Below are 57,671 nucleotides of genomic sequence, written 5' to 3' on the forward strand. Positions count from 1 at the left end.
AGACCCTCTGTGTTTATGACCATATCCGGATGGGACTGTAACCCATGTTTCATAACCCCTTCTGTAAATCCAATGTATTTTTCCTTTTGAATTCTTTTGCCTGAGTCCCCGATATAGGCAATTCTTCGATGCCCCAGTGAATAAAGATACTTAACCGCCATAAAAATAGCATTTTTTCGATCGACATCGATGTAAGGGATCTCACTGTTTCCAGGATTCCCCATAGCAAATGATCGGTATGCTGGTTGGCCGAATTGCAACATGATTGGCGTGGTTCTCTTCAAATACTAGAATTCCATCAACTTTTAACCTATTAAATAGCTGAATGGCCGAGTCCATTTCGTTAATCGACAAAATCATTGAATAGGAATGTTTTTCGAGTTCATTATTAATATGTGTAGCTAAGGTGGACACTGCTGTACGCTCAACAGTAGGCCAAAGTAGGCCAATGGTATTGCTTTTTTTCGAGACAAGACTCTTTGCGGCAAAATTGGGCACATAGCCAAGCTGATCAGCAATACGAAAGATTTTTCTTTTTGTCTCCTCTTTAACCAATGGACTGTCATTTAACGCCTTTGACACAGTGGAATAACTGACACCTGCGAGAGATGCAATATCTTTAATCGTTACACTCATAATCCCTACCCCTAATCGATTGAATATCTCCTATTTACTATATTGTAAAGGTTTTCAAAGAATTTTTAAATAGTAAAAAAAGCATTGATAAAATAGTTTTTCTAGTCTATAATCGGAATAACAACGTTGTTATAAAACTCTTTAAATCTATTAATTGAAACCGATTACAACTGGAGGGAAAATAATGAAGAGTAGTAAAAAATTAGGTATGGCTGTTGTAGGTTCAGTTGCAGTATTAGGATTAGCATTAACAGGGTGTTCTTCTTCATCCAATTCTTCGTCAGACAACAATGCAAAGAAAAGTACATCCAATTCTGCAAGCGGTCCCAAAATGACACTTAGGTTAGCAGATAATCAGCCAGCTACTTATCCAACTGTTCTCGGAGATAACGCTTTTGCTAAAGAAGTTAACGATAAGACAAATGGCAGAATCACAATTAAAGTTTATCCAGCAGCACAATTAGGGGATGAAAACTCTGCCATTCAACAAATCCAAGCAGGTGCTATCGACTTTGGTCGGATCAACTCTGCTCCACTTGGACAATTTGACAAAGAAATGAACGTACTAAGTCTTCCATACCTGTTTACCAGTTCTAATCAAATGTGGGATACTCTAAACGGTTCTGTCGGTAAAGAAATCTTAGATGGCTTAAAAAGCGCAAATATGGTTGGTTTAACTTATTATGATTCAGGTGCACGCAGTTTCTACAATTCACAACACGCTGTCTCTAAACCAGCCGACTTAAAAGGCTTAAAAATCCGTGTTCAACAATCGAATATCTTTGTTGACTTAGTAAACGGATTTGGTGCTTCTGCAACACCAATGAACTATGCAGATGTTTATAATGCATTACAAACACATGTCATTGATGGTGCGGAAAATAATTTACCAAGCTATTATACTACTAACCATTATAAAGCAGCAAAATACCTAACATTGGATGAACATACTAGAACTCCAGAAGTTCTATTAGGAAGTTCTAAGACATGGGCAAAATTGTCAGCTGCTGACAAAAAAATTGTTCAACAAGCCGCTCTTGATTCACAAAAGGTAGAACGTGCTGAGTGGACTAAATTAGAAAAACAAGCATTAGATGCTGCGAAAGCAAACGGAAACACGATCACAAAAGTATCAGATATTAAGGCATGGCAAAAAACAGCTCAACCTCTTTATGATAAATATGGTAAAGATTATCAAAGCCTAATTAATAAGATTAACGCAACAAAATAATTTCTGAAAGCCACCCCCTTGGGGGTGGCGATTTTAAACAAGAAAGGTTGTTGGACTGAATATGGTGCATAAAATCGTTCGAGGAATTGACCGTACGATTGAATCTATAGGGGCACTTATGATGTTAATCATGACCATTATTATTGTCTATGAAGTGTTTGGACGGTACGCACTTCATTCAGAACCAGCTTGGTCAGAAGAGATATCATTACTATTAATGACAGCGTTTGGATTCTTAAGCATTTGTATTGGATTTCGCTATAATTTCCATTTGCGCCTTACGTTCGTTGTGAATAGGTTCTCTCCAATCGTACAAAAATCTCTTGAAGTTCTTTCTAATATTCTCGTTATCGGGTTTGGAATTTTACTACTTGTAGAGGGATATAGCATTACCGCTATGACATGGCCATCATCATTACCAGCTACTGGGATGCCAGGCGGTGTGCAGTATATCATAATTCCTGTAACAGGCGTAGTGACGATGTTATACGGATTGCGCGGTCTGTTAGTTAGAAAGGAGTTATCTGAATAATGGGTGTATTAATTTTAATTGGTTCATTTATCGTTCTACTTCTCTTAGGAATTCCAATCGCACTTTGTTTAGTTGTTGCTTCTGTTTTAACGGGTTTGTATTTGCAAATGCCGCTTGAAGTAGTAGGGCAACACATGCTCCAGTCTCTAAATTCCTATTCTATTTTGGCCATCCCATTGTTTATCCTGGCAGGGGAAATTATGGGTTCTGGCGGAATATCCAGCCGCTTGATTGACCTTTCAAACTTATTGGTTGGCCGTTTCCGCGGTGGACTTGCTATGGTGAACGTAGTCACATGCATGTTTTTCGGCGGGATTACAGGATCGGCAGTTGCCGATGCCTCTTCAATCGGTTCAATTATGATTCCGATGATGAAGAAAAAAGGGTACCCAGCAGACTATTCTGTCGCAGTAACATGTACAGCCGCAATTCAAGGGGTTATTGTTCCACCAAGCCATAATCTAATTCTTTATTCTTTGGCTGCAGGAGGAGTTTCAATCAATGCTCTTTTTGCCGCAGGTATTCTTCCAGGTGTTGTCTTATGTATCTCATTAATGGTTGCCGCCTATATCATGGCAGTAAAACGAAATTTCCCAAAAGGTGAGGTAATTCCAAAGGAAAGATGGCGCTCCATTATTATTCAAGGTGCATTAAGTTTAACAACGGCCTTAATTATAATTGGCGGAATTTTTCTAGGGATATTTACAGCGAATGAATCTGCTGCTGTAGCAGTATTGTATGCATTCCTCATTACAACCTTTGTATTTAAGGAAATGACGTTCAAAAAAGGAATTGAAATTTTCGTTGAAACATTTAAAAAACTGGCTGTAGTCTTGTTTTTAATCTCTGCATCTGCAGCATTCTCATTCTTTATGTCTGTTTTAAATGTTCCGGATATGATTTTCCATGGAATGCAAAGCGTTTCGCATAATAAATACGTTCTGCTCATTATGATGAATATTTTCTTGCTTCTTCTAGGACTTATTATGGATATGGCTCCAATCATTTTGGTTGCTACACCAATCATGTTGCCTCTTGTTACACAAGTTGGGATGGATCCTGTTCAATTCGGAATTATCTTAATGTTAAACTTAGGTATTGGGTTAATCCACCCACCAATAGGAAGCGCTCTTTTCGTGGGATGCTCAATCGGCGGAATTTCGATGGAAAAATCATTTGTGGCAATGCTTCCGCTCCTTGGTATAATGCTCATAGTGCTCCTTGTCATCACATATGTGCCTGGAGTTGCGATGTTCTTGCCTCACCTTATGGGCGCCCGATAAGGTTGTGATGAATTGAAAAAGTTGAAAACGAAGCTCTAATAGGGTTTTTGGCTATAAATGTTTAACAAAAAATACCTTTCCTGGTATCAATTCAGGAAAGGTATTTTTATTTCTGATGGTGAAGGTTCTATTTCATTAAAAAGGAAGTTATACCGAACGCAAGTGTGGTAATACCAGCGGCAATTAATGCCGGCTTCAATTTTGTTTTGGAATATTCCATGATAGGCAAATCAAGGATTGTACAAAGTGTTACTGAATTATCACTTAATGGAGAAGCAAATGCCCCAAATGTACCACTGGCAAAGACCGCCCCAATTACGAGTAGGATATTAGCGCCGGCATGGTGTGCAAGTGTAACACCAAGTGGCATTAACAATCCCCATGTTCCCCATGAAGACCCGATAAAGTAAGAAATTAATGCCCCGATTAGAAAAAGGATGGGAGCTACAAAAAAATGAGGGATCCATCCGCCAACATGACTTGTAATAAACCTTGAAAAACCTAAATCCTCTGAAACGGCTGACACCCCCCAGATTAAACCAAGCATCAAAATAACACTCATTAAGTTGTTTCCGCCTTTAACAAAATGAGTGAAAAGCTCCTCAATAGGGAACCTTTGAGTGAGGAAAAAAGACAGTGTAACAATCAGTGTGATAAACAAGGATTCAAGCATTACTCCAAGTGCGTCAGCGCGAATAAATGCATTTAAAAAGCTGGTTGCGTTATCATGCCCGTCCCACCAGCTTAGAAAGAGGGTGAGGATCAGTACAAGGGAAAGAGGAAAAATGAAGTTCCATGGTTTATTTGGCACCTGCTCTTCCTCATGATCTTTTTCTCCAGTTTGATCAATTGGGTGTAAATATTTTGATTGTTTTGTAGGTAATGTAACTTCAGCTGCAGCCTCCATTGCCAAGTTTGGTTGGGGAAAATTGTATTTTTCCTTATGTAACATAGTTGCTTCTTTTTTTACCTTTTTTTCAGAATGCTTAAAAAAACTATAATAGATACCTACCAAAATGATAGAAATAGAAAAAAAGTTGAATGGAATACTTTTTACATAAACAGCATATGCAGCTTGATGGATTCCAACATTGCTTAATGCCATATGAATGACGGAAACCATATAGCCAACGAAGGCTGTAGCTAACGGGATTAGACCCACCACAGGATTTGATGTTACTTCAATAGTAAAACCAAGTTCTTGAGCAGGGAGTTTAAGCTTTTTTTGTAAAGCTTTCATAATGGGTGCAATCGTGACGATTCGGAAATCGGGATCACTGAATGTCACCAACGTAGAAAACCAAGTCAAGAGCAGCGCACTGCGCTTTGTTTTTACTTTTTTACTAACTAAATGGACAAATCCATTAATTCCGCCGGTATATTCTACAATGCTAATCAAGCCCCCGAAGACATAAAGAAAGATGATAATACGGATATTGCTTGACTGAACCAAGTTGTTAACCAGATATGTAAGCATAGTTTTTATTCCGCCTAAGAGGGAAGGGTCTTTTAGATAACTTCCTACTAAAAGGGCAGCGAATAATCCTGGAAGAACTTGTCTAGTCCAGATAGACAGCGGAATAACAATTAAAAAAGGCAGTAATGACCACCAGCCGCTCATTTAAAAGTCTCCTTCCTTCATTACTATTGCATAGTGTAGATGTATTTTATCCTAACCTGCCAAAATAATTTATCAAAAAGAAAACTCGTCAAAAAAATGACGAGTTTATTTGTAAATATAATTAAATGTAATTTAATATCCTCTTTAATGCATTTTTTTCTCGATAAAATCCCTGACTTTTTGGGTATCTTCTATATCTTTTTTCGGGAGTATATAGGCGGATACGGGCGTTTTGAATAAATAAAAACTAGTTGAATCTTCTTCGAATGACAGGACATCTGACCATTTGACCATTTCTTTCCCTAAAATCGTTTTTCCGGTAAAGAAATCCTTCAACAAAACATATTCATAATCGCCAAGGATGTGCGAATTTTTATTCAAATCTTTTTTCGCCTTGTGTGCTGTGTAGTTGAAATAATATCTTGGGTAAAACAGCACCCAGAGAACACTTAATGTCAGCATCAAACAAAAAGCAGCTATTGTTGAAAGATGTGCATATTTTGAAAAAGGGACGGAAAGAAACAGAAAAATAAGAACAGGGGCGTACCGCTGCTGCCGAAAGGCCTTTTGGTATTTATGATTCCTGCGGACCATATGTAAATTAAAAGCCACAAACTCGGTTTCTGTTATGCTGCATTTTAGTTCCATTTTATGTTTTTACCTCGCTGAATTTGTCTTTTTCTATTATCTGATATTTTTGCAATATAGTAAAGCAGTCGGGGCGGGTTTCCTTGGAAAGTTTGATGATAGTATGCGTGATATTATTTTACTCTCGCTTATTAACAAACTTTAACAGTTTGTTAATAATTTGGTAATAATTTACGGACATCCTAAGTTTTGTAAAATCAAACTTTAATCTTTGGGAGGAATTTATTATGAAAAGGATGTCTAATGTTACCCTTTTGGCTGCTGCCCTATTTTTTGTAAGTATTGGTTCAGTCCAAGTGTTTGCTGCAAATAATGAAAATGCTAATCCTTCTCCAGTACATGGTCAATTTGGCCATAAAGGGCATTTTGAGCAAGATCCGGAACTTATAAAAAAGGAAGCAGCCCACCTCGGGATTCAGACAGATGGTAAAGATACCAAAAGTCTTATTAAAGAAATAAGGGAGGCAAGAATTAAAAAGAAAGCCGAATCCCTTGGAATTGATACAAAGGGAAAAGATATGCAGACTATTATGAATGAAGTAAGGCATTCAGTGATTAACCAAAAAGCGAAAGAATTGGGAATTAAAACAGAAAATAAGGATACCCAGACTTTATTCACTGAAGTTCGGGAAGCGATGATTAAAAAAGATGCTAAGGAATTAGGAATTTCTACAGAGGGAAAAAATCTTCAAAATCTTGCAAAAGAAGTGTTTGAAACAAGGGTCAAAAAAGATGCACAGGACCTGGGTATTTCGATCAATAATAAAAACATTCGGGAGCTTGCTCATGAGGTAAGAGAAAAAAGAATTGTTCAGGCTGCAAAAGAATTAGGAATAAATACACAAGGGAAGACAACACATGAAATCTTTAAAGAAATCATGCTTAATCACGGGGACAAGGTGGAAGAGTTAAAATTATTTCCTAATCAAAATATGAAATTTTATTTTTTAGATAAGCCAAAAAAATAAAATAAAAATGGAAGGTTCTTAAGACTTTTCTCTTAAGAACCTTCCACAATTTTGTTATTTAACGGTAAAGTAACTAGAAAAACGGACCCTTCTCCCACTTGACTCTCAACATCTATACTTCCTCCGTGTGCATCTACAATTGATTTAGTTATTGCCAGACCAAGTCCGGCACCGCCATGCTGCCTTGTACGGGAGGGGTCGGCTCGATAAAAACGGTCGAATAAATGTGGTAAATGTTCTGGTTTAATTCCTGGTCCATTATCTTGTATTGAAAGTTCTGCATTTTGATTCGAAGCCACTAAATTTAGACGAATCCATCCTTTTTCAGGGTCTGTATGCTGGACAGCATTATTAAACAAGTTTAGGATTATTTGTTTAAGCTTATCAGCCTCAAAATCCCCGATTATTCCCTCCTTAAGATCAAAATCAACTTTCCGATTACCAGCAATGACATGAAGCTGCGGTACCATCTCTCTCACTAGTTCAAAAAGGTTGACACGGGATACTTGTAACTTAGGGGTCTGGTCCATCTTGGTTAAAAATAATAAATCCTCTACTAATTTAATAATCCGTTTTGATTCACCTTGCATACTGTTAAGAGCTTTAAACAGCTGCTCAGGACAATTCGCGGCACCCCGTAACAAGACTTCAACAAAACCATTGATAGAAGTTAGCGGTGTTCTTAATTCATGGGAGGCATCAGCAATAAAACGTCGCATTTGCTCTTTTGTTTCTCTTTCATACTCGAAGGATATCTCTAATCTCTCCAACATTCCATTAAAGGATTGGGCCAATCGATCGATTTCTTCTTGTCCTTGTTCAACAGGCAAGTGCTCTGCTAAATTGCCGGCATTCGTATTCTTCACAGCGTCCACTATTTTTGATAATGGAATGAGCGTATTTTTAAGAACCCGCAAATAAATGACAAGTCCTGCTGAGAGGGCAAGGACTGATAGGATGATAAAAATAAATAATTGCTGAAGTAAAACATGCTGAAGGGAAGCAGTACTAATGCCCATTTGCAAAATACCACTAACATTGTCTTGATTTTGGTCGGGCTGTCCGTGTACCGGTTTAAAAACAATTAATTGCTGTACTCCTTTTGCATTAGCAGCGATCTCATATTTTGCATGCTTATTATTTGAAAAATTCGTTGTCAGTGAGGCGTAATCTTTTATTGAGAGTTTTGGGGCTTGTAGACTATCATTTCCTAAAAGATCGGTAAAACTTCCATCTTGGTCAATATAAGCTAAGGATATATCCTGCAAAAAAAAGACTTTGTTTTGATCATGTGGAGGTTGATTCTCCACATTATTACTCCGTTGAGAAAAAGCTGGTCCCATATCCCCAAATGTTCCAATATCCCTGGGTAAAGACATCAACTTTGAGTTCAAGGTGTCTGCTTCGTTCTGGTAAAGAAAATCTTTCATAACGAAGTACTGCAACAATCCAATCGCAAGCAGAATAAAAGCCAAAATAAATAATGTCCTTGCCAATAGCTGATAGCGTAACGAATAAGGCAAAAATAGTTTGTGAAAAATTGATTGCTTCTTCTTTTTCATGATATGTCCACCCTGTACCCAGAGCCTCGAATGGTACGAATAACATGATGATCTTTATCATTCAATTTATCTCTTAATGAACGGATGTATACTTCAACGATGTTTTCTTCGCCTTGAAAATCGTAGCCCCACACTCGATCTAGGATCACCCCTTTACTCATGACATTTCCATGATTCATAACTAAAAATTTAAGAAGTTCGTACTCGGTAGGTGATAGTTCCAATACCCTTTCGTTATAAACAAATTCTTTTCTGCGGTCATCCAGCTTGAATGGCCCGTACTTCACTTCACTAAACAAATTAGGAAATTGATTTCTTAGACGTGCCTGGATTCTTGCCAGCAATTCTTCGAAACTAAATGGCTTGATGACATAATCGTCTGCTCCAATCGTTAATCCCTTCACTCGATCTTCCACTTCGTCTTTAGCTGTTAGCATGATAATGGAAGTTTGAGAGCCGCTTTTTTTGAGCATCTTGCACACTTCAAAACCGTCCATTCCTGGCATCATGACATCTAAAATAGCCACATGCGGCTGGAATTCCTGTGCGATATTGATAGCGCTCATCCCGTCAGGTGCAGTTTTAATTTCATACCCCTCATTCATCAATCCCAATTCTAAAAATTGTAAAATATGCGGTTCGTCATCGACAAGTAAAATTCGGATACCTTCCATTGAATTCAATCCCATTACCTCCATTATTTTTACGTAAATAGTATCTTATATAAAGCTGAAATTTACCTGAATGATGCCTGAACTTCAACTTAATGATTGCGTTTATACCATATTATAAACCAGTTTGTAAAAAGAAAAATGATTTTCAGGAAACATTCAGCTAACTCTCAAGTTGGATTCAGCTTGCCAGTACATGAACCAGCAGAATCAGATGAATGGACAAAGTCAGCCAATGAGCCAAAACCTGGCAAATAATCAAACACAGAGCCAAGCAAGTAATAATTCCAACAGGCAATTCCCAGGGCCTGGAGGAAGCAGTTGTTTAATTAATACAAAGTGCTCTATTGTTAACAGTAAAAATGCATTGCGGTGAAAAAAAGTCCCTCATTTAAAAAAATGAGGGACTTTTTTGGTATTTGATAATAGTAGATAGATAAAAGAGAAGCAACTATTGAATATACTAAGCTATAATGAATAAAGAATTACTATTTAAAAGGAATGTGGAGGCCCTATGAATATCAAAGATAAGGTTAAACAACTCCCATCTTCCCCTGGTGTTTATTTAATGAAAGATTCCTTAGGAAGCATTTTGTATGTAGGAAAATCGAAAAATCTAAAGAATAGAGTTCAATCTTATTTTCAAAACTCCAACAATCATTCTAAGAAGGTTGAAAAGCTAGTTCATCATTTAAAGGATTTCGACTTTATTGTAACAGATACAGAGTTCGAAGCATTTATGCTGGAATGTAAATTAATTAAAGAATATCAACCGCTTTACAATAAACTGATGAAAAGTCCAAAATCCTATACGTATATTAGGATTCAAATGGAAAAAGGACTTGAACTAGCTTCTGAAATGAATGAGAATGGCAACGAGCTTTACTTTGGACCATACACAAGTAAAAGTACGGCAGAAAAAGCATTACAAGGATTGAAAGATTTTTATAAAATAAACTGTAATCGTCCATCAAGTAAAAAGCCATGTTTGAACTTCTCTCTTGGTATGTGTATTGGAATGTGTTTTGAAAAATCAGCATTGGTACAATATCGCCACATCATAGATAGAATCATTCGTTTGCTTGAAGGCAGTGATGAGAGTGGCCTTGAGGAAATAAAGCAACAAATGAAGATTGCTTCAGAGAGTTATGACTTTGAAAGGGCTGTTAAGATTAGAGACGATATTGATTCAATTAATTCTCTTTTAAAAAAAGAAAAAGTAATTGAATTTACGAAAGAAAATAAGAATATCGTTATGATTGAACCACTAAAGGAAAGCTTGATAAAACTCTTCCTTATTAAGGGAAACAAAGTTCTCTTTAGCCAAAAGGCAAAAATGTCCGAGCCACTTGGCGATTGGGTTAAGTTAAAAATATTAAACTACTTTAACATAGATTCCCATCCTTCAACAATGGAAATAGGTAAAGAAAATATAGATGAAGCCCAAATAGTCTATAGCTATTTGAGGAACGCATCATGTAAATATTTGATTATCCCTGAAAAATGGCTTTTTACCAAGAATCATTACAAAATTGACAAAGCTCTAAACAAATTTCTAAATGATCCCAGTTTAATAGGAGCTAAATAGAATACTTACAACTATACTTAAAATAAGTTGAAGTATTGGATGATAAAACAACATGACAAAAAAACGCAAGAATATTTCGTCGTGAAATATCTTGCGTTTTTTTATTTTAGCATAATTGCTGCCAAACTCTTGAAGTATTCGTTACAGAATGTTTTTCAATAAGGGAATAGGCTGCATTTGTAATTGCTTGTGATAATGTTTCACCAGTTCCTTTTACTTCGTTAAAACTAACCTCTGATTCTCCATTTGTATGAAAAGTAAAACCATACTCTTCTAACTTTTGAACAATTAGCATTGCATGACCAAGGTTATGCTCAGGCTGGAATTCGGAATCATGTATGAATACACCTTTTTCACAATCATACCATCTGTCCCATCTGTTTAATGCCCAACCTAGTATTCTACGAGCGATTGAATCTGTTTTATTCATATCTATTTGCCCCTTTTCTTGGAAAATTTATTATTATATAACAGTTGTAATTGGTTGTTTATATTATATAACACAGATTCAAAAATCGACAACCCCTTTTTTGATTTTTTTAAATATTTTTTAATATAAGTCTTTTCTGTATTCCGTAGATGAAAACAGATGATTATCTTAATCGATAATAGACAAGAATGAGGAAAGGAATTTATTATGATGAGGTGAACGGTATGAAAGACCCCTTTGAATACTCGGAAATTTTTTACAACGAAGCGATTATGTACTTAGAAACAAAATGGAACCGACAATTAAATGATCACGAACGGCATGTGCTGGTCGAAGGCTATCGCTTTGGAAGAATGATTGAAGCAGAAGATGAAATTAAAATAATATTTACTAAATGATGATAAAATGAATTGGCATTATTCATGCAAGCTTAAGATAGAATAAACCTTATTAGCGGGAGATGTTTGGATGAATAAATCCTCACTGAAAACCTTTGCGGCAAATGCAAGAAAAGAATTATTGAAAAAAATTGAAGCAAAGGCAATGAAAATCGGAATATCCGAAAAAGCAAACAAAAAAGTAGATATTGAAAGTTCAGATGCTATTTTTATTGATGGCAAGCAGCTTTCGAAAGAAGAAAAAAATCAAAGAGACAAATTAATTGAGCGGATTAATCAAATTGGTTTTAACCAAGTAATCGAGGAAGTTGCTTATACTTGGTTTAACCGATTTACTGCACTACGTTTTATGGAGGTAAATGATTATCTGCCAACAGGTGTTAGGGTGCTCTCCTCTTCAAATCCAAATAGTGCGGACCCTGATATGATTAGTGAGGCTTTAGAGTTGGATTTAGACATTGATAAAGAGTTTGTTTACGATTTGAAACTAAATAACAAAACAGAGGAGCTATTTAAATACCTAATCATTCGGCATTGTAACAGTCTGAATACTTATCTTCCATTTATGTTTGAAAAGATTGATGATTATACAGAAATTCTTTTTCCAGAAGGACTATTAACAAGAGATTCATTCATCCGCGAGATGACCGATATCGACGTTATTCCAGAGGATCATTGGCGGAAGGTAGAAGTGATTGGCTGGCTATATCAATACTATATTTCTGAAGAGAAAGATTGCGTGATTCAGGCGAAAAAAAAATATAAGACGGAAGAAATCCCATTTGCAACTCAGCTATTCACACCGGATTGGATCGTGCGATATATGGTGCAGAATTCTCTTGGTCGCTATTGGGTGGAATCACATCCCGAACATAATAATTTAATAGGAGATTGGGACCTCTACCTTGAGGATCCAGAGCAAAAATCAGATTTTGAGGAAAAGCTGGCTCCTTACGTAAATAAAGAATTAAGGGTTGAGGATATCAAGTGTTTAGACCCTGCAATGGGGAGCGGGCATATCCTTGTCTATATGTTCGATGTATTGTATGAAATATACAGTAAATGTGGATACATGGAACGTGAAATTCCAAGGCTCATAATTGAGAATAACCTATATGGCCTGGATATTGATGATCGAGCCTTTCAACTGGCATGTTTTTCTGTTGTAATGAAAGCTCTTGAGTATAACAACCGTTTTTTTAGAAGTATTGATAGGGAAGGTTTGCAGTTAAATCTAGCTTCCATTCAAGAAACAAATAGCTTCCAGGAAGAAGAAATCATCTATCTATCTGGTGAAAACAGTGGAGTAAACTTCGAACTAACAAAAGAGTTTATCGAACAATTTAAGGATGCAAAGACACTGGGCTCTTTAATAAAAGTTGACTTTTTTAACAAAGAATTTCTCACCATGAGATTTGAGAAGATCCAAAACAGTCCCGCTACTGATTTATTTGAGGAAGAGACTCGAAAAAAAATCTTAGCTTTATTACCAATCTTGATCAAACAAGCAGAGATCATGAAGGGTACGTATCATATATTGGTTACGAATCCTCCCTATATGGGAAGTAAATATATGAATCCAGTTTTAATCGATTATATAAATGAACATTATCACGATAGTAAGGCCGACCTTTTTGTTGCTTTTATGGATTTATGTATGAAAAAAGTAACTCCGTCTGGCCAGCTTGGTTTCTTAACGCCGTTTGTGTGGATGTTTATCAGTTCCTATGAAAACTTCAGGGAGAAAATGGTGAAACAAAAAACGATTAGCTCTTTGATTCAACTGGAATATAATGCTTTTCCAGAGGCTTGCGTGCCTGTTGCTTGTTTTACCCTTAGAAATGATCAAAATCCCATTCAAGGTGTTTATATCAAATTATCGGAATTTAAAGGGAACGATATACAACAGACAAAGGTCTTGGAGGCAATCCACAATCCAGATGTAGGTTATCGATATGTCACCGGAATGGAACGGTACCAATTTATTCCTAAATATATTTTGGCATATTGGGCATTTGACAGCTTAATTGAGGTGTTTAAAAATTCAAATAGGTTAGATCAATATTGTGGTGTTAAAAAAGGAATGAGTACTGCCAACGATCATTATTATTTAAAACTATGGTATGAGGTAGATATTCATAAAAGCGGTATTTTTGGATACGAAGATTCCAAGAAATGGTTTCCCATTACGAAAGGCGGGGGATACCGAAGATGGTATGGTAATAACGAGTATATTGTAAATTGGGAACATAATGGTGCAGAACTATTAAATGATAAAAAGGCGTATATCAGAAGTAAAGATTACTATTTCAAAGGTTTTTTAACATGGAGCTACATTAGCAGTTCAAATATTAGTTTTCGAGTTCAAGATGAGAAATATTTAAGTACGGCTGCAGGGCCAATGATTTATTTTGAGAACGAAACAGAAAAATTATTTTATTTGGGTTTTCTTAATACCAACGTTTGTCAATATATTATTAATTTAATTGGCGGAGAAACCCTGACATATGAAATAGGGGAAGTTAGTTCCCTGCCAATAATCGAAGATATTACTAACGCAGAAAAGGACCAAATTGTGTCCTTAGTAAATCAAAATATTGATTTTTGTAAGCTGGATTGGGATTCCAGAGAAACTTCATGGGATTATACTAAGCATCCTTTTTTAGTTCAACCTACACAAACACGGTCATTAAAAACAACAGCAGAAAATTGGCAAAAGCAGGTTAACCTAAATATGGATCTGCTGCAAGAAAATGAACAAAAAATGAATCGATTTTTTATTGAAAAATATGGCCTGATAGATGGACTCCAATCTGGAGTAAAAAGGGAAGGTTTATCGATTAAAGAGGTAAATCCTTCTGAGTCTGTAAAGGAATTTATCTCATATGCCGTCGGTTGCATGCTAGGACGTTATTCGTTAGAGGAAGAAGGACTCATTTATGCTGGGGGAGAGTTTCAGGCTGAAAGATATACAACGTTTTCAGCAGATCGGGATAATATACTTCCGATCTTACCAGGGGCATATTTTGAAGATGATATCGTTTCAAGGCTGATTGAATTTGTTAGATTGACATTTGGTGAAGAACTATTAAATGAAAACCTTGAATTTATTGCTGATTCACTGGAAAAGAAAAAAGGGGAGACAGCTAAAGAGACGATTAGACGGTATTTTTTAAATGACTTTTTTAAGGATCATATACAAATGTATAAAAAGCGTCCCATTTATTGGTTGTTTACTTCTGGCAAACAAAAAGCATTTAATTGCATTATTTATATGCATCGTTATGATAAAACAACATTATCGAGGATTCGCACGGATTACTTGCATGAATTTCAACTTCGTATTGAAGCTGAAAGAAAGTCATTGACCAACACGATTGAAGGTGATTCCACAGCAAAAGAAATCAGCCTAGCCAAGAAAGAATTAAAAGCATTGGAAAAAAAGATTGAAGAGCTAAAAGCATATGATGAACTATTACACCATATGGCCGATCAGCAAATAGAAATTGATTTAGATGATGGCGTCGATATCAATTATGCCAAATTTAAAGGTTTGGTCGTAAAAATATAATTATACGGAAAAGAAACTTGAGAGAGTCGGTTTACCGATTCTTTTTTTCCTATTTGAACTTCATTAAAAGCACACTTTAATAGAATCTTTTTCTTAATGCTAGCAAATAATAACGTTGGCATAAGGTGAAAAAATTCTGTTATGGGAGAAAAGTGAAAAATGGGAAAAAAAAATAAAGGAATGACTGCTGGACATCTCACCATGATGGCCTTAGGAAGTGTAATTGGGGGATCCTTTTTTCTTGGATCATCAGTGGCTATCCATGCGGCCTGGCCGTCTATTTTAATATCCTATATTTTAGGAGGAATACTGGTTTTTTTTATTCTTTATGCTTTGTCAGAAATGACTGTTGCAAATCCAAATGTTGGCTCATTTAGCAGCTACGCAGCACAACAGCTTGGCCCAGGAACAGGGTTTGTTGTTGGCTGGCTTTATTGGGCTGGAACCGTTATTTCGATGTCAAGTGAGGGGACAGCGATCTCGATTCTTGTGCGGAATTGGTTTCCGCATGTATCAATCGGGATAATGGGAAGTTTAATTATCATTGGGGTTACCTTACTTAATCTTTTAGGAGCTAATAAGCTGGGAAAGCTGGAAAGCAGCCTGTCAGCTATTAAGATTTTTGCGATTATTTTCTTTATCCTTACTGCTTTTGTCTTAATCTTTGGCATTCTTCCAGGAACAAACGCTATTGGGGTTGGAGAACTAGTGAAGGAACCTTTAATGCCTGGTGGTATAAAGGGGATTGCTGGAAGTATGCTGCTCGTAGTGTTTGCCTATGCTGGCTTTGAAATCATTGCACTTGCAGCACCTGAAGTAGAGAATCCAATGGAAACAATTCCAAAAGCAATTCGAAACACGGTCATTTCACTTACTGGATTGTATATACTATATGCGTTAGTATTGCTTCCTCTTATCCCTACATCCTCCCTTTATGAGGGTAAAAGTCCAATGGTTGCTTCCCTCAACAGATGGGGCATTACTTGGGCTGGTTCTATCATCAATTTAGTATTGATTTCAGCGAGCCTTTCTGCAATGCTGGCAGCCATCTTTGGCTTAGGAAGAATGATTAGATCACTTGAAAATGAAGGACACGCACCCAGGTGGCTTAATGACAAAAGTGATGTACCGTATGGGGGATCTTATTTTCTGGCATTGCCATGCTTTTAGGATTAGGATTCGGTCTATTGTTTCCAAGGGTTTATTTAGTCTTGATTACTACCAGTGGTTTCACTTTGATATTTACATATGCAGTTATTATGGCAAGTCATATCCGATTTCGTAAACGAATGGGATGTCCTCCTGAAGGTAAGTGTCAAATGCCGGGGTTTCCGTTTACTTCATGGATTGCATTCATCAGCATGATTATTGTTCTTTTAAGCATGCCCCTTATTCCGGGACAAACGACTGGGCTAATTTCGGGGATCGTCATGGTGGTAATATTTTCAATGATTTACTTCGTCATGAAATTTCGGACTGGATCTATTGTTAGAGTGACTCCCGAAAGAGGCTTGGCTGCAAAAAATTATAAACCAAGTTATCAGACTGAGTTTTCTCATGAACTAGCTGAAAACGTAGATAAGAAAGATAAAAATTAAATAGAATGGATCTATTGGACATGGCAATAATATTTTGCTGTGTTTTTTATTGGTCAAAAGTTATTGTTTTTCAAGTAAACAAGGACCTTGGAGAAGGTTTTATTTAATCTAGGTCCAAAGTTCTGAAAAATAATAATGTGACATTTGCCATTGATTTTATTTTGTAAAAAATAATAAAGAAAATTGATTTCTTGACAAAAAGCGCTAAAAAGGCCCGTGTTATTGGCTTTTTTAGCGCCTTTTTTGGAATGAAAGGTCAATGATTTTGATATGTCTAGTATATCAATTCATAGAAATGTCATAACTTCGACAAAAAGCCAGCGTTTCATTTAGTAAATTTTTGATAGTATAGTTAATGTATCCAGTACAATAACAATTAGGTATAAATTGTTATTGTTCAATAATTTATTTAATAAGCCGGCTTTTGTTTTACCAATGTTTTATTTATGCAGTTTTATTATTTGTATCATCTTTGTGAATTACTGAACATAATTTGAACGGCAGAAGAAAGAAAAATGAATACGGAGGAAATGTTAATGGATCAAATATTGTTGGCAAGACTACAGTTTGCTGTAACAACGGTTTACCACTTTTTCTTTGTACCACTTACGATCGGACTTGTATTTACTGTCGCTATAATGGAAACTTTGTATGTTAAAAAGAAAAATGAGATTTACAAAAAAATGACGAAATTTTGGGGCCACTTGTTTTTAATCAACTTTGCTGTTGGGGTTGTAACGGGAATTATTCAAGAATTCCAATTTGGAATGAACTGGTCTGATTATTCAAGATTTGTTGGTGACGTTTTTGGTGCACCACTGGCAATTGAAGCATTACTTGCGTTTTTTATGGAATCAACCTTTATCGGAATCTGGATTTTCGGCTGGGATCGGTTATCTAAAAAAGTGCACTTAGCCTGTATTTGGCTCGTATCTCTTGGAACTGCGCTTTCTGCATTTTGGATATTAGCAGCCAATTCATTTATGCAGCATCCAGTTGGATTTGCAATCAAAAACGGCCGTGCCGAGATGAATGACTTTTTGGCTTTGCTTACTAACGGTCAAGTATGGGTTGAATTCCCGCATGTTATAACTGGCGCTTTATGTACGGGCGGCTTCTTTATCGCAGGAATCAGCGCCTACAAATTATTAAAGAAAAAAGATACAGAATTTTTTAAGAAGTCAATGAATATTGCTTTAATCATCGGGTTGATTGGAAGTATCGGAACTGCCTTAAGCGGTCACGGGCAGGCACAGTATCTTGTAAAAACACAGCCTATGAAAATGGCTGCTGCAGAAGGAATTTGGAAAGATACTCAAGATCCAGCGCCATGGTCAGCTATTGCCATTATTGATTCAGCTAATAAAGAAAACAAATTTGAAATGAATATTCCATATGCACTAAGCTTTTTATCCTATTCAAAATTTGAAGGCAGCTTAAAAGGAATGGAAACACTCCAAAAAGAGTATGCAGCAAAATATGATAGTAAAGTTGGTAAAGACACGAACTACATTCCTCCTGTAAAAACAACCTATTGGAGCTTCCGCTTAATGATAGGTTTTGGAGTAGCGATGATTTTATTAGGGATTATCGGGCTGGTCCTTTGGAAAAAAGGCAGACTTGAGAATAGCAAAACTTTCTTGAAGATTTTACTTCCAGCGATGTTTTTCCCTACTCTCGCAAATTCCTTTGGATGGATTATGACCGAAATAGGGCGTCAGCCATGGAGCGTTTTTGGCCAGATGACTACTGCCAGTGCTGTTTCACCTAATGTTGCTGGTGGAAGTATTCTATTAACACTTATCATGTATGTATTAATATTCACTGTTTTAGCGGCTGCAATGGTTTATTTAATGATTCGTGAAGTGAAAAAAGGGCCAGCAGTTGAGCCGGGTGTTACGAAAAAATCAAAAGATCCATTTGATAGGGTAGGTGCTTAAGATGCAATTAAGTGAATTGTGGTTTGTCTTAATTGGGGTTATTTTCATCGGTTTCTTCTTCCTTGAAGGCTTTGATTTTGGCGTCGGAATGTCAATGCGGTTTTTAGCCAGAAATCAAATTGAACGTTCGATCATGGTTAATGCCATCGGCCCGGTTTGGGATGCAAACGAAGTATGGCTCTTAACAGGCGGCGGGGCAATTTTTGCAGCATTTCCAAATTGGTATGCAACCATGTTCAGCGGCTACTATCTTCCATTATTTGTTGTATTGATGGCTTTAATTGCTCGCGGCGTATCATTTGAGTTCCGCAGTAAGGTTCCAAATTCTCGCTGGACAAATTCATGGGATTGGGCACTGTTTTTTGGAAGTTTATTACCTCCATTTTTACTTGGGGTATTATTTACAAGTCTTCTTAAAGGAATGCCTATTCATAAAGACATGAACATGACAGCAGGTTTCTCAGATTTTATCAATATTTATTCCCTATGGGGCGGATTAACAGTTACCTTGTTATGTTTGTTGCATGGCTTAAACTTTTTGACCTTAAAAACAGATGGGGATCTTCGAGTAAGGTCTGCAGCACTTGCTAAAAAAGTAGTTCTCGCAGTTCTTGGCGCACTTGTTGTCTTTGTTGGATTATCTTATTTCATGACCGATATTTTTGTAGTTCGGTTAGTTCCAGAGCTAATCATCGTTGCATTAATCGTAGTTGTATATGTGTTATCTTATACCTTTATTGCTCGTAAAAAAGAGGGCTTAGCCTTTACAATGACTGGACTGGGCTTAGCATTAACGGTTTCTGCGATATTTGTCGGCCTATTCCCAAGAGTAATGGTTAGCTCAATTAATAAAGCTTTTGATTTAACAGTTTATAATGCTGCAAGTGGTGCCTACTCCTTGAAGATTATGACAATTGTCGTTGTAACCATCTTACCGTTTGTCTTAGGATATACAGTATGGAGCTATTATATCTTTAGAAAACGTGTAACAAATAAGGAGCATCTAACCTACTAATGGATAAGTCATTGTTCTCATACACGGGAATAAAACCAGTACTTGCGGGTCTGACAATTTTAACAGTTTTTCAAGGTGTTGCCATTATTATCCAGGCCTATTATTTGGCAGATTCAATCTCCTCCCTTTTCGGGGGAGATTTGTTTCGTCATGTTAGTGGAAAATTATCTATTTTCTTTTTGGCCCTCGTCATTCGCCAAACTCTTACATTTGTGAAAAAGAAGATTGCTTTTCGTTTTGCAGTTAATACGAGTGTGAATGTTAGGGAATCGGTTTTGAAAAAGTTATTTCAACTCGGACCAGGTTTTGTAAGAGAAGAAGGCTCCGGCCAGACTGTTACTTTAATTATGGAAGGTATTATTAAATTTCGGCGCTATCTGGAGTTTTTTTTGCCAAAATTAATCAATACCTCCGTTATTCCTGTGATAGTTTGTCTTTTCATCTTTTTTGAAAATATTCGTTCAGCCATTATTTTAATTATTGCTTCTCCGATCTTGATTGTTTTTATGATTATTTTAGGATTAGCAGCAAGAGAAAAAGCAAATCGTCAATATGAATCCTATCAAATGTTATCCAATCATTTTGTTGATTCTTTGAGAGGTTTGGAAACACTGAAATATTTAGGATTAAGCAGGAAGCATATTGAAAAAATCCAATATGTAAGCGAAGAATACCGTAAATCAGTTATATCCACTTTAAGGATTGCATTTTTATCAACGTTTGCACTCGACTTTTTTACGATGCTTTCAATTGCGACAGTGGCTGTTTTTCTTGGGTTAGGTTTAATAAACGGAACTATGGATCTGAAACCCGCTTTAACCATTCTGATACTGGCGCCAGAATACTTTTTGCCAATTCGCGAGGTTGGTGCAGACTACCACGCAACCCTTGATGGCAAAGAAGCAGGAAAAAAAGTACATGAAATTTTAACGAAAGATCATCCTCGAGAAATTGAGGAGTCTGTTCCGGTTGGCAGCCAACAAGTATTTTTACGGTAAAAGATATGAGTATGCACTTTGAGGAAAATAGTGGCAATGGCTTGGAAGATATCAATTTTACCGTTTCAGGAACCAAAAAAGTCGGAATCATAGGTGCAAGCGGTGCCGGGAAATCAACCTTGATTGATTTATTAGGTGGTTTTTTCGCTGCAACTAACGGAGAATTTTTGATTGATGGAGAAAAGCTAGGAAGTCTTGCACAGGAAAAGTGGCAAAAGCAATTGACGTATATTCCGCAACACCCATATCTTTTTTCTGACACAGTTTTTAATAATATTCGGTTTTATTTTGAAAATGCAACGGAAGACGAAGTGAAAGAAGCTGTTCATAAAGCAGGGCTGATGGAGGTAATTCAATCATTGCCAGATGGGCTGAAAACGAATGTGGGGGAAGGCGGGCGAACACTAAGTGGTGGTCAGGAACAGCGGATGGCGATTGCTCGGGCATTTTTAGGAAATCGACGGATTCTTTTGTTAGATGAACCGACAGCCCACTTAGACATTGAAACAGAATATGAATTAAAAGAAACCATGCTAAAGTTATTTGAAGGAAAATTGGTTTTCTTTGCTACTCACCGTCTCCATTGGATGCTCAATATGGATCAAATAGTGGTCCTTGATCATGGAAGATTAGTTGAAATGGGTTCATACCAGCAATTAATGGAAAAGCAGGGCTATTATTATAAACTCGTTAGGTCACAATTGGAGGGGTTCTGATGGAGAAGCAAAAGTGGATCATCCCTTATCTAAAGCAATATCGCGGGCTGTTTGCGCTGGCTATTTTTCTTGGAGCACTAACCATTCTGTTTGGCGGCGGATTGATGTTTACTTCGGGCTATTTGATTTCAAAAGCTTCAACCAGACCGGAATCGATTTTAATGGTATACGTCCCGATTGTTGGGGTTCGAACTTTTGGTATTGGCCGTGCAGTATTAAGCTATGTAGAAAGACTGACAGGGCATCACTTTGTGCTGAAGATTCTTTCGAATATGCGCGTTCGCTTATATAAAGTGCTTGAACCACAAGCTGTTTTGCTAAGATCCCGATTTTTAACAGGGGATTTACTTGGCGTTCTTGCCGATGATATTGAAAACCTGCAAAACTATTATTTAAAAACTCTATTTCCAGCGATTGTTTCCCTTGTTATTTATACAGTTATTATTATTTGTGCAGGTCTTTTTTCAATTCCAATTGCAATTCTATTCGCAGTTATCATTGGGTTATTAATTTTTGTGGGACCAATTCTTTCTTATATATACACGAAGACGAAAAATGAAAAAATAAAACAAGGCAGACATTACCTTTATCAGCAGTTCACTGATGCAGTGTTTGGAATTAGTGACTGGATATTCAGTGGAAAATCCTTAAACTTTATCGAGCGGTATGAAAAACAGCAGCAGGAATTACTAAAGATTGAAACAAAGCTTCATTCTTTTGTCAATTGGCGTTCTGTTTTAAATCAAATGGTGCTTGGGATGATCGTTATTATCGCTATTTATTGGGCTAATGATATGACACTTAGCGGGAAGATTCCAGGAACCTTTATTGCCGCCTTTGGCCTAGTGATGATGTCAATATTGGAATCCTTTTTACCCCTTTCAGAAGCTGTAAGTGAAGCGTCAAGCTATCAGGATTCAATCAAGCGCCTGGAAAGTATGGAGTCTCATGAATCAAAGTGGCTGGAAATAGAGGAAAACGATAATGATAATATTGATTTGTCAGAAGTCACGATTGAATGTAATCATATTTCTTTCCAATATTCTTCAGAATCTCAATTAATCAATGATTTTAGTTTAAAGGTGGAACAAGGTGAAAAAATAGCGATTTTAGGACCTAGCGGAGCCGAAAAATCGACTTTATTAAAAATACTTCAGGGGGCACTTGAACCTACCAGCGGTGAAGTTCTCTTAAATGGAAGGAAAGCCAATGAAATTCAACTATCAATCCCAAAAATGCTTTCGGTACTAAATCAAAAAGCCTATCTATTTCACACATCTGTTCTGAATAATATCAGACTTGGAAACCCCGAAGCTTCGGACAAAGAAGTATATGAAGTTGCAAAAATGGTTGGTCTGCATGAGATGATTATTGATCTGCCAGACGGTTATGCCACCAATATGAAAGAAACGGGACAACGCTTTTCGGGTGGAGAACGCCAAAGAATTGCACTTGCACGCATTCTTTTGCAAAAAACACCAGTTGTCATTATGGATGAACCGACTGTAGGTCTTGATCCAATTACCGAAAATAAGTTATTGGAAACCGTTTTTAGTACACTAAACGGGAAAACAATTATTTGGGTTACCCACCATTTAGCAGGTATGGATAAAATGGATCGAATCATCTTTATGGACCAAGGAAAAATTACGATGTCTGGTAGCCATCTACAACTGCTTGAAAATGAAGAAAGATACATGCGTCTCTATGAATTGGATCATCCTTTATATAAATATTAATCATTAGCAAAGAAAAAGCTGATCCCAAAAAGTCGTTTTTGACGACCTTTTGAGTCAGCTTCTTTATCTTAAATACGATGTGTCATCATACAACAGCGGCAGTGAGTGTGCCTTCGATAATGGAAATGGTCTGCCCGCCCGCTTGGCCTGTTCCTGTAGCAACGAGGGTGTATGTGTGGGTACCAGGTGGTGGGGTATCACAGCAGGTCATCGCTGTTGTGAATGGACTACCAGCCATTGAAGACGTGTCTGTTGCGGTGCATACGGTGACACCGTCTCGTTTAAGCTGCAGTATAAGGGTCTGATTGTTGCTCGACGGTATCCAAGTTACATAATCGGTAAGCCATACTGTATTTCCTGCAGCGGTGGTGACCGTAAGGGTTGCAATTGTTTGCGATGTGTTATTGCTTAGTACAGTTGGTGTGACGGTTGTACACGCAAATTGGACTCCTGGACCTGTAGCACCTGTGGCACCTGTGGCACCTGTGGCACCTGTAGCACCTGTGGCACCTGTAGCACCTGTAGCACCTGTGGCACCTGTAGCACCTGTGGCACCTGTAGCACCTGTGGCACCTGTAGCACCTGTAGCACCTGTAGCACCTGTAGCACCTGTGGCACCTGTAGCACCTGTGGCACCTGTAGCACCTGTAGCACCTGTAGCACCTGTAGCACCTGTAGCACCTGTAGCACCTGTAGCACCTGTAGCACCTGTAGCACCTGTAGCACCTGTAGCACCTGTGGCACCTGTGGCACCTGTGGCACCTGTAGCACCTGTGGCACCTGTGGCACCTGTAGCACCTGTAGCACCTGTAGGGACTTTAATAATAACTTTCACTTTACAACAGCAGTTTCTTTTTCCACACTTATTACATCTTCCACTGCTGCTTCGACGATGGCTACTGCTGCTGCATTTGAAGTGTCCACTGCTGCTTTGATGATGGCTACTGCTGCTGCATCTGAAGTTTCCGCTGCTGCTTCGATGATGACTGCTGCTCCTTTTGTGGTGTCCGCTCCCATGGCTTCTGTGCCCGCTACTATGTTTTTTGTGTTTTCCTGAACTTCCTTTTGGCAATTTTATTCACCTCCTTTTTTTTATCTGATGTATTCTATGAAATTTAAATAAGATGAGTATGGACTAGCATCCAAAAAAATATTATTTTTAATTTTTTTTTTATATAAGTTTTAGGATAAAAAGTATCTTTTTTTAATGAAGGAACTTTACAAATTTTGTCGAACCTTCTTCATTAATCAAATTTTTGATCTAGTTGTTGTAATGTTTATGTGTGTGGAAGATTAGAGAGGGGTTTGATCCATTTGTGGCCTTTTAAGAAAAACAATGAGGAAAAAAGAAGAGTTGAAAGGTCAAATAAAACATTTACTCGAGAAACGTCAGAAGAAGAAGAAATTGCAAAAATGGCTAATAAATTAAAAGAAATAATTGCCAATACTTCGAAGGAGATCATCTTTTTATGTATTGGTTCAGATCGTTCTACCGGAGATTCACTTGGTCCATTGGTAGGAACGATTTTAAAAGATAAAAATACACCTTTTCCTATTTATGGAACACTACAAGCACCTGTACATGCCTTAAATATTAAAAAGGTTTTGAAGGAAATTCATGATACATTTGAAGATCCATTCATTATCGGAATTGATGCGTGTTTAGGGGATGAAAGCAAAATTGGTACAATTTTTATCGTAGAAGGGGCTTTTATTCCAGGTAAAGCATTAAAAAAAGATTTGCCTAGTGTAGGCGATTGTCATTTAAAAGCGATTGTAAACTATTTTGACCCATTGTCACCTGTGCAATCCTTAAATAGCACTCGTTTGTACACTGTTATAAAAATAGCTGATATCATGTCTAAAATTATAACTAGAGCTATATATAACAAGTTAAAGTGATGCAAAGTTGGCAACTTCTCAAAAATTGGTGCTCTTTTTGTGATTGAGATATAATTAATATAATGTGCATTATAGGAAGAGGAGGTAAAATATGGGGAATGATTGGACGGAAGAAAATCTGATCTCAATACGGGAGAGGGTTTATCTATACATTAAAGATTTAATTTTAGATGGAGAATTTAAAACAGGTGATCGCCTCGTTGAGCGGGAACTAGCAGAAAGATTAAATATTAGCAGAACACCTATCAGGGAAGCATTATTTAGATTAGAATCACAGGGATTTGTAAAAACAGTACCAAGAAAAGGTGTGATTGTTGCCGATATTTCTGAGAAAGAAATTATTGAGGTGTTTACGATTCTGTCATCACTTGAGGTTTTGGCAGTCAAATTAGCTGTACAAAAGCTAGATGATGAAACGAAAAGAAAATTTACTTCTTGTATAAAAAAAGTGGAGAAATGTTTACAAAATAAAAATGAAGTTGACTTCTCCGATTTGCACTCAGAGCTGAATTATCTTTTATATAGTTCTGCCAAAAATACAAAACTCTACGAAATTTTGAGCGGTTTATCAGATTATATCCGTGCATTTGCTAAAAAAGGCTATCAAAAAGCGGGAAGAGCAGAACAGTCAATGGAAGAACATTTAAAAATTATGGAGGCTATCGTTAACAAGGAAAGTGACATGTCCGAATATTTAACGAAGATTCATATCGAGAATTCTAAAAAAGCCTATGTTGAAGCTGTCAAGAAAAGTGAAGAAAAAAAGAGATAAAATAAAAAAAGGGCTAATCTTAGCCCTTTTTCGTACACTATATCCCAACAACTACAGATGAGGTTAGGTTTTTCAGTACCTTTGCCACACTCATTGCTACAATTGGACTGGATTTAGGGTTTTGCTTGAATGGTATATTTTGAATGGATATTTTAACTTCCCCAAAAAATCCCTTCGCATGTATGGTATGTGTGTTACGCTCAATCGTAGGATCAACAAATACTTTCACTTTTGTTTGATCGAATCCGATTCCAGCGATACTAAGTGCAGCGGAAACATTTATATTTTCAGGAAATAATTTTGCTGCTTCTTGTGCCACACCATCAAAGATACAATATGGCTCATTGATGGTTTCCAAATCTACCATTTCCTCAGCGAAAGTCCCATACCAGCTTCTAGTAGGCTTTCTGGTAATAAGAGTTATTTCTTCAATTTCTCCTAAAGCACCAGCAGCAATTCTATCCAAACCGGCAATTGCAGCAGAAGGAATCAGGATTTGTTTGCTTGTTTCTGTTGCGGCATTTTGTAATTTCCCATAAAAGTCACTATCTGCTAAAGCACCTACCGATAGAACCATCAAGTTACTTCCGCTTCTAAGAGCTTTTTCACCATAAAGCTGTAATGCATCATGCCCCGCAGCTTCTATAATAATATCTAGGTTTTGATTAAAGAATACATTTTCATCAATCGTAATCAAAAAAGGATGCTCAGAAGACTCGTTGGCAACAAGTTTATTTCTAACAAGAACAGCCTTTAAATCAACATCTCCAGCCTGGTGTGACTGAATTAATTTAGTAATACATTTTCCTAATGTTCCAAATCCGATGATCCCTACTTTTAACATTACTCATTCACCTCATTAATAGATTAAAAAAATTGTTCTTTCAGTACCAAATCCCTAAAATAAAATACAATGTTAGTTTTTCTGACAATATTGAAGTTTGTTGGAATATGTTGTGCTACTCTAAATCTATGAAACTGGTAAGATTTAGATTTGAAATTAGGAGGGGGTAAATGGAAAATATATTTGGTATACGAAGTACTCAATTTTCTATCTATTTTACCTAAAGGGGGGTACGATATCAAGAATAATATTGCCAATATACAAAAATATCAAAATTTTTAAAATTGTTTGCAAATTTAAGAATTTTAATATATGATAGTTTATAAGTTACCCATAGTGGGAAAGTGAGGTGTAATTTTCTATTCATAACATCTAGTTTATACTCATTTGCTTTAATGTTTAGAGGTATCTGGATTCAGCAGAAAAAAGAAGAAAGTGCAGAGGATAATTGTTTTTTATTTAATTGGTATACAATCTACAATATACAAGGTGCTGTTTGCAACTGGAAATCATTTTTTTAATTATCAATCTTGCGGTAAGGCTGTCACTTATTTACCTAATAAAATTTCAAGTTGATAGTGAATGGTGAAGGTGTTTTCTCGGTGAATATTCTTACATATGGATCCTCACCCTCCCAATCCTATTTAACAATTTAAAAGAACAGGTAAAAAAGAGAGTTAAGAACATTAAAATTTTTGGAGGGAATATATGGGATTAACAGCAGCTCATTGGGTGTATCTAGTTGTCACTGTAGCAGTAATTGTGATTATGCTTTTTAGAAAAGGTATTGTTTTACCCCTGATTATTGGGACCTTTTTAGTAGCAGCAGTGTATAAAGGGAGCATTATTGCCGGGTTTCAAGCTGTATTTAATGCGAACCTTGTTGCAGCTAAAGAGCTATTTAGTATTTTCCTGATTATTTCCATTATGATAGGTCTCCTTAATTCTTTGAAAGATCTAGGAGCAGATAAAAGAATGGTTGTTCCGATTCAAAAAATAATGGTAAACGGTCATATTTCCTATCTTGTTTTAATGGTAACAACCTATGTGATTTCGCTCTTTTTCTGGCCAACTCCCGCTGTTCCACTAATTTGTGCTTTGCTAGTTCCTGCGGCAGTAAATGCAGGATTGCCTGTAATGACATCAGCAATGGTTATTGTTATTGCTGGCCAAGGGATGGCATTATCATCAGACTATATTATGCAAGTCGCACCAATGCTAAGTGCTAAAGCAGCAGGTATTGATAAAGCTGCTGTTTCTGATAAAGCATTCATCCTTTCACTTATTACAGGGTTAAGCTCCCTTGCGATTGTCTATGTAACTCATCGAAAAGCAATTACCAAAAAATCCGACAGGAAAGAAGACAAAGCTTTCTTTGATGTAGCAAATGAACTTGCAGCTACGGTAGAAGAAAGCGCTGATATCATTCAGAGAAAAGCAACTTGGGGAAAAGTGTTTGCGATTATTGTACCTTTAGCAATGCTCGGGGTTATGGTCTTTATGTTCCAAACCAAGCTTGGCGGAGGATCAGGTTTTGAAGGAGGAGACGGTGCAGCATTTATCGGCGGTGTTGCAACTATTCTATTAATTTTAGCTACTATCGCATTTAACAGAATACATGCATTGGATAAAATTAGCGAGCATATTACAGAAGGATTTGTATTCGCATTCAGGGCAATGGCGCCAGTTATTCCAATTGCAGGCTTCTTCTTTATGGGAAGTGGAGATTTCTCAGCGGCAATTCTTTCATTACCTGATAAAGCCCCTAAACCAGCATTTTTATTTGATTTAATTCAACATGGACAACAATATATTCCACATAATCCAATTTTTGCGGCAGTTGGTATCTTGATAGTTGGTATTATTACAGGATTGGATGGTTCTGGATTTGCTGGTCTTCCATTAACAGGTGCATTGTCTGGGGCTCTGGCTCATGGCAGTCACTTAGATCCATCCGTTATGGCGGCAATTGGCCAAATGGGCTCTGTTTGGAGTGGTGGAGGAACAATCATTGCATGGTCTTCACTCGTAGCAGTAGCAGGCTTCCTGCAAGTATCACCATTAGAATTAGCCAGAAAAAATTTCTTGCCAGTTATTATCGGACTATTGCTTGCAACTATATTAGCCGTAATCATATGGTAGAGATTTTGTAATAAAATTTAAGGGATTATTATATAATGTAAGGGCTTCCAAAAACTAGTTAGTTCCTAACTTGTTGGGAAGCCCTTTTTTATAAAGTGCTGCATCATAATAATAAAAAACAGGAGAGTAATAATGGAAAACTATAAAATTGGTTTAGTGGGATTAGGGAAACTGGGGACTGCTATGATGAGTCATTGGAATCAAAACAATATAAAGATAGGAGTTTTTCATCGTGATCAAACAAAGGCAAGAGAGTTTGTAAACCAATTTCAGAATGGCTATTTATTAGCGGCAAGCGAATTAAAAGAGCTCGATCTGCTAATTTTAGCATTACCAGCAACTTCGATTATTCCTTTTATTACGAGTTTAAAGATTCAAGGTAATTCTGGTCATTCTCCGTATTTCATAAATATGGCAACAACACTTCATACGAACGAAATTTCTAAGACGTTCCCAGACTTAAATGTTATTGGTTTAAAATATATGGGGCATGCAAGAGACTTATTGGAGCACGGAAATGGACTATTTATTTCGGAAAACACACTTCAAAAAATAATTGAGGAATTATTTTCAAATTTAGGAAACGTAAAGCAAGAAAGTGAGAATTGTTTAGCGGAAGTTAATAAACTTGCCACTTTTTATGCTGTAAAAACTGCCGCGGAGATTGAGAATGAGTTTGCGAAACGAGGCTATCCGCTTGAGTATGTTAAAAGAGCTTTGACTTCTATCAGCCCCGAAGTGATCCGATCTTATAGTGAAGGAAGCCTTGGACACTTTGCAAAGGAAATCGCTAAAAAGATCCAACAAAATGATTGAATTTAATACAAAAAATAGAGGAGAGTGTCAGTAATTGTGACTGTCACCCTCCTCTATTTATATTAATTTTTGTATTTCATTCTATGAAAAAAGTAATTGTAATAAGCATAAATACAGCATGACGCAGGCAATATACAACCCTGCAAATGAAAGATTCCAATTTGATACCTTATAGGAGCTTTCTTTAACAATGTTCGACATAAGCCCTAATGTGGCATTATAAGGTCCAACTAGAAATGCGGAAACAGCTCCTGCTAACATGGCTACAGTTAATACAAGTGGTGATATACCAATTGCTTTCGGATCTAGGCCCTGAATCATTAATGCAAGTGAAACAGCGGGATGAAGACCTAGAAAAGCGAACAACAACGGAATTAATGGCAGTAAAATCAAAAAGATGTTTACACCGGCAACGTGAATAAATTTAGTTACCAGGAGATATAACCAATGATTTGTATGGGAGACATTCATCGCAGAGATAAAAAATCCTGCAGATAAATAAATAAAAAATTGATCTTTCATACTAATGGCAAAAGATTGAAAATGCTTTAACAATTCATGACCAAATTGGTTGCCTTGTCTTAAAAAAAGCGACCAAACAAAAGCAAAAGGGATGACTAATAATGAAACAAGAATTAAAAAGGGATATGGCACCATTTTTTCAACAATGGATATAACTACATTGAAAATAATGATGGCAAGTAAAATTTGAAAAACCCTACCTGAACGGTCTGGCCCAGTATTTTCTATTGTACTGGCTGTCTCATGGGCTGCAAGATTCTTTTGGGTTTTGATCATCATCTTTGATTTGCGAGATCCAATGTACCAATCTAATCCCATCCCTAAAATACTAAGAGGAATTACATATGGAAGGATAGAAACCCATGTCACTCCTGTCATTGTTATGACAATTCCCACGATCGGAGTAACTGGGGCCCACACTAAAGGCATGGCAAAACCTCGGGAAATCGCTCTAGACATAAATCGCTCTTTATTTTGTACGGTAAAAAGACTTAAGGCAGGTCTGATTGAGTAATAAGTCATTGGTAAAGTTGCAAGGTTCATAAAAATACTAAAAAAATAAGATATGCCTGAAGTGATCATATAAAGCTGTCCGGAAGTTTTTATTCGTTTTTGAATAATCATTTGAATGCTCTCACTATAATTACCAAGTTTAATAGGGATTCCTAAAATTGGAATTAGTGTAAACATTGTCAACAAGTCGAGCATAGGACCAAAGGAAAGAATGTATTGATTCCAATGAGCCCGACTTGTCCATAAAAGTATCACACCAAGAATTAAGAAACAGCTTCCTAAAATTTGAACAAATCGTTTTGCTTGGAACAATGTGCAGAGTACAATTATGAGACATAAACCAGAGAGCATAAACTTGATATCAGTATGAGGAAAAAGGACAGAAAATAAATACAAAAGAATCACAAATAGAAACATCGACCTCAGCATCGTTTCACCTACTTTGTATTTTTTTGTATACCAAAAATGATAAACCTGGAGAAAAAAGCCACAATTCGATCACATTTAAAACTATTTTTGGTATTTGGTATACAATATAGTTGTAAAAGTTTATTAATCATAATACAATAAAAATGTAGAATAACTCAGTAAATAGGAGGAATTAAAATGTTAAACTTTTTATTTGGTTCCAAAAAGGCTGTATTAAAAGCTGAGAAGAAACTAGCTTCCTTAAGAAAAACACTTAAATTTTAATATTTCTAACTTTATATTCATCCACCAAGTTCATCATATAAAAGCCGGAGAGACAACAGGTTCTCTCCTGACTTTTTAGCTAATAGCATCTTATACAGTCATTTCAGACTTAACAAGTTTAGAGTTTTTCGAATCCTCGCTGTTACCAGATGCCTTTACGATCTCATTTAATTCTTCGCGTGCCGCTTCAATCGTGTCAAATTTTTCAAAAAACTTTACATTAATTTTGTTAACGTATTCCTTTCCTTCGTATTTCTCATATAATTGAATTTTTATATTTTCATCTAAGATTTTGGCAATCGTGTATTTTGCTTTTAATTTTTCAAAAAAGTAAAAATTGTATGTCTCGACTACCTCTAACCCGTCATTTTCTAGAACTGTTTGGAAGGTTTCCTTATTTGTTAAAACAATATATTTTCCCATAAAGCCCTCCTCCTAATTATTTATCATTTTCATATGATCCAGTATTTCAATATTTCTATTCTGTCATTACCACCTCTTCGGAATATTGTATACCAAACTATTTATTTGTATTTTATACTATTTAATGAAAACGTTCAATAATATATTCTAAATATTAAAAAAATTATGAGAATGGCGAAGCTCATCAATAAAAAAAAGTGTCAATTCCAAATTAAAAAGATCATGTTTGCTTCTTGGTTAAATTAATTGTATACTTCATACTAAGAATCTAAATATTCTGAATATATAGAAAGGGGAAATATTATGCCAAAAGTAATTCTTCATGTTGACGGAACGATTGTTGAGCAGGACGTAAAGGATAATGCTAACTTAGTGGTGCTGGCGGGAATCCGTCAATTTCCGAAATTAAAATATGGTTGTGGAATGGGACGATGTACAAAATGTACCTGTCAAGTGATATCTGGAGCGGAAAACTTAGCCCCTCCGAATTGGAAAGAAGAAAAAATGCTTGGTGATAAAGTGAATGAAGGGTACCGATTAACCTGCCAATTTACCGTGCAAGAGGATATTGAGATTACGCAAGAATATATAGCAGTTGAGGCTCCTAAAAAGAGGTCTACGATTCAAGCTCCTTAGGAAATTTATTTTTAAATATAGTTGGTATACGAAATACAAAATAAATTATGAGGTGAATTTTGTGGATTGTTATAATCTCACTAGCATGACATGGAAGGAAGTCGAAGAATCACTAAAAACTGTTCAGCTTGCGATAATCCCAATTGGAGCACATGAACAACATGGTCCACACATGGTAGAGAGCTGTGATGCCGTTCTTGCAGAGCAAATGGCTAAAAAACTTGGGCAAAGAATGTATCCCTATGCATGGGTTACCCCTACAATAAATATGGGGATTTCACCGCATCACATAAATTTTCCCGGTACCATATCTTTACAACCGACGACTCTTATTGCCGTTTTAAAAGATATGATTTCGTCATTAAAATATCACGGAATTAAAAAATTTCTGCTACTTAATTCACACGGTGGCAATCAATCAACATTAAACGTAGCTTCATCCATGCTAACAAACGAACTTGAAGTAGAAATTTACTATGCAAAAACAACAGCTTCTGCCAGAAAGTCATTTGAAAAATACGTAACATCATCTTTATTTGGTCATAGTTGTGAACGTGAAGTATCAGAAGCATTATATTTAGCTCCAGAACTTGTTCGAATGGATGAACTTGAAAAAGGCGATATTCGGGAAGATGGAAGATGGAAGCAGCTTAGACCAGGTAAAGCCATTCAAGGATTTTATTTCTATGAAGAAATGACCAAAAATGGTTGTATTGGGGATGCGACAAAAGCCAGCAAGGAGATTGGCCAGCATATTGTTGAGGAATCATTGGATAACCTTACGGAAGAACTCAATAAATTGCTAAATCTAAAAGCAGATATACCTTATTAACAAAAGCGATCTTATTAAATAAACAAATAAAAACTTAAAATTATAAATTTTTAAAAAATTCTAAAAACACTATTTACAAAGTGAATAAAGTAAGATATTATATCATTAAAGGTATACCAAATACCTGATAGCTAAAAATGAAAGCTTGTTTAATAGAAGCAAACTTTTATTTTTAAAATAATTTGGTATACAAAATATCAAATGCCAAACATATTTAAAAACCTATTATACATTCGAGGAGGAATATTAGAATGGCAGAACTATTATCAAAGGATGAATTTCGTAAAGAATTAGAGGAAGCAATTAAAGGAAATCATAGCCAAAAGGCTCCTTTTACAGTAGCTTGGGCCGAAGGTAAACTTGAGAGAGAACACTTCGCAAGATGGGCTGAAAATCATTACCATTATGTTGGGCCCTTCGCCGACTACTTAGCGTATATCTACCATAATACTCCTAATATCCCAGAATATGAATCAGCAAAAGACTTCACCCTTCAAAATATGTATGAAGAAGAAATTGCTGCTGATCGTCATACTGATTTACTTATTCGTTTCGCAGAGGCATGTGGAACTACTCGTGAAAGAGTAATGGATCCTCAGAATATGGCCATCACGACTTTAGGTCTTCAAAGCTGGTGTTATGCAGTTGCTGCCCGTGAACATTTCGTAGTGGCAACAGCAGCACTTGTTGTAGGGTTAGAATCTCAAGTTCCAGATATTTATCGGAAACAAACTCCAGCGCTAAGAGAAAAGTATCAATTTACCGATGAAGAAATCGAATTCTTCGATCTTCACATCGTTTCAGATGAAATTCATGGTGAGCGAGGATACAAAATTGTTCTAGACCATGCCAATACTCCTGAATTACAGCAACGTTGTTTAGAAATTGTTCGTACAGGAGCAAAAATGCGCCGCATGTACATGGATGGCCTTTGGAAAGAATATCTTGAGAAGGATCTAGGAACTTTAGTTCAATCTTAATTAGAACTAATTGAAATCACATATCGGGATTCAAGAGATTACTCTTGAATCCTCTCCTAAACTGGCTGTCATATAAATCTTGTAAAATCGAGGTTCAACATGACGGCCCGTTTTTTAATTAGATTAGAAAAAGGTGATAGTTTGCTAACGACTAAAATTGAGACTTTCAATAACTATATCAATGGTGAATGGACACAATCAGTAACGAATAAACTTTTTTACAGCATAAATCCTGCGAATACCGAAGACGTAGTAGGAGCATTTCAAGCTTCAAATGAAGAAGATGTTAAATTGGCGATTGAGTCTGCATCAAAAGCATTCCCTAATTGGGCAAAAACAGCCCCATCAAAACGTGCTGCTATTTTAAATAGAGCAGCGGATATTTTAGAGCAAAACGCTGATCAATACGCTGAAGAATTAACGAGAGAAGAAGGAAAGCATGTTAAAGATGCCAAGAATGAAGTGATTCGTTCAGCACAGACGCTTCGATTTTATGCAATCGAAGGCCAAACGCTTACAGGAGAAACGTTTCCTAATGATGATCCAAATATGAAAGTTTCAACAGAGAGGGAGCCACTTGGAGTTGTAAGTGTGATTACACCATGGAACTTTCCACTTTCTATTCCTGCCAGAAAAATCGCTCCTGCGCTCATCACAGGAAACACAGTGGTTTTTAAACCTTCATCAGACACTCCTTTAATTGCTGTACGTCTAGTGGAAGCACTGCAACTGGCCGGAATTCCTAATGGTGTGATCAACTTCGTAACAGGAAAAGCTTCGGATGTAGGGGATCTTTTGGTAACACACCCTGCAATAAGAGCCATCACTTTTACAGGATCGACGGCTGCTGGTGAAGATATTCATAAAAAATCGTCATTTACCACTCGAACACAAATGGAGCTTGGTGGGAAAAATCCGTTGATTGTTATGGATGATGCGGATCTAGACCTTGCTGTTGATTTAACAGTAAATGGAGGGTTTTCCTTAACGGGCCAAGCTTGTACTGGAACAAGCAGGGTTATTGTCTTGAAAAACGTGAAGGAACAGTTTGTCCAAAAACTAATTGAAAAAACAGCTTCGCTTAAAATTGGAAATGGCTTTGAAGAGGGAGTAAAAATTGGTCCTCTTGCGAACGAAAAACAATTAAAAAATGTTTTAAAGTACATTGAAATTGGAAAAGAAGATGGAGCTGCACTCGCTTTTGGCGGTGAGAGAATTGATGCTGGTGTTTTCGGAAATGGCTATTTCGTAAGTCCTGCGATCTTTACCAATGTAAAGTCAAATCATCGAATTGCCAAAGAAGAGATTTTTGGTCCCGTTGTGGCTATTATCGAAGTAGATTCATATGAAGAAGCGATCAAGATTGCTAACGAAGTAGAATATGGATTATCTGCTGGGATCGTTACCAATAATCTTAAAACTGCCAATCAATTTACAAAAGATATCCAGGCCGGCACAGTGAAGGTGAATCGCACAACGACCGGTAACTTAATCAACGCACCATTTGGCGGCTTGAAAAAATCAAGTACCTCAACATTCCGTGAATCAGGAAGAGTAGGTCTTGAATTTTTCACACAACTAAAAACAGTTTATATCGGTTATTAAAAATAAAGGCTGTCGCTCAAAACAACAGACTAATTTAACACAGCCAAAATATAAAATAGTTGAGGAGAACAATATGAAAGCAGCATTGAAACTGGAATTAGAAGAAGCAAAACTTATGATTGAAGCAGCAAAGAAAAAATCAGAAGAAATTAACGTACTTGAAACGATTGCCATAGTGGATGATGGCGGAAATCTAATTGCACTTGAAAGAATGAACGGCGCACGTATTACTGGCCCTGAAATTTCAATCGCTAAAGCGTACACAGCTTCTGGTCATAAAAGATCCACTCATTTATTTAATAAGGAACCAAATGGACCTGCACTTCCAGGTAATGAAGCATTTGGAATTCAACAGATGCTTCCTGGCAAATTTGCTATTTTTGTAGGTGGATTTCCAATTGTTGTGAATGGTGAAGTTGTTGGCGGAATTGGAGTAAGCGGGGGAAATGGCGAACAAGATACCGCAGTAGGAACGGCAGCACTGCAAGCATTACAGAAACATTTGGGCAATGAATTAGAAGTAATAACCAAAGCTGATATTAAAATTTGAACTCATTAGCAACTTAATTTTTAAATAATTAAGACAAGTAAAATTCCGTATAAGTTGTTCGGTTTCCGCGGAAATAATCAACACCCCCTGGAATACCGAACAAATCTAGCGGAATTAATTTATATATGTACCCGAAGAGTAATGAAATTGTTGTTTTTTTTAGGAAGGGGAGAATCGTTTGAAACCCTATGTTGATTTAGCAATTGGGTTTGCACGTACCGGCGTTACGGGATATGGTGGAGGTCCATCAACGATACCATTGATTGAATACGAAGCTGTTCAAAAATATAAATGGGTAACAGTTGAAGAGTTTGGTGAAATACTAGCTCTGGCAAATACACTCCCAGGCCCAATTGCAACAAAAATGGCAGCTTATGTCGGCTTTAAAGTGAAGGGCGGCTTGGGTGCAGTAGTAGCCATTTTATCGCATATAGTGCCTACAATCTTTGGGATGATTGCTTTATTGGGAGTGCTTTACAAGTTTCGCAACTCACCAATTGTAGGCGGGATGGTTCAAGGGGTTACACCAGTAATCGGATACATGCTGGCGGAAATGGCGTATCGTTTTTTTCAAAATGGCCGCAAGGGCTTAGGTTTATCAAAAATGCTTATTTTTTCAATTATTTCTTTAGTATTTATCCAATTTCTAGGGGTACATCCTGGAATATTAATCGCCGTATTTCTTATTTCAGCCTTTTTCATTGCTTCACGTAAAGAAAAGTCAGCAAAGGATTCATCTGGTAAAGTGATACAAATGAAGGAGAAAAGCTCATGATCTATTTGCATCTATTTTGGTCGTTTTTGATTGCTAATTTATTAGGGTATGGCGGCGGGCCTGCAATCATTCCATTAGTTCAAAATGAAGCCGTCAATCATTATCATTGGATGAGTTTATCTGAATTTAGTAATCTATTAGCGATTGCAAATGCACTGCCGGGTCCGATTGCAACAAAAATGGGCGGTTTTATCGGCTATCAAATGGGTGGAATCCTGGGTTGTCTTGTGGCCCTTGCTGCAACGATCCTTCCATCAGCCATAGCAGTGATCATTTTGTTTAAGTTTGTAAATTTATTCAAAGATTCACCAAAAGTAAAGTTAATGACAAAGTCAGTACAGCCGATCATTTTTATTTTGCTTGCGGTGATGGCTTACCAATTCTTTTTCTCAGAATTTCAAAAAAACGGCGCATTTCACCTTATCCTATTGGCTTTTCTAAGCTACCTAACTTTAAGTAAATTTAAGGTTCATCCATCTCTTGTTATCATTGGTTCTTTAGTCTATGGAGGGGTCTTTTTATCCTAACCTTTTTTAAAAAATATTTAAAAAATAGCGGGTGTAATGATGGAAATAACGTGGGAGGAAAAAAATCTATTATCTATTCGAGAGCATGCATATTTATTTTTAAAAAAGTCGATTCTCGAAGGTGAATTCCAAGCTGGTGATCGTCTTATTGAAAGAGAACTTGCTGCCAAATTAAAAATTAGCCGTACGCCTATTCGGGAGGCTTTGTTTCGGCTTGAATCGCAAGGTTTTGTAAAAACTGTTCCCAGAAAAGGTGTTGTTGTCTCGGATATTTCCGAAAATGAGGTTATTGAGGTGTTTACCATTTTAGCTTCATTAGAAGTACTCGCAGTAAAATTAGCAGCTCAAAAAATGGATAACGAAACAAGGCAGGAATTGGACCAAAAGATAAAAGAATTGAATTTATTAGAGCAGCGATCGGAAGAAGATTTTAATTTAGAACATATTCAAATGAATCGTTTAATCAACAAAGCGTCGAAAAGTCCAAAATTATTCGAAATTCTTTCTGGTCTAATTGATTATATTCATATGGCAGCCAATATGGGATATGAAACTCCGGGGAGAAGAAAAGAGTCATTAAAAGAACATATAGGGATCATGAAGGCCCTTCATGATCAGGATGTGGAAATAGCTGAGTATTTAATGAGAATTCATATTGAAAATTCAAAAAAGGCTTATATAAATTATGTTGAGAGTCTAAAAGAGAAGCAGAATAAAAAGAAAAAATAAAACAGGCCACTCGAAGAAAAGTAGCCTGTTTTATTATTATAAGTTTTTATGTTGAGGAATATTATTATTAATATCAAGATGTTTAAAATTTATTATATTATCGGAATATTACAATCATTGTATATTGTATACCAATAAAATATTTTAAGGGGAGGAAATGACAATGCCAAAAATCCGTTTCATAAATAGCAATAAAGAATTTGATGTACCAAATGGATCAAGTATATTAAGAATGTCACTTCGCTATGATGGAGAGCTTCCAAACCGATGTGGCGGGGGAATTTGTGGGTCATGTGTCTTTAAAGCAGAAGAGGGTACGGAATTTTTAGATAATGTGAAGGTACAAGAAAGAAGAAAATTAGGGGAAGAATGGTTAAAAAAGGGATATCGCCTCGGATGCCAGACATTTGTGACAGACGGTGATGTTGCCATTTCTTGGGATGACGAAGTTACAAGTCAAGTAAAGGTAAGAAAGCCGGATAAGATTCAAAAAGAAGTAACTGCAAGTAAATAATTTTTATTACTTAACAAAAAAGAAGGGTCTCCCTTCTTTTTTATGTTTTTTTACGAGTAAAACTCTCATGGGGAATGGCATGACTTATGATGAACCTTGGTCTGGCCCTTGAATAAGAGGTTCTAGATAACGCTTGTTATGAAGAATACTCGGATGATCTGGCAGATATTTTCGTGCAATCTCATTGTGTACATATGCTGATGCAAAATTTCCTAACATATCATAACAAACGCATAATTGTAAATGTGGTAGCCAAGTCCAATAGGCATGATTAATTAATCCCATATTGTCAGTTGGTTTTTCCAACCCAGTGGCAAGTTTATACCAAAATATAGCTATATTGTACTGATGATCTTCAAGAAAGCGGGCACCAAGGCGACAGCAAAACTCAGCTCGGGGGGAGTCGTATTCAAAGGATTTTAGAATGTATTGAAGCTCAAGCTTATGATCTCCTATAGTATTAAAACAATCTGCTAATCTTCCGCAAGCCGAAATGTAGTCCTCAACCCAACCAGTAGTTGTTGCTAAAAATTTTTTATAAAATTCTATCGCTTTATTGATTTTCTGATGCTCAAATAGTTCATTAGCAAAGTAATAAAGATCCCTTGGTGAGAATTGTTCACCCCGCTTTAAACGATTTTCATAGATTCGAAGGTTCCTGTCTGAATCATGATGGATGCGGTTATGGGTGACAGCAATATCGCTATGAAGGATACTTCCCCAAACCTCCAGGTACTCGTGTACGGGCCCGCGCCATTGAAAATTGTTGCGTTTTTTCACAAGTCGATTACGGCGCAGGCTGGAAGTGACATTTCCGTTTTCATCAAAAGCCAGATTGTAATGCATGGTTACAGAATCTATCGAAGGGTCCAGAGTTTCTTTTAACGATAAAAATTTTTTACGGTCATCTTCCAACAAGCTATCATCGGCATCTAACCAAAAAATGTAGTCCATTTTAGCATGACTAAACGCAAAATTACGTGCTGTAGCAAAGTCATTGATCCATTTAAAATCAATGATCCTATCTGTGTATCGAGATACGACTTCTTTTGTTCGATCAGTTGACCCTGTATCAACGATGATAATTTCATTGACAAGGTCTTTTACAGAATCTAAACATTTCGCAATGCTGTCTTCTTCATTTTTTACAATCATACAAAGGCTGACTGTTATCAAGTTCGTCGCTCCTTTAACCCAATGTTCGTCCTTTACTCTAAACTATGAAAAAAGAGCAGACATGGTGTGTACAATCCCTGTATTCGTTGGAGGTAAAAAATATCATATACATGGTGATTCGTATAATAATACAAAAAAGACCAAAGTCTGAGGTGACCTTGGTCTTTTTGAATATTCTATTATGCGAGTTCGTTTAGTAATTTCTCATTTTTTCGTTGTTTATGGTAGATCAATTCATATACGACAGGAACAACTATTAGTGTTAAGAATGTTGATGTTGTAAGCCCGCCGATTACAACAATAGCCAGTGATTGTGAGAGCAGTGCACCTTCGGACATGCCAAGTGACATCGGCAGCAGTGCACATATTGTTGCTATGGCCGTCATTAAGATTGGACGTAACCGAGTCGCACCAGCTTCAAGTAATGCTTCACGAATGGACAATCCTTTTTTACGTTGCTGCTGAACACGGTCAACAAGCACAATTGCATTTGTAACGGCAATTCCGACAAGCATCAGTGCTCCAATCATCGCTGGCATATCAAGAACCTTTCCAGATATAAATAAGCCAACTAATCCTCCGATAATTGCAAGAGGAAGTGCAAACAAGATCGTAAATGGGGCTTTTGCTTCACCAAAGGCGATAACCATTACAAGGTAAACAGCGCCAATTGCAACGAGCAAGGCCATCCCAAGCTGTGAAAACCCTTCATTCATTTGCGAGGATACACCGCCAATTGAAGCCTTTACAGTACCCGGAAGCTTCACATCTTTCAATTGAGAAGTTACCTGTTTGGTAATGCTGCCCACATCATTCGATTTCGATGAAAGTGTTATCGTTGCATATTGTTCTCCATTCTTTTCTTGTATGCTGACAGGACCCTGAACTTCTTGAATGTCAGCCACATCGGATAAATGCAGTGTTTTTCCCATAGTTGTTTTAATTTCTAAGGAGGAAATATCCTCGATTTTCGATGGAGGATCAATTTTTAGACCGAGATTGACATCTACCTGATCTTTACCTATTTTAAAGGTGGTTACTTTTTGGTCTGTTAATAATTGTTGAACCGAACCCATAATCTGAGCCGTTGTTAACCCCTCTGCAGCAGCTGCATCTTTTTTGACATTGATGTTGATTTGTGGTTTTGATTCACTTAAATTGTTTTCAATGTCAGAAACATCCGTTATTTTTTTAAATTGCTTTGTTAATATATTTGTTGCTTCTTTTACTTCTCCTAAGTTGCTACCAGTGACAGTCACTTCAACATTATTGTTGTTTCCGCCATTTGGATTCATTTGGGTAACCTGGATTTTTGCCTGAGCATTCGTCAAAGGATTAACTTCCTTTTGAAGTTTTTTCACAGTCACTTCAACATCAGCTGTATCCGAGAGCTTTACAAAAATTGTACCGGAGTTCGTACCAGAAATTTTCCCGGTTGTGTTCAAGGAACCTTTGGCAGAGCCAATGGTGGTCTGGTAGAAATCAATATTTTTCGCCTTCGCCAGCAGTGATTCCACTTTTTTAACTGTTTCATCGGTTGTCTTTAATGTTGTTCCTACAGGGTAAGTGATATCCACGTTCACATACTTATCCTTTGATTGCGGAATAAAGCCTGTACCGATTAGAGGAATTAATGAAAGACTTCCAATAAGAAGCAAAATCGATCCGATTGATACAATCAGCTTATGATTCAGTGCCCAGTTCAATGTTGTTTGATACTTTTTCTTCAATTTTCCATTTCCAGCATGTTCATGTGCGAGATTTTTCTGCTTTAACAAAAATAATTTTGCTAAAAGGGGTACAACCGTTACCGCTACAATAAGTGATGCTAAAAGAGAGAAGACCACGGTTAATGCAAACGGTAAAAAGATTTTACCGATCATCCCACTTACTAAACCAAGTGGTAAAAACACAGCCATTGTTGTTAATGTACTCGATGTAATAGCTGAGGCAACTTCTTTTACACCTAACAAAATAACATTGGTATCCCTGTCTTTTGTCTTCATAATTTGTCTGTACGTATTTTCGATGACAACAATACTATCATCAACAACACGTCCAACTGCAACAGCTAATCCGCCTAATGTCATGACATTAAGGGTAATATTAAGTTGTTTTAAAAATAACATTGCAATTAAAATCGACAGCGGAATCGAAATAACCGAAATAAGGGTTGAACGTACGTTTCTTAAAAATAATAGAATAACGATACAGGCAAATATGGCGCCTAGAATTCCTTCTTTAAGCATCCCATTAATGGATTGTTTTACAGCAGTGGATTGATCAAAAACAACCGTCACATCTGTCCCTTTTGGCAGATCTCCTTTTAGTTTAGCAAGTTGTGTTTTGACTCCATCAGCTACATCAACTGTATTAGAATCCTGTGTTTTAATGATATCAAGGACAACGCTCGGAGCTCCATTTGTTCTGGAAATGGCAGAGGCGTTTTCACTACCTGTTTTAATCTCGGCAATATCCTTCAATGCAACTAACTGTATTGATTGGTCATTGTTGGCTGCAGGTGTTTGATTTTCTACTGTTGCCGACTTTTGTTTTTGTTGCAGCTGTTGCTGCCCATTTTGGGTGCCTGTGTTTTTCATTGCTTCCTGCAATGTTTTTAGTTGTTGCTGCATTGCATTTAGTGCTGTCTGCCCAATTTGAATTTGTTTTGAAAGCTGTAAAATGGTTTGTTGTGCTTTTGCTTTTTCCTCGGCAGTTGAACTTGGATTTGTGAGGATTACATTTTGCTGTTGCAAGGCAAATTTTGCATCAGTCAGTTGGTTTTGGGTGTCGCCAATGGCTGACACTAATTGAATTTGGGCTGACAAGGCCTGATTCATTCCTGCCATGCCTTGACCTAATTGACCAACAGATTGACCCAATTGCCCTACGGCCTGTCCCAGGTCGGAAACGCCTTTTCCAATCTGTGAAAATGTATTGGCCATCGCCTTTTGTGAATCTGGAAAAATCGGAATGAGCAAATTACGAACATCATCTGCAGATGTAATTTTTCCGGATAAACGGACGGGTTTTGATTGGTCCCCAATCGTTAGAGACGTTATAGGGAAGGACATATTGTTTCCTTGCAATTGCTGCTGGACTTGTTGGAAGGTAATCCCTTTTTCTTTTAGTTTGTCAGGTAATAACCGTACGTAAACGCCGCTGTCTCGTTGGGTGGATACATTGACTTGCCCAACACCGGCAACGGTTGTTAAGTTTGACACAATATTTTCGCGTACTTGTTTTTCTAATTCTCCATCTGAAAGGTGTTTATTTGATAATGAAACCTTTAAAATTGGAAAAGACCCAAAGCTGATCCGTGTTACTTGTGGTGTTACCACACCTTCGGGTAATTTTACATTCTTAACGGCATCTTCAATTTTTTGTTTGGCATCATCTAAATTTGCTGAATAATCAAATTGAGCAACAATCGCCGAAATATTATCCGATGAGGTTGTGCTAATATCCTTTAATCCAGGTATTCCTGATAAAGATTTAGAGAGCGGTTCTGATACTAAATCCTTAATATCGTCTGGAGCAGCTCCAGGATATGGGGTAATAATGGCGATAATTGGAATGTTTACATCTGGCATTGTTTCTTTTTTAAGATTAACTGCTGAGTAGCTGCCACCAAAAGCAATGAGTACTGCAATAATCAAAACAGCCGCTGTATTTTTTAACGAAAATCGTGTTAGCCAATTCATTATGAAAATGGGACCCCCTGCCTAAGTTTTTGTACAAAATGACCTTATAGTCACAAGTAAATATAAATGATTGATAGATTGATTGCAATACGAAAACTCACAGCTCAGTTGCTATGTTTTAAGAGGGTGAAAAAGATAAAGAACATATACAAACTGTCCATGAGAAGGAGCCCATGGACAGTGTTGGAAAACTTATTTAGTATTTTTTTCTGGGAGCACTTTAGGCATCCGCTTGGAAACAATAAAGCAGGCAGCCATGGAAATAATAAGAAGATAAGAGCCATAAAGACTAATCGAAAACCATTTGTTGTGAATGATGTTTGCTCCAGCAAAGGATACAATAAAAATATTTGGTATTTTCCCTATTGCAGAAGCCAGAAAGAATATTTTCCAATCCACTTTACTTAAACCGCATGCTGCATTGAAGACGGGTGCAGGAATAATGGGGATTAATCTCGCAACTAGGATCGCAATGAAGGAGTTTCGATTTAATATTTCCTGGTATTCCATTACCTTTGGATATTTTTGCAATGTACTTTGGGCCCAATCTCTGAAACCATATCTAGAAATAAAAAAGAACAATAATGTCCCAATCATTGCACCAGTATAAGAAATGAATAAGCCTTCAGTGGCACCGAAGAGGGCGCCAATCATTCCCCCGAGAACGGTAAAGGGAACCACTGGAAAAAAAACACATATAGTAACCATCAGCATACTGATTAATACAGCATATGGTCCGTCTTGTTTGACCAGTTCAATTAAGATATCTTTTTGAGTATAGCCAAAAAGAATAATTGAAATCACGAAAAGAATACTGATGATTTTTTTCAAAATTTTACACCCCAGTTTATTTTATACTATCCATGACAGTTCATCATATGGAATTTTTTGTCATGATAACACAATTTTTAAATGTATGGTACTATCTTGTTCATTTTTTTGAATCTATAGTGATTATACTTCAAAATGATATACTAACGTTGAATATTTTTAAGAGAAAAAATTCAAAGGTTGGGAGGACCTACTAATTAAAGCAATATTAATCCATGGATTTGGTAAAAGTCCTAAAGATATGAAACCCCTTGTACAAAATTTGGAGTTACTTGGATATGAATGTATGGTGCCAAATTTGCCATTAACTTTTAAAGAGTTTGACCATTCTGCACTTGAATTAGAAGTGATATTGGAGAAACTGATTGAATCCAATTTAAAAAATGGAGAAAAAATAAATCTTGTTGGTCATAGTACAGGTGGATTAGTTATTAGAAAATTTGTTTCTGAAACAAAGCATTTATCTAGTATTGGAAGATGCGTTCTTATCGCTACACCCAATAAGGGAAGTAAGCTAGCAAATATTGCTGCTAGTATTAAACCAGTGGGGGAAATTTATCGGACGTTAAGATCGCTAAAATATGAATACATTGAACAAATTGAATTTACTTCTGCTCCTGATATTGAAATCGCAGCAATAGCGGGTAATAAAAATAACCTTTTTTGGGGGAATTTAATTCGTGACGAAAACGATGGACGAGTTGAACTTAGCTCTGTGTATTATCCCGAGCTAAAAGATTGTATTACATTGCCATATGGGCACAATGAAATACATCACCAACAGGAAACGGCAAAATGGGTTGATATATTTATAAGAACGGGTAAGTTTTTATAATATCTTTAATTTTTCCTTTGGTCTAAATTACCAAGTTGTGCATGATATAAACACTTTGTTTATAGTAGAAAATTATTGTAGGTGTGATTAATATCACGATAACATACCCGATATATCTTTATAATATTAGCAACAAAGGAAGGATGAGGGTGAATTAGTTGGAATACACTTTTAAATCACTTTTTGAAGAAATAGGCGGTCTAGAAACCATTGATAAACTTGTGGAAGCATTTTATCCTCGCGTCTATGATGATAATGATTTGCGACCAATTTTTGAAGGGGATATGGAAGAAATAAAAAGAAAGCAAAAATTGTTTCTGCCCCAATTTTTAGGGGGTCCAGCACTGTATAGTATGGAATTTGGACCACCTGCAATGAGACAGAGACATTTGCCACACGAGGTGACTCCTACACGAGCACGTGCCTGGCTACGCTGTATGAAAGCAGCGTTTCATGAAATTGGTCTTGATCAAAATCCTGCTGGAGTGGAATTTTACGATCGCTTAACTCAAGTTGCCGGAATTATGGTAAACACTCCTGATCCAGATGAATAAAACAAAAAAGATCCTCTACACCATCAATCGGTGAAAGGGATCTTTTTAATCCGTATTTCATTATTGATAAGGGAATTGGCTTGAATAGTTACTAAATTGCTGGTATGCCTGGTCGAGCTTTTGCTGATCCTCTGCTTCAAGCTTGTACCAGCCATTTTGGAACATCAGTTTATAAAGTTCACGGCTGTTCTGATGGGTTTCATTCAGTATTTGTATTAAATCAGCATGAAGCTGATCGTGACTTGCTTCACGGACAGCTATGTTTAAACTGTCAGTTATATATTTACATGTACTAAGGCCGTCATTGATGAAATCACGATCGTTCATTTCTGGGCCTTTTACTTTTGGTAATTGCCCGGTTTGCTGATTTGCAATTTGCTTGCTGTTTTGATTCTGTTGATTTTGCATACAAATTACCTCCAATATATATATTACTGCAATGGTGTTTGTTGATTCGGTAAATTAGCTAATGCTACGTTGTTATTAACTTGCAGGTGCGGAAGTAATCTTTGATAGTGATTTTGGTGCATTTGCCCGGCTTTTTCTAGTGCTTGCTTAATTTGCGGATTGGTTACTTGTTGGGCTAGATGATGGAACTTTTTAAAAGCTAATAATTCCCATGATAAAACATCTTTAATATAGAGCAAATCTTTTGTTGTGATGGCTCTTGGCGGATTAGGAATTTGCGGCTGGTTTGTTTGCGATTGCGATTGCATTTGCATTTGTAGTATCTCCTTTCATCTTCACATCGTTTTTAAATTGCACTAATCTAATGGCATATATGCAATCATATGAGATAAAAGGTATCAGGAGAAATACATAATTCGAAAAGTAAGATAGAAGTATAATAAAGTGAAAAATTTTTTGGTGAATCCAAATAATGAAGCGGGGATGAAATATGTATACATCAATTTCAGAATTTATTGAGGAATGGAACCAAGAGGCTGAATCAACGCAAAGAGTTTTGGATGCTTTGACGGATCAATCATTGCAGCAGGAAGTGTCCCCAAATGATCGGACATTGGGGAGATTGGCATGGCATATCGTGACAAGCACACCAGGAATGCTGAACGAATTTGGAATATCTGTTCAATTAGTGGAACAATCAGATAATGTTCCCACCTCTGCCAAAAAAATAGCTGATACCTATCGAGCCCTCAGTATAAATGCTGCTGAAGCAGTGAGACAGCAATGGATGGACGAATCTTTAAAGGAAAAAAAAGAAGTCTTTTTCAGGGAAATGCAAAAAGCAGCGATGCTTTCTCTGTTAATGAAGCATATCATTCATCATCGCGGCCAAATGACGATCCTCATGAGACAGGCAGGATTGACTGTTCCTGGCATATACGGACTGGCTGCGAAGAATGGAGCAAAATCGGAATGGAAGCTCCAAAAATATAAAAAAGCTTTGAAATTTAAACGGGGATCAAGTAAGATGAAATTACCATAATTTGAAAAGAGTGAAAAAAAGCCAATGATCTACTAAATCTTTTCTGAAAAAGTCAATTCGTATTATGCGAAATTCTTTTCTGGATAGGTTAGTGCGGGCTTTTTTTTGAATGATGGGAGTACATATGTAATGGTTGTACTCTGTCTTCTTATGAAATCTCTGCCTCCTGTCCAGAATGATGGATAAGGAGGTTTTTTTATGTCCAAAACAAATTCGGATATGTCGATGGGTGCATTGTTCCGCAACCGAGTGATCAGAACGATCTTACTTTCAGCCCTGTTCCTGCAAATAGGCATATGGGTGCGCAACTACTCAATTCTGTTATTCGTAATTGAGAAAACCCATGAAAATCCAGTAGCTGTGTCACTTATTTCAGTAGCTGAATTTGCCCCCATTTTTTTGTTTTCTTTTATCGGGGGTACTTTTGCTGATAGATGGAGGCCTAAAAAGACAATGGTTTGGTGCGATTTTCTTAGCGCTATTTCCATTTTTGCAGTCTTATTAACTCTTATTTTTGGAAGCTGGAAGGTTATTTTCTTTGCTACACTTGTTTCGTCGATTCTATCTCAGTTTTCACAACCATCTGGGATGAAACTTTTCAAGCTCCACGTAAATGATGAGTTGATCCAACTTGGTATGTCTATGTACCAAACATTATTTGCTGCATTTATGATACTTGGTCCAATTATTGGCACTTTTGTTTATCAGCATTATGGCATTACGATTGCGATCGCGATCATGGGGATTGCATTTTTACTTTCAGCTGGAATACTTTTTATGCTGCCTCCTGATAGAGAACTTGACGAGAAGAAAGAGAATACCGCTCTATTATTTGAAATGAAGGCTGGTTTTCAATATGTATGGAACTCTCGTGTACTCACATTACTTGGAATGAGCTTTGCAGCAGCCGGATTAGCCATGGGATTGACACAACCGCTTGCAGTTTTCATTATTACTGAGCAGTTAGATTTACCAAAAGAGTTGCTGCAATGGCTGATGGCTGCTTTTGGAGCCGGAATGATTTTGGGCGGCGGGCTAACGATGGCGGTTGCAAAAAAAATCCCGCCTCAAGCACTCCTTATGAGCGGAATGATCATCAGTGCCTTTGGCTTTATTGTGATTGGAATATCAGAAACATTATCATTGACACTAATTGCCCAATTTGTTAGCGGCTTATTTATGCCAGCAATACAAATTGGTATTAATACAATGATCTTACAGAACACAGAAGAAAGTTTCATTGGTCGGGTAAATGGGATTTTAAACCCAATTTTTATGGGGACGATGGTTATTACCATGACAGCCAGCGGCTGGCTGAAAAATGTATTCTCATTATTAACGATCTATGAGGTCTCGGCGCTGTTGCTTATTATTGGTGCTGCTACTCTTGTTCCTCTGTTTAAGCAGGTAGTTGTTGGGTTAAATAAAGAGGAAGAACTTTAAAAGATGAAGTAAAAAACTCCTGAACAGGAGTTTTTTTTTAATAAGATTCATAAAAGCGACAATACATTATGAGTAAATTCATAATTCTGACACTTAGCTATATTGTATTCGAGTTTTCAACAAATTAAAATTTTAGTAATAACAAGGATTTTTTCGGTGTGAAAAATCACATGAATCTAGGGGATTTTTCGGTAAAATAAAAATAAACAGAGATCCGTAGTAATCGACGAACCATTTACAGCATTGAAATAACAGTATTTTTATTGCGGTATTCTAATAGCTATATAGAATTTCCAAAACATAAAAAACAATGGAGGTACTTTTTTTGAAAACGGAAGAACAAATATCATTAAAAGATCTTCTTTCATTTCAATCAAGTAAGGGTGAAATCTTTTTAAACGATAAGCGGATGATTATTTCAAGTGCGGATGCTTGGGGGTTGCTGCGGAAGGACTTAATTGCCGCTCTTGGAATGGAAAGAGCGAAACGATTCTTGTTGCGGCACGGATGGAACTCAGGAGTCAACGATGCTAGAAATCTAAAGGGAATGTTTGAGTGGGGAAGTGATCTGGAATGGCTCTTGGCAGGTCCCCAAATACATACACTTTTAGGAAGTGTATTTTCAGAGGTTACGAAACTGGATGTAAATATCGAAGCGGGTACTTTTTATCTTGAGGGTATTTGGCATCATTCCTATGAAGCCGAGCAGCATTTGCTTCATTTCCCGCACCATTACCAATCGGTTTGCTATAATTTGATCGGATACGCTGGTGGATATTCAAGTGAATATTTTGGAAAAAAAATCATTTATAAAGAAGTTGAATGTATCGGAAAAGGAGATAAACAATGCCGATTTATTGGAAAAACTGTAGAAGAGTGGGGAGACGAAGTTGCTGATGAATTAGTCAACTATGAAGAGGAGAGTATGGCAAATGAATTGGATTGTGCCTACCGAAGGATTGAAAAGCAAAAAGAGACTTTAAATTTGGGATCAAAAATTCATCATAAATTAACGAATATTGTCTTAGAAGGTAAAGGCTTAGATACGCTTGCAAAGACCCTCGGGGAAAGTTTAGTTTGTTCTGTAGCTATTGAAAATTCAAACTTTGATCTTCTTGCCAGCTTTGCACAAGCTTCAGAATATCCATTATTCTCGCTCAGAGCTTTATTAAAGTCTTCCAATTTACAAAAAGAGCAGCGGGATATGATTAATAAATTGTTAGAAGAAAGACGAACAATCAAACTTACTCTTCCAACTGGTTTTGGGAACGAACATCGATTAATTTCCCCTGTCATTCTCCGAAATCAAATATTTGGGTTCGTATCGCTGATAAAAAACGAAGCCTCATTTGAAGAAACGGAAGTGGTGGCATTGGAGCGGGCTGCTACTGTTTGTGCTGTTCATTTATATATTGAGAGAAACACGATAGAAACTGAGCAGAGAATGAAGGGTAAGCTGCTTGATGAGTTATTAAATAAAGAAGCAGATATTTCATATATCACAAAACGGTTAAATTATATTGGATATAATATCTCAGATCCATATTATGTAGTTTTATTCCAATTTGAGGATAATAAAAGTCAAAATGTCAACGAACAAAAAGATGATTGTACGGGGATTCGCAATAAAATTATTAATATACTTACAACAAGACTACAGCAAGCAGGTTATCATTGTTTAATATCTGAAAAAATTGACCAAGTCTATTCCCTCGTTCCTTTGAAGTTTGTTCAACAACAAAGGCTGCCAATAAAACAGTATGGCGAATATTTACTTGGACAGTTATCGGATTACCCTTTTGACGTTAAAGTTACATTAGGTATTAGCAATATATATAGTGATATTTCAAAGTTTTGTCAGGGCTATCAGGAAGTAAACAAAGCAATTGAAATTGCTAAAATTAAACAGAAGAACCAGCAGGTTGTTCTATCATCCGAGTTAGGTCACGTGGGGCTCTTGTTAAATGCCCGAAATCCTGAAGAATTGGAATCGTTTGCATACGGTCAATTAGGTCAGTTGTTTGAATATGACCAAAACAATCATGCAGAATTATTGAAAACCTTATATATATATATAGAAAGTGAGCATAATCTCCATAAAACAGCGCGGATCATGAACATTTCGATAAGTGGTATGCGCTATCGATTAAAAAGAATTATGGAATTGCTAGATATGGAAAGTATGGATTCTTCAAGGAGATTCGAGTTACAGTTAGCGTTAGATATTTTTTTAGTGTTAGGGAAATTAGAATTGGACTAAGTTACCTTCGAGGCTGTCCGCCAGACGGCCTCTTTTTTATTAGCTACTAAACTTTATTAAAATACAGATTAGACAGATTCGTATAGATTAAAGTAGGCTTATTAAGCCTAATCAATTTAACAGATTAAGTCAGAATGAAATTATAAAATACAACTACACTAGTCGTATAAATATTTAGAAAATTCAATTATTATTTATGCTAGGAGTTTATAAATGGAGAGAGTTAAAGGATCATAGTTTAGATTTTGAACTTTTAAACTCTTTAAAAAGGAAGTGGAATGGGATGGCGATTATTGATGAACGGAACCGTTATGTGGCTTTAGATTTGAATAATGGCGAAGTGACGGAAGCAATCATCGAAGCAATCGAACTAGATAATGAAAATGTTGTAGTTACCCGTTTACCAGAAAAGATAAAAGTAGAAGTATTGAATAAATTGGTCATCAATCGTGAAACTGTTGAGGATTGTCTGGATGGAAATTGGCAAACAAAAGACCTTCAAATAGTTGTTCAATCATACTATGGATTTTTAGGAGATTGGGATGAAGATCACATTATTTTACAATGGGATAGCGTTTAAAGTGAATCTTAAAATAATTGTTAGTCAAAAATCACTTAAATAATATCAAAATGGTAATAAGTAGGTTTAGTATAAATAAAGGGCATTTTAACCAACCTATTCAGTCTAACTGAATGTGTTAGTTGGAGGATAAGAATTTAGACACGAGCTATTGTATGAATATTTGTAATATTTCGTTAGAATAATTCATGTAAGGTTCAATTCCAAATATAAAAAATTGAAATGCTGGAGGAATCAGAGTATGGGAATTATGCGTTTGGGAAGGGTTCAGCTTAGATGTCATAACTGGGAAAAAAGTGTGGAGTACTATAAAAAAGTTATTGGCTTAATAGAAACCGCCAGAGATGAAAATCATGTTTACCTAAAAGCATGGGATGAGTATGACCACCATAGCGTCATCTTAGAAAAATCTGATTCTGCCGGCTTGGACCATCTGGCTTTTAAGGTAAAAGATGAAGCAGATCTAGATTATTATGAACAAAAATTGATTGAATATGGTGTTGAGGTTTCCCGCACTCCTGCTGGAATGCGGATTGCCGAGGGTGAAGCAGTTCGTTTCCAACTCCCTACTGGCCAATATATGGAACTTTATCATCAAATTGAAGTAGTTGGTAACGGTCTTCCGCTTACCAATCCAGATCCATGGCCAGATGGATTAGTTGGAATTCATCCACCTCGTCTAGATCACCTCTTAATTAGCGGTGAGGATGTTGAAGGAACCACAAAATTGTTACAAGAAGTGTTTGGATTTGGGATGAGTGAGAAGGTACTGCTTGATGATGGCGAAAGTATGTTGGCAACATGGCTCTTTATTACGAATACAGCACACGACATTGCCGTTATTAAAGGACCAAATGCTGGGGTGCACCATGTAGCATTCTATCTTGATGAGTGGAATGATATCCGTAAGGCGGCCGACATTATGGGCAAAAATCATGTCAGTATTGATATTGGGCCTACACGTCATGGTATTACCCGTGGAACGACCATTTACTTCTTTGATCCATCTGGCAACCGAAACGAAGTATTTTGCGGCGGATATATCACGTATGCAGATTTCCCAACCATTACTTGGACATTTGATTCTCTTGGTGCTGCGATTTTCTACTATAATAAAGAACTCAATGAAAGGTTTACATCAGTCTTCTCTTAATATGGGAATTGCGTGGTGATCAAATGAGCAGTTATTGTATAAAGGTAGAGCCTGATGAGCGGACAATCATTGGAAATGATAATGACTTTATTTTGGATACAGCTATTCGAAATGGGGTCAAAATAAAGGTAGGCTGTAAAGGCGGCGGATGCGGCATCTGCAAAATTCAAATTCTTGAAGGGGATGTTGATCGGGGACATTCTGCCCGCTCTGTACTTCCACTCAATGAAATAGAACAGGGCTATGCACTTGCCTGTCAAACAAAGCCAAACACTGATGTTGTTATAAATATTGGAAAATAAGTACGGATAAAATAGAAAAGGCTTACAAGGAAAAAATCCCTTGTAAGCCTTTTTTTAGCATTGTTTTACTCACAAAAAATAACTTCGACATTTTCAAATTCATGTGCAAATGTCGAAGCCTTCCACACTACCTTTTATTTAACAGCTGGATTTAAAAACTCAATTACCTGACCAGCGAATTCTTTCGTTTTTTCAATTTGCACCCAGTGTCCACAATGAGGGAATACGTGCAGTTGAGCATCTGGAAGGGCCTTCACTAGTTTAAAGCTGGTTTCTTCTAATGGAATGACCTGATCTTCTCTGCCGTGGATCAATAATACCGGAAACTGTATTTCACTTAATTCATCAATTGATAACGCCATTGCATCAACATGTCTTTGGCGGGGTTCTGGGAACATTGATGAAAACGATTCCTGGAAGCCTTCTTGGATACTGGATTTGTAGCGCATTTCCACTAAATCACCGTTTTCAGCCATGCTTTGATCATAAGCAAATATTTTAATCAGATTTTTCATATTTTCGATGCTTGGCTGGTAGCCCCAAACGGCATCCAAGCCATATGCGATTGAATGATCGATCCCAACACTTCCCATCAGAATCAATTTGTTAATAAGATCCGGGCGACGTTTAGCTACATGCAATGCGATGGCACCACCAAAGGAATTCCCGATAATCGAAACCTTCTTTTCATTAACAGCTTCAAGAAAATTAATCATATGCTCTGCCCAGACGTCTATTCCGTATTGAATACCTTCAGGTCTGTCGGAATATCCAAAACCAACTACATCTGGTGCGTAAAGATGATAATGTTTTGAGAGAATTGGGAATACTAATCTCCAGTTCGCCCATGCTGAAACCCCAGGGCCAGAGCCGTGGATCAACAGTAATGCTTCCCCTTGACCATCTTCATGATAGTGGGTATTGATACCGTTTACATCAATATACTTACCGTTTTCTACCATATAAAAATCCCCTCCACTAAATTTTTCAATCGTCCTCTGGCAATCACTTTGATTACAGAGACGACCAAAAAAGCTTACAAAATAGCTATTCGACTTTTATCAGAAGAAATCCTTCGAATTCACGATCCTTTTGTCGAAAAAATCTAAAAATAAGAATAGTAAAGGGGATCCGAAACCTTCAATTTATTCTCTTTTTCGTCACTCTTCTAATAATAAGTAAAATAAATTGATAAAACAAAATTAGGAAAAGAATGACCACATATATTGCTCCACCCATAAAAAGAATGATTGAAATAATTCCTGATTCCTTTAACAGCTTAATTGTTAGCATGCTTATTTTCCTCTTTTTGTGCTTTAGATTTTACCCATATGATCATTAGAATCAGGGTTGGAATAATAATGTAAAACATCGTGTCAATATACGGCGTATTTATGTTCAGTCCTACCCAACGATGGTAGGTCAAATTTGGAAAGTACAAGATACTAACGGATGATAAAAAAATGGCGCAAAGTATGATTAACCAGTTTTTATGTGTTATTTTAAATAATGTTTGAAGGATCAAGACTCCTCCGTAAAAGAAAAGAGTCATTTTAAAAAAACCTCCAATTAAAATGAAGATAATCCCAATCGGATCTAAATTTGTAATAAAATCGCCAACATTGATTAGTTTGATAACCTCAAACAGAGGAATCCAGGTGCCAGTGGTGATCCGCACACCCAATACTGAAATCATAATAATAACGGATACAATCAAGAAAATGCCTGATATACCTACAGATACAAAGGATATTTTCCGAAAATCTGATTTTGTATTTACATATTTCCAATACATAAGAAATATGGACATTTCACCAAATGGAAAATTTAAGATTGATGGAAATGCATTATAAAAAACAGGTTTAAATCCATTTTCTAAAACAGGCTTTAACTTTGAAAAATCTGCAATTCCAGACGCTAATGTTAGGGTGAAAATTAGTAGCAGAAAAAATAAATAAAATGGCAAGGCTAATTCAGCTGAACGGGCCAGCACCTCAATACCAGAAGAAACGGCATAGATGGAAGTGAACATAACAAATAAAATTAACACGGTTAATGGAGTACTTGGTAAAATGGTGATTGTAAAAAGTTCTGTAAACTCACGAAGATTAAAGATCGCTGTAAAAAAAAAACTAAGTGCATATAACAAAGCCAATGGCCATGCCACCCATTTTCCTAAAACAGCGAATAAAATTTCTGGTAAATTTTTATTCGGATAGGTAAGTTGGATTTGTGTATAGATCCAAAGGATGACAAAACCCATCAACATGCCAATTACAATTGCAATCCAAGCATCTTGCTTTGCACCAATCCCTCGTGCAAAAAGGGTAGTACTTCCAATTTCATGGAAGATGATTAATGCTAATAATTGAAATTTGCTAATTCTCTCCACTTGCATATCATCCTCAATTTTAGAGTAAGACCAGTTTGTATCTCGCAAAAAATAACAAATTAAGGGAAACTCTTTCTAATTTGTTTTTCAGGGATATTTATTGGTAAACTTGTCATTCCGGTCCGCTTTATTTTCACATCCGTGTGCAATACTACCTTTATTTGAGGAAATTCCATATCCCAATTTTGTTTGATCCTTTTCCAATCCTTTGGGTAGGTACGATGGATAACCTCACCAAAACCCACAACATCTGATTTATAGTTTTGCTGTATTTCTTTTAATGTTGTGTGCAATTTGTTTTTTAACTCTTTGGCAAACAAACGTTCAATAGAATGAATTGTTTCTGGGTCTTCTAGATCCAATTTCGTTTGATTTTCGGAGATTCCAATATTAGCCGAAGTGTCTATTTTCATAACCATTCTTCCATGTATTTTTCTAGCTTTCATATTTGTGGCTTTTTTAAGTATATCTGCGCTTATTCTGCCTTTTAATTTAGGAATTTTGATGGACAATTCTGCTTTTAACGTTTTTCCCCGTAACCATATTAGTTCACGAGTTTGATGATCACCAAGATAACCTGCTAATTTATCATGATGAAAGACAGCGGCCCCGCTTAATCGAAAAACTTTACTGCTGCCTTTCCCATTTGTAATCTCGATTGTGGGGAGAACAATCGATTGGTTTGAGGACCTATCCATCAATAAATCCTTTAAATCAACAACTAATCCTATTTGAGAGTGAAGGAGCTCTCGAATACCTTCGGTTGGAGCTTTTTCAAGCGGGTAGGATGCTTTTAGTATTTTTTCTGCTGTTGCACCTTTTGCAACAACAACATATGTTCTAAGACGAGATTCCGGGTGGCGGACAAATGCATCCAGTATAGGTTGTATCCCTTGTGATGCCAACTTTTCTCCAATGATCAGAATCCGTCTGTGAGCAGTAAAAACCCGACGTGATAGTTTTTCCTGTATTCTGGAAGTGGTCCCCCAGATATCTGATCCAGTGTCAGCAACCACGAAATAAGATTTCCCTGTTTTCGCCATACTTCCGTTTTGTGACTCTCCTTGAGAAGGAATGGCCATTTGGATGCTAACTTTCATTTTATTGTTTGAGGCTGCATCAACACCCGTTGCCATAATCAATGCTAGGTCGTTTATTTCAATTCGATCCCAACAGCCTGCAGTCAATATAGAAAAAATACAAATGAAAATCAATAAAACCCACCGTTTCAAACTTCTTTCCCACCATTCCAACCAGATTTCCACTTATGTCGAAACCCAATGACCATATCAATCATAAGAGGCAGCAAGATTCCAATAAATATCGTGATGACAGAATAAGATGATGCTAAAAAATGATATGTTTTTTCCGGTGTGTAAGATTTTAGGCTTAGTTCAAGAGCAAAAACGAAAAATGTTATTGGTAGTACATAAAGATTATTTTTGTTAGCTTTGAAAAGTTCAGCCATTCCCTCAGCGGCACCAAGGAGGAAAACGGAGGATCGAATAAATGCTCCAGTTACCCATAAAAAAATACCGAGCACATCGAGGCGTTCGATAAAATCAAAAAGCTGAATGTAGCGAATTTCCTCAAAGGTAGGGTAAAGTGTGGATCTAGCTAAATCCTCCCCAAAAATCATGATCGGTCCTGTGGTGGGCCCAAGAAACATGAAGAAAACTACCATCACAAAGAATAGCCCTTGTTTTGGCAAATTTTTAGGGGTATTCGTATGTGGGATAAGCATTCGGAATACCACAAGTTCTGCGAACATAGTTAGAAAAATGATGGATCCATGCCAAACTGGGAAAAATCCATTCTCCATAATTGGTAATAATTGTTTCCAATCGCGTTCCTTCAAAATAAGAATACTTACCAAAGATCCAAGGGCCATTAACACAGGCAAGGCCACTTGTATGGTACGGGTTAAAGCCTCGGAACCCGCATGTACAACATATGCCATTGTAAATAAAAGGAAAAATACAAATACGAAAGATGGAGTTAAAGGAAATAACAAATTTAAAAATTGTGTAAATACATGAATAGACAAGGAACATGCGAGTAGAAAAAAACA

At 36.7% G+C, this 57,671-nt stretch carries 53 protein-coding genes and 2 pseudogenes (2 of these 55 running past the window's edge); 33 read left to right on the plus strand and 22 right to left on the minus strand.

Annotation, left to right across the window (positions count from 1 at the left end):
- Together RCG17_RS25400 and RCG17_RS25405 are read right to left on the minus strand one after the other, a co-directional pair.
- On the minus strand, positions 1 to 263 hold the 5' portion of the coding sequence (locus RCG17_RS25400) for a LacI family DNA-binding transcriptional regulator (protein ID WP_308172794.1). Its footprint begins 358 nt before the window's first position; 263 of the gene's 621 nt are visible here — the first part of the coding sequence; its start codon is at positions 261 to 263; its stop codon lies beyond the left edge, outside the window.
- Entirely contained in the window at positions 202 to 636 is a 435-nt protein-coding gene (locus tag RCG17_RS25405; protein WP_308172795.1) for a LacI family DNA-binding transcriptional regulator, read from the minus strand. The genes RCG17_RS25400 and RCG17_RS25405 overlap by 62 nt, the downstream gene beginning before the upstream one ends.
- Before the next feature lie 184 nt (positions 637 to 820).
- Here RCG17_RS25405 and RCG17_RS25410 point away from each other — a divergent pair, with 184 nt between their 5' ends.
- The 3 genes from RCG17_RS25410 (at position 821) to RCG17_RS25420 (ending at position 3,682) form a co-directional block, all read left to right on the plus strand.
- Entirely contained in the window at positions 821 to 1,867 is a 1,047-nt protein-coding gene (locus tag RCG17_RS25410) for a TRAP transporter substrate-binding protein (protein ID WP_308172796.1), read from the plus strand.
- 61 nt (positions 1,868 to 1,928) lie between these two features.
- The gene (locus RCG17_RS25415) at positions 1,929 to 2,399 is read left to right on the plus strand and encodes a TRAP transporter small permease (protein ID WP_308172797.1); all 471 of its coding nucleotides are present in this window, start codon (positions 1,929 to 1,931) and stop codon (positions 2,397 to 2,399) included.
- On the plus strand, positions 2,399 to 3,682 hold the full coding sequence (locus RCG17_RS25420) for a TRAP transporter large permease (protein ID WP_308172798.1): 1,284 nt from the start codon (positions 2,399 to 2,401) through the stop codon (positions 3,680 to 3,682). Before RCG17_RS25415 ends, RCG17_RS25420 begins: the two co-directional genes overlap by 1 nt.
- A 127-nt stretch (positions 3,683 to 3,809) precedes the next feature.
- On the opposite strand, the gene RCG17_RS25425 is transcribed toward RCG17_RS25420, so the two are convergent.
- Complete coding sequence (locus tag RCG17_RS25425) at positions 3,810 to 5,303, minus strand: Na+/H+ antiporter NhaC family protein (protein WP_308172799.1); 1,494 nt, start codon at positions 5,301 to 5,303, stop codon at positions 3,810 to 3,812.
- Positions 5,304 to 5,447: 144 nt separating this feature from the next.
- Positions 5,448 to 5,951: a YcxB family protein gene (locus RCG17_RS25430; protein ID WP_308172800.1), complete on the minus strand. Its 504-nt coding sequence runs from the start codon at positions 5,949 to 5,951 to the stop codon at positions 5,448 to 5,450.
- A gap of 227 nt (positions 5,952 to 6,178) precedes the next feature.
- On the opposite strand from RCG17_RS25430, the gene RCG17_RS25435 reads away from it, so the two are divergent.
- Positions 6,179 to 6,919 (plus strand): hypothetical protein, encoded by a 741-nt coding sequence (locus tag RCG17_RS25435; protein ID WP_308172801.1) that lies wholly within the window; start codon positions 6,179 to 6,181, stop codon positions 6,917 to 6,919.
- Positions 6,920 to 6,951: 32 nt separating this feature from the next.
- Here the strand turns inward: RCG17_RS25435 and RCG17_RS25440 are convergent, their stop codons facing one another.
- Positions 6,952 to 8,481 carry a sensor histidine kinase gene (locus RCG17_RS25440; RefSeq protein WP_308172802.1) on the minus strand — a complete coding sequence of 510 codons (1,530 nt, stop codon included), beginning with the start codon at positions 8,479 to 8,481 and terminating at the stop codon, positions 6,952 to 6,954.
- Positions 8,478 to 9,155: a response regulator transcription factor gene (locus RCG17_RS25445; protein WP_374120984.1), complete on the minus strand. Its 678-nt coding sequence runs from the start codon at positions 9,153 to 9,155 to the stop codon at positions 8,478 to 8,480. The genes RCG17_RS25440 and RCG17_RS25445 overlap by 4 nt, the downstream gene beginning before the upstream one ends.
- A 511-nt stretch (positions 9,156 to 9,666) precedes the next feature.
- Between RCG17_RS25445 and RCG17_RS25450 the strand changes: the two genes are divergently transcribed.
- Positions 9,667 to 10,740, plus strand: a complete 1,074-nt coding sequence (locus RCG17_RS25450) for a GIY-YIG nuclease family protein (RefSeq protein ID WP_308172804.1) — start codon at positions 9,667 to 9,669, stop codon at positions 10,738 to 10,740.
- A 106-nt stretch (positions 10,741 to 10,846) separates the two neighbouring features.
- Here the strand turns inward: RCG17_RS25450 and RCG17_RS25455 are convergent, their stop codons facing one another.
- A complete protein-coding gene (locus RCG17_RS25455) occupies positions 10,847 to 11,170 on the minus strand; it encodes a BC1872 family protein (protein WP_308172805.1) in 324 nt (107 codons plus the stop codon).
- 224 nt (positions 11,171 to 11,394) lie between these two features.
- Here RCG17_RS25455 and RCG17_RS25460 point away from each other — a divergent pair, with 224 nt between their 5' ends.
- The 7 genes and pseudogenes from RCG17_RS25460 (at position 11,395) to cydC (ending at position 23,145) form a co-directional block, all read left to right on the plus strand.
- Positions 11,395 to 11,568 carry a hypothetical protein gene (locus tag RCG17_RS25460; protein WP_308172806.1) on the plus strand — a complete coding sequence of 58 codons (174 nt, stop codon included), beginning with the start codon at positions 11,395 to 11,397 and terminating at the stop codon, positions 11,566 to 11,568.
- Positions 11,569 to 11,638: 70 nt separating this feature from the next.
- Positions 11,639 to 15,139, plus strand: a complete 3,501-nt coding sequence (pglX, locus tag RCG17_RS25465; protein ID WP_308172807.1) for a BREX-1 system adenine-specific DNA-methyltransferase PglX — start codon at positions 11,639 to 11,641, stop codon at positions 15,137 to 15,139.
- Positions 15,140 to 15,343: 204 nt separating this feature from the next.
- Positions 15,344 to 16,737 (plus strand): annotated as a pseudogene (locus RCG17_RS25470) (amino acid permease).
- 536 nt (positions 16,738 to 17,273) lie between these two features.
- Positions 17,274 to 18,677 carry a cytochrome ubiquinol oxidase subunit I gene (locus RCG17_RS25480; protein ID WP_308175954.1) on the plus strand — a complete coding sequence of 468 codons (1,404 nt, stop codon included), beginning with the start codon at positions 17,274 to 17,276 and terminating at the stop codon, positions 18,675 to 18,677.
- 1 nt (position 18,678) lies between these two features.
- A complete protein-coding gene (cydB, locus tag RCG17_RS25485) occupies positions 18,679 to 19,692 on the plus strand; it encodes a cytochrome d ubiquinol oxidase subunit II (RefSeq protein WP_308172810.1) in 1,014 nt (337 codons plus the stop codon).
- Positions 19,692 to 21,406, plus strand: a pseudogene (gene cydD, locus RCG17_RS25490) (thiol reductant ABC exporter subunit CydD). Before cydB ends, cydD begins: the two are co-directional and overlap by 1 nt.
- Complete coding sequence (cydC, locus tag RCG17_RS25495) at positions 21,406 to 23,145, plus strand: thiol reductant ABC exporter subunit CydC (protein WP_308172811.1); 1,740 nt, start codon at positions 21,406 to 21,408, stop codon at positions 23,143 to 23,145. The pseudogene cydD and the gene cydC overlap by 1 nt, the downstream one beginning before the upstream one ends.
- Positions 23,146 to 23,230: 85 nt before the next feature.
- Here the strand turns inward: cydC and RCG17_RS25500 are convergent, their stop codons facing one another.
- The gene (locus RCG17_RS25500) at positions 23,231 to 23,980 is read right to left on the minus strand and encodes a hypothetical protein (protein ID WP_308172812.1); all 750 of its coding nucleotides are present in this window, start codon (positions 23,978 to 23,980) and stop codon (positions 23,231 to 23,233) included.
- On the minus strand, positions 23,977 to 24,162 hold the full coding sequence (locus RCG17_RS25505; protein ID WP_308172813.1) for a hypothetical protein: 186 nt from the start codon (positions 24,160 to 24,162) through the stop codon (positions 23,977 to 23,979). The genes RCG17_RS25500 and RCG17_RS25505 overlap by 4 nt, the downstream gene beginning before the upstream one ends.
- Before the next feature lie 297 nt (positions 24,163 to 24,459).
- Here RCG17_RS25505 and yyaC point away from each other — a divergent pair, with 297 nt between their 5' ends.
- Both yyaC and RCG17_RS25515 read left to right on the plus strand, forming a co-directional pair.
- On the plus strand, positions 24,460 to 25,047 hold the full coding sequence (gene yyaC, locus RCG17_RS25510) for a spore protease YyaC (RefSeq protein ID WP_308172815.1): 588 nt from the start codon (positions 24,460 to 24,462) through the stop codon (positions 25,045 to 25,047).
- Between the two features lie 91 nt (positions 25,048 to 25,138).
- Positions 25,139 to 25,819, plus strand: coding sequence for a GntR family transcriptional regulator (locus RCG17_RS25515; RefSeq protein ID WP_308172816.1), 681 nt, complete (start codon positions 25,139 to 25,141; stop codon positions 25,817 to 25,819).
- 37 nt (positions 25,820 to 25,856) lie between these two features.
- On the opposite strand, the gene nadX is transcribed toward RCG17_RS25515, so the two are convergent.
- Positions 25,857 to 26,663, minus strand: coding sequence for an aspartate dehydrogenase (nadX, locus tag RCG17_RS25520; protein ID WP_308172817.1), 807 nt, complete (start codon positions 26,661 to 26,663; stop codon positions 25,857 to 25,859).
- 708 nt (positions 26,664 to 27,371) lie between these two features.
- Here nadX and RCG17_RS25525 point away from each other — a divergent pair.
- Together RCG17_RS25525 and RCG17_RS25530 are read left to right on the plus strand one after the other, a co-directional pair.
- On the plus strand, positions 27,372 to 28,805 hold the full coding sequence (locus RCG17_RS25525; RefSeq protein WP_308172818.1) for a transporter permease: 1,434 nt from the start codon (positions 27,372 to 27,374) through the stop codon (positions 28,803 to 28,805).
- Between the two features lie 132 nt (positions 28,806 to 28,937).
- Positions 28,938 to 29,621 (plus strand): NAD(P)-binding domain-containing protein, encoded by a 684-nt coding sequence (locus RCG17_RS25530; protein ID WP_308172819.1) that lies wholly within the window; start codon positions 28,938 to 28,940, stop codon positions 29,619 to 29,621.
- 81 nt (positions 29,622 to 29,702) lie between these two features.
- Here RCG17_RS25530 and RCG17_RS25535 read toward each other — a convergent pair whose 3' ends face one another.
- Complete coding sequence (locus RCG17_RS25535; protein WP_308172820.1) at positions 29,703 to 31,085, minus strand: hypothetical protein; 1,383 nt, start codon at positions 31,083 to 31,085, stop codon at positions 29,703 to 29,705.
- Between the two features lie 354 nt (positions 31,086 to 31,439).
- A complete protein-coding gene (locus RCG17_RS25540; RefSeq protein WP_308172821.1) occupies positions 31,440 to 31,772 on the minus strand; it encodes a hypothetical protein in 333 nt (110 codons plus the stop codon).
- Positions 31,773 to 32,075: 303 nt separating this feature from the next.
- On the opposite strand from RCG17_RS25540, the gene RCG17_RS25545 reads away from it, so the two are divergent.
- The 9 genes from RCG17_RS25545 (at position 32,076) to RCG17_RS25585 (ending at position 38,920) form a co-directional block, all read left to right on the plus strand.
- Entirely contained in the window at positions 32,076 to 32,408 is a 333-nt protein-coding gene (locus tag RCG17_RS25545) for a 2Fe-2S iron-sulfur cluster-binding protein (protein WP_308172823.1), read from the plus strand.
- Between the two features lie 61 nt (positions 32,409 to 32,469).
- The gene (locus RCG17_RS25550; protein ID WP_308172824.1) at positions 32,470 to 33,240 is read left to right on the plus strand and encodes a creatininase family protein; all 771 of its coding nucleotides are present in this window, start codon (positions 32,470 to 32,472) and stop codon (positions 33,238 to 33,240) included.
- A gap of 251 nt (positions 33,241 to 33,491) precedes the next feature.
- Positions 33,492 to 34,220 (plus strand): iron-containing redox enzyme family protein, encoded by a 729-nt coding sequence (locus tag RCG17_RS25555; RefSeq protein WP_308172825.1) that lies wholly within the window; start codon positions 33,492 to 33,494, stop codon positions 34,218 to 34,220.
- A 99-nt stretch (positions 34,221 to 34,319) separates the two neighbouring features.
- Positions 34,320 to 35,825, plus strand: coding sequence for an aldehyde dehydrogenase family protein (locus RCG17_RS25560; protein ID WP_308172826.1), 1,506 nt, complete (start codon positions 34,320 to 34,322; stop codon positions 35,823 to 35,825).
- A 73-nt stretch (positions 35,826 to 35,898) separates the two neighbouring features.
- Positions 35,899 to 36,375, plus strand: a complete 477-nt coding sequence (locus RCG17_RS25565; protein ID WP_308172827.1) for a GlcG/HbpS family heme-binding protein — start codon at positions 35,899 to 35,901, stop codon at positions 36,373 to 36,375.
- A gap of 178 nt (positions 36,376 to 36,553) precedes the next feature.
- Entirely contained in the window at positions 36,554 to 37,150 is a 597-nt protein-coding gene (locus tag RCG17_RS25570; RefSeq protein ID WP_308172828.1) for a chromate transporter, read from the plus strand.
- Positions 37,147 to 37,677 (plus strand): chromate transporter, encoded by a 531-nt coding sequence (locus RCG17_RS25575; RefSeq protein WP_308172829.1) that lies wholly within the window; start codon positions 37,147 to 37,149, stop codon positions 37,675 to 37,677. The genes RCG17_RS25570 and RCG17_RS25575 overlap by 4 nt, the downstream gene beginning before the upstream one ends.
- A 39-nt stretch (positions 37,678 to 37,716) precedes the next feature.
- Positions 37,717 to 38,406 (plus strand): GntR family transcriptional regulator, encoded by a 690-nt coding sequence (locus RCG17_RS25580; RefSeq protein ID WP_308175955.1) that lies wholly within the window; start codon positions 37,717 to 37,719, stop codon positions 38,404 to 38,406.
- Between the two features lie 163 nt (positions 38,407 to 38,569).
- Positions 38,570 to 38,920 carry a 2Fe-2S iron-sulfur cluster-binding protein gene (locus RCG17_RS25585; protein WP_308172830.1) on the plus strand — a complete coding sequence of 117 codons (351 nt, stop codon included), beginning with the start codon at positions 38,570 to 38,572 and terminating at the stop codon, positions 38,918 to 38,920.
- An 84-nt stretch (positions 38,921 to 39,004) separates the two neighbouring features.
- Here RCG17_RS25585 and RCG17_RS25590 read toward each other — a convergent pair whose 3' ends face one another.
- From RCG17_RS25590 to RCG17_RS25600, 3 genes are all read right to left on the minus strand, one after another.
- Complete coding sequence (locus tag RCG17_RS25590; protein WP_308172831.1) at positions 39,005 to 40,096, minus strand: tetratricopeptide repeat-containing glycosyltransferase family 2 protein; 1,092 nt, start codon at positions 40,094 to 40,096, stop codon at positions 39,005 to 39,007.
- A gap of 179 nt (positions 40,097 to 40,275) precedes the next feature.
- Positions 40,276 to 43,800, minus strand: a complete 3,525-nt coding sequence (locus RCG17_RS25595; protein WP_308172832.1) for an efflux RND transporter permease subunit — start codon at positions 43,798 to 43,800, stop codon at positions 40,276 to 40,278.
- A gap of 192 nt (positions 43,801 to 43,992) precedes the next feature.
- On the minus strand, positions 43,993 to 44,631 hold the full coding sequence (locus RCG17_RS25600; RefSeq protein ID WP_308172833.1) for a TVP38/TMEM64 family protein: 639 nt from the start codon (positions 44,629 to 44,631) through the stop codon (positions 43,993 to 43,995).
- Positions 44,632 to 44,842: 211 nt separating this feature from the next.
- Here RCG17_RS25600 and RCG17_RS25605 point away from each other — a divergent pair, with 211 nt between their 5' ends.
- Together RCG17_RS25605 and RCG17_RS25610 are read left to right on the plus strand one after the other, a co-directional pair.
- Positions 44,843 to 45,466, plus strand: a complete 624-nt coding sequence (locus tag RCG17_RS25605; RefSeq protein ID WP_308175956.1) for a PGAP1-like alpha/beta domain-containing protein — start codon at positions 44,843 to 44,845, stop codon at positions 45,464 to 45,466.
- 158 nt (positions 45,467 to 45,624) lie between these two features.
- Entirely contained in the window at positions 45,625 to 46,020 is a 396-nt protein-coding gene (locus RCG17_RS25610) for a globin domain-containing protein (RefSeq protein WP_308172834.1), read from the plus strand.
- Positions 46,021 to 46,080: 60 nt separating this feature from the next.
- Here RCG17_RS25610 and RCG17_RS25615 read toward each other — a convergent pair whose 3' ends face one another.
- Together RCG17_RS25615 and RCG17_RS25620 are read right to left on the minus strand one after the other, a co-directional pair.
- Entirely contained in the window at positions 46,081 to 46,428 is a 348-nt protein-coding gene (locus RCG17_RS25615; RefSeq protein WP_308172835.1) for a spore coat protein, read from the minus strand.
- A gap of 23 nt (positions 46,429 to 46,451) precedes the next feature.
- The gene (locus tag RCG17_RS25620) at positions 46,452 to 46,742 is read right to left on the minus strand and encodes a ferritin-like domain-containing protein (RefSeq protein WP_308172836.1); all 291 of its coding nucleotides are present in this window, start codon (positions 46,740 to 46,742) and stop codon (positions 46,452 to 46,454) included.
- Positions 46,743 to 46,918: 176 nt separating this feature from the next.
- Between RCG17_RS25620 and RCG17_RS25625 the strand changes: the two genes are divergently transcribed.
- From RCG17_RS25625 to RCG17_RS25650, 6 genes are all read left to right on the plus strand, one after another.
- On the plus strand, positions 46,919 to 47,470 hold the full coding sequence (locus RCG17_RS25625; protein WP_308172837.1) for a DinB family protein: 552 nt from the start codon (positions 46,919 to 46,921) through the stop codon (positions 47,468 to 47,470).
- A 198-nt stretch (positions 47,471 to 47,668) separates the two neighbouring features.
- The gene (locus RCG17_RS25630) at positions 47,669 to 48,913 is read left to right on the plus strand and encodes an MFS transporter (RefSeq protein WP_308172838.1); all 1,245 of its coding nucleotides are present in this window, start codon (positions 47,669 to 47,671) and stop codon (positions 48,911 to 48,913) included.
- Between the two features lie 325 nt (positions 48,914 to 49,238).
- A complete protein-coding gene (locus RCG17_RS25635; protein ID WP_308172839.1) occupies positions 49,239 to 51,173 on the plus strand; it encodes a XylR N-terminal domain-containing protein in 1,935 nt (644 codons plus the stop codon).
- A 283-nt stretch (positions 51,174 to 51,456) separates the two neighbouring features.
- Entirely contained in the window at positions 51,457 to 51,753 is a 297-nt protein-coding gene (locus tag RCG17_RS25640; protein WP_308172840.1) for an MmoB/DmpM family protein, read from the plus strand.
- 241 nt (positions 51,754 to 51,994) lie between these two features.
- The gene (locus RCG17_RS25645) at positions 51,995 to 52,906 is read left to right on the plus strand and encodes a catechol 2,3-dioxygenase (protein ID WP_308172841.1); all 912 of its coding nucleotides are present in this window, start codon (positions 51,995 to 51,997) and stop codon (positions 52,904 to 52,906) included.
- Between the two features lie 23 nt (positions 52,907 to 52,929).
- The gene (locus RCG17_RS25650; protein ID WP_308172842.1) at positions 52,930 to 53,208 is read left to right on the plus strand and encodes a 2Fe-2S iron-sulfur cluster-binding protein; all 279 of its coding nucleotides are present in this window, start codon (positions 52,930 to 52,932) and stop codon (positions 53,206 to 53,208) included.
- Positions 53,209 to 53,342: 134 nt separating this feature from the next.
- Here RCG17_RS25650 and RCG17_RS25655 read toward each other — a convergent pair whose 3' ends face one another.
- The 5 genes from RCG17_RS25655 to RCG17_RS25675 all read right to left on the minus strand — a co-directional run.
- Positions 53,343 to 54,170, minus strand: coding sequence for an alpha/beta fold hydrolase (locus RCG17_RS25655; protein ID WP_308172843.1), 828 nt, complete (start codon positions 54,168 to 54,170; stop codon positions 53,343 to 53,345).
- 178 nt (positions 54,171 to 54,348) lie between these two features.
- Complete coding sequence (locus RCG17_RS25660; RefSeq protein WP_308172844.1) at positions 54,349 to 54,501, minus strand: hypothetical protein; 153 nt, start codon at positions 54,499 to 54,501, stop codon at positions 54,349 to 54,351.
- Positions 54,488 to 55,600, minus strand: a complete 1,113-nt coding sequence (locus RCG17_RS25665; protein WP_308172845.1) for a GerAB/ArcD/ProY family transporter — start codon at positions 55,598 to 55,600, stop codon at positions 54,488 to 54,490. The genes RCG17_RS25660 and RCG17_RS25665 overlap by 14 nt, the downstream gene beginning before the upstream one ends.
- 59 nt (positions 55,601 to 55,659) lie before the next feature.
- A complete protein-coding gene (locus RCG17_RS25670; RefSeq protein ID WP_308172846.1) occupies positions 55,660 to 56,832 on the minus strand; it encodes a Ger(x)C family spore germination protein in 1,173 nt (390 codons plus the stop codon).
- Positions 56,829 to 57,671 carry the 3' portion of a GerAB/ArcD/ProY family transporter gene (locus tag RCG17_RS25675; RefSeq protein ID WP_308172847.1) on the minus strand. The gene runs 276 nt beyond the window's last position, so only the last 843 of its 1,119 coding nucleotides appear in the window; the start codon falls outside the window, past its right edge; it ends in the stop codon at positions 56,829 to 56,831. Before RCG17_RS25675 ends, RCG17_RS25670 begins: the two co-directional genes overlap by 4 nt.

It is taken from the genome of Neobacillus sp. PS3-12, from assembly GCF_030915385.1.
GTDB lineage: Bacteria > Bacillota > Bacilli > Bacillales > Cytobacillaceae > JAEVLT01.

Bases quoted from the DNA above. Each gene is read 5' to 3' on its own strand.
- RCG17_RS25405 (WP_308172795.1), bottom strand. From the start codon at position 636: ATGAGTGTAACGATTAAAGATATTGCATCTCTCGCAGGTGTCAGTTAT.
- RCG17_RS25410 (WP_308172796.1), top strand. From the start codon at position 821: ATGAAGAGTAGTAAAAAATTAGGTATGGCTGTTGTAGGTTCAGTTGCA.
- RCG17_RS25415 (WP_308172797.1), top strand. From the start codon at position 1,929: ATGGTGCATAAAATCGTTCGAGGAATTGACCGTACGATTGAATCTATA.
- RCG17_RS25420 (WP_308172798.1), top strand. From the start codon at position 2,399: ATGGGTGTATTAATTTTAATTGGTTCATTTATCGTTCTACTTCTCTTA.
- RCG17_RS25425 (WP_308172799.1), bottom strand. From the start codon at position 5,303: ATGAGCGGCTGGTGGTCATTACTGCCTTTTTTAATTGTTATTCCGCTG.
- RCG17_RS25430 (WP_308172800.1), bottom strand. From the start codon at position 5,951: ATGGAACTAAAATGCAGCATAACAGAAACCGAGTTTGTGGCTTTTAAT.
- RCG17_RS25435 (WP_308172801.1), top strand. From the start codon at position 6,179: ATGAAAAGGATGTCTAATGTTACCCTTTTGGCTGCTGCCCTATTTTTT.
- RCG17_RS25440 (WP_308172802.1), bottom strand. From the start codon at position 8,481: ATGAAAAAGAAGAAGCAATCAATTTTTCACAAACTATTTTTGCCTTAT.
- RCG17_RS25445 (WP_374120984.1), bottom strand. From the start codon at position 9,155: ATGGAAGGTATCCGAATTTTACTTGTCGATGACGAACCGCATATTTTA.
- RCG17_RS25450 (WP_308172804.1), top strand. From the start codon at position 9,667: ATGAATATCAAAGATAAGGTTAAACAACTCCCATCTTCCCCTGGTGTT.
- RCG17_RS25455 (WP_308172805.1), bottom strand. From the start codon at position 11,170: ATGAATAAAACAGATTCAATCGCTCGTAGAATACTAGGTTGGGCATTA.
- RCG17_RS25460 (WP_308172806.1), top strand. From the start codon at position 11,395: ATGAAAGACCCCTTTGAATACTCGGAAATTTTTTACAACGAAGCGATT.
- pglX (WP_308172807.1), top strand. From the start codon at position 11,639: ATGAATAAATCCTCACTGAAAACCTTTGCGGCAAATGCAAGAAAAGAA.
- RCG17_RS25480 (WP_308175954.1), top strand. From the start codon at position 17,274: ATGGATCAAATATTGTTGGCAAGACTACAGTTTGCTGTAACAACGGTT.
- cydB (WP_308172810.1), top strand. From the start codon at position 18,679: ATGCAATTAAGTGAATTGTGGTTTGTCTTAATTGGGGTTATTTTCATC.
- cydC (WP_308172811.1), top strand. From the start codon at position 21,406: ATGGAGAAGCAAAAGTGGATCATCCCTTATCTAAAGCAATATCGCGGG.
- RCG17_RS25505 (WP_308172813.1), bottom strand. From the start codon at position 24,162: ATGGGAGCGGACACCACAAAAGGAGCAGCAGTCATCATCGAAGCAGCA.
- RCG17_RS25515 (WP_308172816.1), top strand. From the start codon at position 25,139: ATGGGGAATGATTGGACGGAAGAAAATCTGATCTCAATACGGGAGAGG.
- nadX (WP_308172817.1), bottom strand. From the start codon at position 26,663: ATGTTAAAAGTAGGGATCATCGGATTTGGAACATTAGGAAAATGTATT.
- RCG17_RS25525 (WP_308172818.1), top strand. From the start codon at position 27,372: ATGGGATTAACAGCAGCTCATTGGGTGTATCTAGTTGTCACTGTAGCA.
- RCG17_RS25530 (WP_308172819.1), top strand. From the start codon at position 28,938: ATGGAAAACTATAAAATTGGTTTAGTGGGATTAGGGAAACTGGGGACT.
- RCG17_RS25535 (WP_308172820.1), bottom strand. From the start codon at position 31,085: ATGCTGAGGTCGATGTTTCTATTTGTGATTCTTTTGTATTTATTTTCT.
- RCG17_RS25540 (WP_308172821.1), bottom strand. From the start codon at position 31,772: ATGGGAAAATATATTGTTTTAACAAATAAGGAAACCTTCCAAACAGTT.
- RCG17_RS25545 (WP_308172823.1), top strand. From the start codon at position 32,076: ATGCCAAAAGTAATTCTTCATGTTGACGGAACGATTGTTGAGCAGGAC.
- RCG17_RS25555 (WP_308172825.1), top strand. From the start codon at position 33,492: ATGGCAGAACTATTATCAAAGGATGAATTTCGTAAAGAATTAGAGGAA.
- RCG17_RS25560 (WP_308172826.1), top strand. From the start codon at position 34,320: ATGACGGCCCGTTTTTTAATTAGATTAGAAAAAGGTGATAGTTTGCTA.
- RCG17_RS25565 (WP_308172827.1), top strand. From the start codon at position 35,899: ATGAAAGCAGCATTGAAACTGGAATTAGAAGAAGCAAAACTTATGATT.
- RCG17_RS25575 (WP_308172829.1), top strand. From the start codon at position 37,147: ATGATCTATTTGCATCTATTTTGGTCGTTTTTGATTGCTAATTTATTA.
- RCG17_RS25580 (WP_308175955.1), top strand. From the start codon at position 37,717: ATGGAAATAACGTGGGAGGAAAAAAATCTATTATCTATTCGAGAGCAT.
- RCG17_RS25585 (WP_308172830.1), top strand. From the start codon at position 38,570: ATGCCAAAAATCCGTTTCATAAATAGCAATAAAGAATTTGATGTACCA.
- RCG17_RS25595 (WP_308172832.1), bottom strand. From the start codon at position 43,800: ATGAATTGGCTAACACGATTTTCGTTAAAAAATACAGCGGCTGTTTTG.
- RCG17_RS25615 (WP_308172835.1), bottom strand. From the start codon at position 46,428: ATGCAAAATCAACAGAATCAAAACAGCAAGCAAATTGCAAATCAGCAA.
- RCG17_RS25620 (WP_308172836.1), bottom strand. From the start codon at position 46,742: ATGCAAATGCAATCGCAATCGCAAACAAACCAGCCGCAAATTCCTAAT.
- RCG17_RS25625 (WP_308172837.1), top strand. From the start codon at position 46,919: ATGTATACATCAATTTCAGAATTTATTGAGGAATGGAACCAAGAGGCT.
- RCG17_RS25630 (WP_308172838.1), top strand. From the start codon at position 47,669: ATGTCCAAAACAAATTCGGATATGTCGATGGGTGCATTGTTCCGCAAC.
- RCG17_RS25640 (WP_308172840.1), top strand. From the start codon at position 51,457: ATGGCGATTATTGATGAACGGAACCGTTATGTGGCTTTAGATTTGAAT.
- RCG17_RS25645 (WP_308172841.1), top strand. From the start codon at position 51,995: ATGGGAATTATGCGTTTGGGAAGGGTTCAGCTTAGATGTCATAACTGG.
- RCG17_RS25650 (WP_308172842.1), top strand. From the start codon at position 52,930: ATGAGCAGTTATTGTATAAAGGTAGAGCCTGATGAGCGGACAATCATT.
- RCG17_RS25655 (WP_308172843.1), bottom strand. From the start codon at position 54,170: ATGGTAGAAAACGGTAAGTATATTGATGTAAACGGTATCAATACCCAC.
- RCG17_RS25660 (WP_308172844.1), bottom strand. From the start codon at position 54,501: ATGCTAACAATTAAGCTGTTAAAGGAATCAGGAATTATTTCAATCATT.